At 65.9% G+C, this 55,129-nt stretch carries 52 protein-coding genes (1 of these 52 running past the window's edge); 29 read left to right on the top strand and 23 right to left on the bottom strand.

All coding sequences use genetic code 11. The annotated features are described in order from the left end of the window. The 5 genes from ppsA to ACK4S9_RS01950 form a co-directional block, all read left to right on the top strand. Positions 1-1,865 carry the 3' portion of a phosphoenolpyruvate synthase gene (gene ppsA, locus ACK4S9_RS01970; RefSeq protein WP_409720762.1) on the top strand. It extends 568 nt beyond the left edge of the window, so the window shows 1,865 of its 2,433 coding nt (coding positions 569-2,433); its start codon lies beyond the left edge, outside the window; the stop codon is at positions 1,863-1,865. Between the two features lie 285 nt (positions 1,866-2,150). Beyond that, positions 2,151-2,573, top strand: coding sequence for an NfeD family protein (locus tag ACK4S9_RS01965; protein WP_409720760.1), 423 nt, complete (start codon positions 2,151-2,153; stop codon positions 2,571-2,573). Between the two features lie 39 nt (positions 2,574-2,612). After that, entirely contained in the window at positions 2,613-3,548 is a 936-nt protein-coding gene (locus ACK4S9_RS01960) for an SPFH domain-containing protein (protein ID WP_409720758.1), read from the top strand. After that, entirely contained in the window at positions 3,545-4,354 is an 810-nt protein-coding gene (locus tag ACK4S9_RS01955) for an SDR family oxidoreductase (protein ID WP_409720756.1), read from the top strand. The genes ACK4S9_RS01960 and ACK4S9_RS01955 overlap by 4 nt, the downstream gene beginning before the upstream one ends. A gap of 139 nt (positions 4,355-4,493) precedes the next feature. After that, positions 4,494-5,336, top strand: a complete 843-nt coding sequence (locus tag ACK4S9_RS01950; RefSeq protein WP_409720754.1) for a hypothetical protein — start codon at positions 4,494-4,496, stop codon at positions 5,334-5,336. A gap of 19 nt (positions 5,337-5,355) precedes the next feature. Here the strand turns inward: ACK4S9_RS01950 and ACK4S9_RS01945 are convergent, their stop codons facing one another. After that, a complete protein-coding gene (locus ACK4S9_RS01945) occupies positions 5,356-7,515 on the bottom strand; it encodes a TonB-dependent receptor (RefSeq protein ID WP_409720752.1) in 2,160 nt (719 codons plus the stop codon). A 114-nt stretch (positions 7,516-7,629) separates the two neighbouring features. On the opposite strand from ACK4S9_RS01945, the gene ACK4S9_RS01940 reads away from it, so the two are divergent. From ACK4S9_RS01940 to ACK4S9_RS01930, 3 genes are all read left to right on the top strand, one after another. Further along, positions 7,630-8,802: a PepSY-associated TM helix domain-containing protein gene (locus ACK4S9_RS01940; protein WP_409720750.1), complete on the top strand. Its 1,173-nt coding sequence runs from the start codon at positions 7,630-7,632 to the stop codon at positions 8,800-8,802. After that, a complete protein-coding gene (locus ACK4S9_RS01935; protein ID WP_409720748.1) occupies positions 8,799-8,981 on the top strand; it encodes a hypothetical protein in 183 nt (60 codons plus the stop codon). The genes ACK4S9_RS01940 and ACK4S9_RS01935 overlap by 4 nt, the downstream gene beginning before the upstream one ends. A gap of 61 nt (positions 8,982-9,042) precedes the next feature. Continuing rightward, complete coding sequence (locus ACK4S9_RS01930; protein WP_409720746.1) at positions 9,043-10,491, top strand: Ppx/GppA family phosphatase; 1,449 nt, start codon at positions 9,043-9,045, stop codon at positions 10,489-10,491. Between the two features lie 136 nt (positions 10,492-10,627). On the opposite strand, the gene ACK4S9_RS01925 is transcribed toward ACK4S9_RS01930, so the two are convergent. Together ACK4S9_RS01925 and ppk1 are read right to left on the bottom strand one after the other, a co-directional pair. After that, positions 10,628-11,104 carry a SixA phosphatase family protein gene (locus ACK4S9_RS01925; protein WP_409720744.1) on the bottom strand — a complete coding sequence of 159 codons (477 nt, stop codon included), beginning with the start codon at positions 11,102-11,104 and terminating at the stop codon, positions 10,628-10,630. Then, positions 11,070-13,226: a polyphosphate kinase 1 gene (gene ppk1, locus ACK4S9_RS01920; RefSeq protein ID WP_409720742.1), complete on the bottom strand. Its 2,157-nt coding sequence runs from the start codon at positions 13,224-13,226 to the stop codon at positions 11,070-11,072. Before ppk1 ends, ACK4S9_RS01925 begins: the two co-directional genes overlap by 35 nt. A 152-nt stretch (positions 13,227-13,378) precedes the next feature. Here ppk1 and lepB point away from each other — a divergent pair, with 152 nt between their 5' ends. Further along, complete coding sequence (gene lepB, locus ACK4S9_RS01915; RefSeq protein WP_409720740.1) at positions 13,379-14,044, top strand: signal peptidase I; 666 nt, start codon at positions 13,379-13,381, stop codon at positions 14,042-14,044. Between the two features lie 232 nt (positions 14,045-14,276). After that, the gene (locus tag ACK4S9_RS01910) at positions 14,277-15,458 is read left to right on the top strand and encodes a multidrug effflux MFS transporter (protein ID WP_409720738.1); all 1,182 of its coding nucleotides are present in this window, start codon (positions 14,277-14,279) and stop codon (positions 15,456-15,458) included. A gap of 24 nt (positions 15,459-15,482) precedes the next feature. Here ACK4S9_RS01910 and smpB read toward each other — a convergent pair whose 3' ends face one another. Continuing rightward, the gene (gene smpB / locus ACK4S9_RS01905; protein WP_409720736.1) at positions 15,483-15,932 is read right to left on the bottom strand and encodes an SsrA-binding protein SmpB; all 450 of its coding nucleotides are present in this window, start codon (positions 15,930-15,932) and stop codon (positions 15,483-15,485) included. A 108-nt stretch (positions 15,933-16,040) separates the two neighbouring features. On the opposite strand from smpB, the gene ACK4S9_RS01900 reads away from it, so the two are divergent. The 3 genes from ACK4S9_RS01900 to ACK4S9_RS01890 all read left to right on the top strand — a co-directional run bounded on the left by ACK4S9_RS01900 (position 16,041) and on the right by ACK4S9_RS01890 (position 18,110). Continuing rightward, entirely contained in the window at positions 16,041-16,472 is a 432-nt protein-coding gene (locus ACK4S9_RS01900; RefSeq protein ID WP_409720734.1) for a type II toxin-antitoxin system RatA family toxin, read from the top strand. Next, positions 16,465-16,773: an RnfH family protein gene (locus ACK4S9_RS01895; RefSeq protein WP_409720732.1), complete on the top strand. Its 309-nt coding sequence runs from the start codon at positions 16,465-16,467 to the stop codon at positions 16,771-16,773. Before ACK4S9_RS01900 ends, ACK4S9_RS01895 begins: the two co-directional genes overlap by 8 nt. 128 nt (positions 16,774-16,901) lie before the next feature. Then, positions 16,902-18,110, top strand: coding sequence for a diguanylate cyclase (locus ACK4S9_RS01890; protein ID WP_409720730.1), 1,209 nt, complete (start codon positions 16,902-16,904; stop codon positions 18,108-18,110). A 3-nt stretch (positions 18,111-18,113) separates the two neighbouring features. On the opposite strand, the gene ACK4S9_RS01885 is transcribed toward ACK4S9_RS01890, so the two are convergent. After that, positions 18,114-18,623, bottom strand: a complete 510-nt coding sequence (locus tag ACK4S9_RS01885) for a DUF4124 domain-containing protein (protein WP_409720728.1) — start codon at positions 18,621-18,623, stop codon at positions 18,114-18,116. A 160-nt stretch (positions 18,624-18,783) separates the two neighbouring features. On the opposite strand from ACK4S9_RS01885, the gene guaB reads away from it, so the two are divergent. Both guaB and guaA read left to right on the top strand, forming a co-directional pair. Beyond that, positions 18,784-20,244, top strand: coding sequence for an IMP dehydrogenase (guaB, locus tag ACK4S9_RS01880; protein ID WP_409720726.1), 1,461 nt, complete (start codon positions 18,784-18,786; stop codon positions 20,242-20,244). 72 nt (positions 20,245-20,316) lie between these two features. Next, a complete protein-coding gene (guaA, locus tag ACK4S9_RS01875) occupies positions 20,317-21,927 on the top strand; it encodes a glutamine-hydrolyzing GMP synthase (RefSeq protein WP_409720724.1) in 1,611 nt (536 codons plus the stop codon). Between the two features lie 183 nt (positions 21,928-22,110). Here the strand turns inward: guaA and ACK4S9_RS01870 are convergent, their stop codons facing one another. Genes ACK4S9_RS01870 through ACK4S9_RS01860 form a run of 3 tightly spaced genes read right to left on the bottom strand, consistent with a single transcriptional unit; the run spans position 22,111 to position 24,675 of the window. Further along, on the bottom strand, positions 22,111-22,698 hold the full coding sequence (locus ACK4S9_RS01870; protein ID WP_409720722.1) for a TadE/TadG family type IV pilus assembly protein: 588 nt from the start codon (positions 22,696-22,698) through the stop codon (positions 22,111-22,113). Between the two features lies 1 nt (position 22,699). Beyond that, positions 22,700-23,206 carry a TadE/TadG family type IV pilus assembly protein gene (locus ACK4S9_RS01865; protein ID WP_409720720.1) on the bottom strand — a complete coding sequence of 169 codons (507 nt, stop codon included), beginning with the start codon at positions 23,204-23,206 and terminating at the stop codon, positions 22,700-22,702. Then, on the bottom strand, positions 23,203-24,675 hold the full coding sequence (locus tag ACK4S9_RS01860; RefSeq protein WP_409720718.1) for a TadE/TadG family type IV pilus assembly protein: 1,473 nt from the start codon (positions 24,673-24,675) through the stop codon (positions 23,203-23,205). The genes ACK4S9_RS01865 and ACK4S9_RS01860 overlap by 4 nt, the downstream gene beginning before the upstream one ends. 253 nt (positions 24,676-24,928) lie before the next feature. Between ACK4S9_RS01860 and ACK4S9_RS01855 the strand changes: the two genes are divergently transcribed. The 4 genes from ACK4S9_RS01855 (at position 24,929) to ACK4S9_RS01840 (ending at position 29,955) form a co-directional block, all read left to right on the top strand. Next, positions 24,929-25,510, top strand: coding sequence for a hypothetical protein (locus ACK4S9_RS01855; RefSeq protein ID WP_409720716.1), 582 nt, complete (start codon positions 24,929-24,931; stop codon positions 25,508-25,510). Positions 25,511-25,822: 312 nt separating this feature from the next. Beyond that, a complete protein-coding gene (locus ACK4S9_RS01850; RefSeq protein ID WP_409720714.1) occupies positions 25,823-27,193 on the top strand; it encodes a VWA domain-containing protein in 1,371 nt (456 codons plus the stop codon). 321 nt (positions 27,194-27,514) lie between these two features. Further along, complete coding sequence (locus ACK4S9_RS01845) at positions 27,515-29,227, top strand: hypothetical protein (protein ID WP_409720712.1); 1,713 nt, start codon at positions 27,515-27,517, stop codon at positions 29,225-29,227. An 11-nt stretch (positions 29,228-29,238) separates the two neighbouring features. Then, positions 29,239-29,955 carry a hypothetical protein gene (locus ACK4S9_RS01840; RefSeq protein ID WP_409720710.1) on the top strand — a complete coding sequence of 239 codons (717 nt, stop codon included), beginning with the start codon at positions 29,239-29,241 and terminating at the stop codon, positions 29,953-29,955. 129 nt (positions 29,956-30,084) lie between these two features. On the opposite strand, the gene ACK4S9_RS01835 is transcribed toward ACK4S9_RS01840, so the two are convergent. From ACK4S9_RS01835 to ACK4S9_RS01805, 7 genes are all read right to left on the bottom strand, one after another. Next, the gene (locus ACK4S9_RS01835; protein WP_409720708.1) at positions 30,085-31,791 is read right to left on the bottom strand and encodes a LeoA/HP0731 family dynamin-like GTPase; all 1,707 of its coding nucleotides are present in this window, start codon (positions 31,789-31,791) and stop codon (positions 30,085-30,087) included. Further along, positions 31,791-33,953: a hypothetical protein gene (locus ACK4S9_RS01830; RefSeq protein WP_409720706.1), complete on the bottom strand. Its 2,163-nt coding sequence runs from the start codon at positions 33,951-33,953 to the stop codon at positions 31,791-31,793. Before ACK4S9_RS01830 ends, ACK4S9_RS01835 begins: the two co-directional genes overlap by 1 nt. Positions 33,954-34,344: 391 nt before the next feature. Continuing rightward, the gene (locus tag ACK4S9_RS01825; protein ID WP_409720704.1) at positions 34,345-35,541 is read right to left on the bottom strand and encodes an ankyrin repeat domain-containing protein; all 1,197 of its coding nucleotides are present in this window, start codon (positions 35,539-35,541) and stop codon (positions 34,345-34,347) included. A gap of 204 nt (positions 35,542-35,745) precedes the next feature. Next, a complete protein-coding gene (locus tag ACK4S9_RS01820) occupies positions 35,746-36,597 on the bottom strand; it encodes an SIR2 family NAD-dependent protein deacylase (RefSeq protein WP_409720702.1) in 852 nt (283 codons plus the stop codon). Between the two features lie 90 nt (positions 36,598-36,687). Then, positions 36,688-37,266, bottom strand: coding sequence for a DUF2779 domain-containing protein (locus ACK4S9_RS01815; RefSeq protein ID WP_409720966.1), 579 nt, complete (start codon positions 37,264-37,266; stop codon positions 36,688-36,690). A gap of 127 nt (positions 37,267-37,393) precedes the next feature. Then, positions 37,394-37,921, bottom strand: coding sequence for an alpha/beta hydrolase (locus ACK4S9_RS01810; protein ID WP_409720700.1), 528 nt, complete (start codon positions 37,919-37,921; stop codon positions 37,394-37,396). Beyond that, complete coding sequence (locus tag ACK4S9_RS01805) at positions 37,918-38,118, bottom strand: hypothetical protein (RefSeq protein WP_409720698.1); 201 nt, start codon at positions 38,116-38,118, stop codon at positions 37,918-37,920. The genes ACK4S9_RS01810 and ACK4S9_RS01805 overlap by 4 nt, the downstream gene beginning before the upstream one ends. Before the next feature lie 135 nt (positions 38,119-38,253). On the opposite strand from ACK4S9_RS01805, the gene ACK4S9_RS01800 reads away from it, so the two are divergent. From ACK4S9_RS01800 to ACK4S9_RS01770, 7 genes are all read left to right on the top strand, one after another. Continuing rightward, positions 38,254-38,757: a putative molybdenum carrier protein gene (locus ACK4S9_RS01800; RefSeq protein WP_409720696.1), complete on the top strand. Its 504-nt coding sequence runs from the start codon at positions 38,254-38,256 to the stop codon at positions 38,755-38,757. Further along, positions 38,754-39,422, top strand: a complete 669-nt coding sequence (locus ACK4S9_RS01795; RefSeq protein WP_409720694.1) for an SGNH/GDSL hydrolase family protein — start codon at positions 38,754-38,756, stop codon at positions 39,420-39,422. The genes ACK4S9_RS01800 and ACK4S9_RS01795 overlap by 4 nt, the downstream gene beginning before the upstream one ends. A gap of 92 nt (positions 39,423-39,514) precedes the next feature. Next, positions 39,515-39,787 (top strand): hypothetical protein, encoded by a 273-nt coding sequence (locus ACK4S9_RS01790; RefSeq protein WP_409720692.1) that lies wholly within the window; start codon positions 39,515-39,517, stop codon positions 39,785-39,787. After that, positions 39,787-40,794 carry a helix-turn-helix transcriptional regulator gene (locus tag ACK4S9_RS01785; protein ID WP_409720690.1) on the top strand — a complete coding sequence of 336 codons (1,008 nt, stop codon included), beginning with the start codon at positions 39,787-39,789 and terminating at the stop codon, positions 40,792-40,794. The genes ACK4S9_RS01790 and ACK4S9_RS01785 overlap by 1 nt, the downstream gene beginning before the upstream one ends. A gap of 58 nt (positions 40,795-40,852) precedes the next feature. Then, positions 40,853-41,740: a hypothetical protein gene (locus tag ACK4S9_RS01780; protein WP_409720688.1), complete on the top strand. Its 888-nt coding sequence runs from the start codon at positions 40,853-40,855 to the stop codon at positions 41,738-41,740. Positions 41,741-41,920: 180 nt separating this feature from the next. Then, the gene (locus ACK4S9_RS01775; protein ID WP_409720686.1) at positions 41,921-42,424 is read left to right on the top strand and encodes a hypothetical protein; all 504 of its coding nucleotides are present in this window, start codon (positions 41,921-41,923) and stop codon (positions 42,422-42,424) included. A 228-nt stretch (positions 42,425-42,652) separates the two neighbouring features. Then, a complete protein-coding gene (locus ACK4S9_RS01770; protein ID WP_409720684.1) occupies positions 42,653-43,966 on the top strand; it encodes a hemolysin family protein in 1,314 nt (437 codons plus the stop codon). Here ACK4S9_RS01770 and ACK4S9_RS01765 read toward each other — a convergent pair. The 6 genes from ACK4S9_RS01765 to ACK4S9_RS01740 are packed head-to-tail and all read right to left on the bottom strand — an operon-like array spanning position 43,963 to position 49,367. Next, a complete protein-coding gene (locus tag ACK4S9_RS01765) occupies positions 43,963-44,904 on the bottom strand; it encodes an electron transfer flavoprotein subunit alpha/FixB family protein (RefSeq protein WP_409720682.1) in 942 nt (313 codons plus the stop codon). The two genes, ACK4S9_RS01770 and ACK4S9_RS01765, sit on opposite strands and share 4 nt — an antisense overlap. 12 nt (positions 44,905-44,916) lie before the next feature. After that, on the bottom strand, positions 44,917-45,666 hold the full coding sequence (locus ACK4S9_RS01760) for an electron transfer flavoprotein subunit beta/FixA family protein (RefSeq protein ID WP_409720680.1): 750 nt from the start codon (positions 45,664-45,666) through the stop codon (positions 44,917-44,919). A gap of 18 nt (positions 45,667-45,684) precedes the next feature. Further along, the gene (gene maiA / locus ACK4S9_RS01755) at positions 45,685-46,329 is read right to left on the bottom strand and encodes a maleylacetoacetate isomerase (RefSeq protein ID WP_409720678.1); all 645 of its coding nucleotides are present in this window, start codon (positions 46,327-46,329) and stop codon (positions 45,685-45,687) included. Further along, positions 46,329-47,048, bottom strand: coding sequence for a fumarylacetoacetate hydrolase family protein (locus ACK4S9_RS01750; protein WP_409720676.1), 720 nt, complete (start codon positions 47,046-47,048; stop codon positions 46,329-46,331). The genes maiA and ACK4S9_RS01750 overlap by 1 nt, the downstream gene beginning before the upstream one ends. 22 nt (positions 47,049-47,070) lie before the next feature. Then, entirely contained in the window at positions 47,071-48,135 is a 1,065-nt protein-coding gene (gene gtdA / locus ACK4S9_RS01745; protein WP_409720674.1) for a gentisate 1,2-dioxygenase, read from the bottom strand. Positions 48,136-48,158: 23 nt separating this feature from the next. Continuing rightward, positions 48,159-49,367, bottom strand: coding sequence for a 3-hydroxybenzoate 6-monooxygenase (locus ACK4S9_RS01740; RefSeq protein WP_409720672.1), 1,209 nt, complete (start codon positions 49,365-49,367; stop codon positions 48,159-48,161). A gap of 111 nt (positions 49,368-49,478) precedes the next feature. Between ACK4S9_RS01740 and ACK4S9_RS01735 the strand changes: the two genes are divergently transcribed. After that, positions 49,479-50,390 (top strand): LysR family transcriptional regulator, encoded by a 912-nt coding sequence (locus ACK4S9_RS01735; RefSeq protein ID WP_409720670.1) that lies wholly within the window; start codon positions 49,479-49,481, stop codon positions 50,388-50,390. A gap of 102 nt (positions 50,391-50,492) precedes the next feature. Here the strand turns inward: ACK4S9_RS01735 and ACK4S9_RS01730 are convergent, their stop codons facing one another. Both ACK4S9_RS01730 and ACK4S9_RS01725 read right to left on the bottom strand, forming a co-directional pair. After that, on the bottom strand, positions 50,493-51,386 hold the full coding sequence (locus ACK4S9_RS01730; RefSeq protein WP_409720668.1) for a LysR family transcriptional regulator: 894 nt from the start codon (positions 51,384-51,386) through the stop codon (positions 50,493-50,495). 30 nt (positions 51,387-51,416) lie between these two features. Next, entirely contained in the window at positions 51,417-52,628 is a 1,212-nt protein-coding gene (locus tag ACK4S9_RS01725) for a flavin reductase (RefSeq protein ID WP_409720666.1), read from the bottom strand. A gap of 259 nt (positions 52,629-52,887) precedes the next feature. On the opposite strand from ACK4S9_RS01725, the gene ACK4S9_RS01720 reads away from it, so the two are divergent. Continuing rightward, a complete protein-coding gene (locus ACK4S9_RS01720; protein ID WP_409720664.1) occupies positions 52,888-53,814 on the top strand; it encodes an SDR family NAD(P)-dependent oxidoreductase in 927 nt (308 codons plus the stop codon). Between the two features lie 20 nt (positions 53,815-53,834). Then, the gene (locus ACK4S9_RS01715; RefSeq protein WP_409720662.1) at positions 53,835-55,025 is read left to right on the top strand and encodes a Rieske 2Fe-2S domain-containing protein; all 1,191 of its coding nucleotides are present in this window, start codon (positions 53,835-53,837) and stop codon (positions 55,023-55,025) included. Positions 55,026-55,129 lie beyond the last annotated feature (104 nt).

Here is a 55,129-nt window from a genome sequence, read left to right as displayed (position 1 = left end):
ACCGCGTCCATAAAGGCTTCACCCACGCCGAAGTCGCGCTGTCGGCCGGCGTGCAGCGCATGGTGCGCTCCGACACCGGCGCGGCCGGCGTGATGTTCACCATCGATACCGAATCGGGCTTCAAGGACGTGGTCTTCGTCACTTCCAGCTACGGCCTGGGCGAGACGGTGGTGCAGGGCGCGGTGAACCCGGACGAGTTCTACGTCCACAAGCCGATGCTGGCCCAGGGCAAGCTCCCGGTCATCCGCCGCAACATCGGCTCGAAACTCATCAAGATGGAATTCACCAACGAGGCCAAGGCCGGCCGTTCGGTGCGTACCGTCGACGTGCCGATCGAGATGCGCAACCGTTATTCGCTGAGCGATGCCGAGGTGGTCGAGCTGGCCAAGTACGCCGTCATCATCCAGAACCACTATGGCCGTCCGATGGACATCGAGTGGGGCAAGGATGGCCGCGACGGCAAGCTCTACATCCTGCAGGCGCGTCCGGAAACCGTGAAGTCGCAGCAGAAGGCCACCGACGCCCAGCAGCGCTTCAGCCTGAAGGGCACCGGCACCGTGCTCACGAGCGGTCGCGCGATCGGCCAGAAGATCGGCGCCGGTCCGGTGCGCGTGATCCACGACCCGAGCGAGATGGAACGCGTGCAGCCGGGCGACGTCCTGGTTGCCGACATGACCGACCCGAACTGGGAACCGGTGATGAAGCGCGCCTCGGCGATCGTCACCAACCGCGGCGGGCGCACCTGCCACGCGGCCATCATCGCGCGCGAGCTGGGCGTGCCGGCCGTGGTTGGCTGCGGCGACGCCACCGAGGCGCTGAAGGACGGCACGTTCGTCACCGTCTCGTGCGCCGAAGGCGACGAGGGCAAGATCTACGACGGCCTGCTGGAAACCGAGATCACCGAAGTCGCGCGCGGCGAACTGCCGCCGATCCCGACCAAGATCATGCTCAACGTCGGCAATCCGCAGCTGGCCTTCGATTTCCAGTCGGTGCCGAACGCCGGCGTCGGCCTGGCACGCCTCGAGTTCATCATCAACAACAACATCGGCGTGCACCCGAAGGCGATTCTCGAGTACCCGAACATCGACGCCGACCTCAAGAAAGCGGTGGAGTCGGTGGCGCGCGGCCACGCCTCGCCGCGCGCCTTTTATGTCGACAAGCTGGCCGAGGGTGTTGCGACCATCGCCGCGGCCTTCTGGCCCAAGCCGGTGATCGTGCGCCTGTCCGACTTCAAGTCGAACGAGTACAAGAAGCTGATCGGCGGCTCGCGCTACGAGCCGGACGAAGAAAACCCGATGCTGGGCTTCCGCGGCGCCGCCCGCTACCTGGCCGAGGACTTCGCGGAGAGCTTCGAGATGGAATGCCTGGCCATGAAACGCGTGCGCGAAGACATGGGCCTGACCAACGTCGAGATCATGATTCCGTTCGTACGCACCCTGGGCCAGGCCGAGAAGGTCATCGACCTATTGGCCAAGTATGGCCTGAAGCGCGGCGAGAACGGCCTGCGCGTCATCATGATGTGCGAGGTGCCGTCCAACGCGATCCTGGCCGAACAGTTCCTGCAGTACTTCGACGGCTTCTCGATCGGTTCGAACGACCTGACCCAGCTCACCCTGGGCCTGGACCGCGACTCCGGCATGGAACTGCTGGCCAAGGACTTCGACGAGCGCGACCCGGCCGTGAAAGCCATGCTGAGCCTGGCCATCAAGGCCTGCCGCGCCCAGGGCAAGTACATCGGCATCTGCGGCCAGGGGCCGTCGGACAATCCGGACTTCGCCGAGTGGCTGGTGGGCGAGGGCATCGAGTCGATGTCGCTCAATCCGGACTCGGTGATCGAGACCTGGCAGAAGCTGGCCGCCAAGTAAGCGCGCGAGGTTCCGTCCGCAACCCCGCCCGCCGTCAGGCAGCGGGGTTTTTTCTTGCGTCCGTCGTTCAGGCGCGCCTTGCGGCCTTCGGATGGGCCCCGTTCATGCGCCTGCGATAAACGCCGCCCGAGGCCTTCCAATCCTGTACAACCCTGCTACACTGGCATCGATCACTCTTTGCAAGAAAGCACACGATCATCAAGCGCATCGACATCGTTGAGCCCTCGCCGCCTGTCGCAGGTCGCGGGGGTTTTTTACTTTTTTCACCACCTCGGGAGAGAGCAGATGACTGACTGGATGGGCTGGCTGGTGGCCGCCGGCGTCCTCGTGATTGCCGAACTGTTCATCGGCACCTTTTACCTCTTGATGATCGCGATCGGCGTCAGCGCGGGCGCGCTTGCCGCGTGGAGTGGTGCGAGCGGCCCGGTGCAGACCCTGGCGGCGGCCGCCGTCGGCCTGGCCGCCACCGCGATCCTGCACCGCAGCCGCTTCGGCAAGCCGGCGAAGGCCCAAGCGACACGCGACCGCAACGTCAACCTCGACATCGGCCAGCGCGTCGCCGTGCCCCAGTGGCAGGACGGCCGCGCCCGCGTGATGTACCGCGGCGCGCTGTGGGACGTCGAACTCGGCCCGGGCGCACACCCGGAAGCGGGCGATTACCGCATCGTCGAGGTGCTCGGCAATCGCCTGATTGTCGCCAATTCATAAGATAAGCTAATAATTACAACTCATCTATAAGGGATGCTCATGGAATTCACCTTCGGCACAGTGGCGCTCGTCATCTTCATCATTGCGCTGGTATTCATCTTCAAGACCATCAACGTGGTGCCGCAGCAGCACGCCTGGGTGGTCGAGCGCCTCGGCAAGTTCCACGCCGTGCTGGCGCCGGGCCTGAACATCGTGGTGCCCTTCATCGACCGCATCGCCTACAAGCACAGCCTCAAGGAGATCCCGCTCGACGTGCCGCCGCAAGTCTGCATCACGCGCGACAACACCCAGCTGCAGGTCGACGGCATCCTGTACTTCCAGGTGACCGACGCCATGCGCGCTTCCTACGGCTCGTCGAACTACATCCAGGCCATCACCCAGCTGGCCCAGACCACGCTGCGTTCGGTGATCGGCAAGATGGAGCTGGACAAGACTTTTGAGGAGCGCGACCACATCAACACCACCATCGTCAACGCGATCGACGAGTCGGCCGCCAACTGGGGCGTCAAGGTGCTGCGCTACGAGATCAAGGACCTCACCCCGCCGGCCGAGATCCTGCACGCGATGCAGCGCCAGATCACGGCCGAACGCGAAAAGCGCGCCCTGATCGCCGCCTCCGAAGGCCGGCGCCAGGAGCAGATCAACATTGCGTCAGGCGAGCGCGAAGCGGCGATCGCCCGTTCCGAAGGCGAGCGCCAGGCCGCGATCAACCGCGCCCAAGGCGAAGCCAGCGCCATCGTCGCGCTGGCCGAGGCCAGCGCCGCGGCGCTGCGCCAGGTGGGCGCGGCGATCCGCGAGCCGGGCGGCATGGACGCCGTCAACCTGCGCGTGGCCGAGCACTACGTGGACGCCTTCGGCAAGCTGGCCAAGACCAACAACTCCTTGATCGTGCCGGCCAACATGGGCGACATGAGCAGCGTGATCGCGAGCGCACTGCAGATCGTGAAGTCGCAGCAACCGGACATCCTGCGATGACGCGTGTGGTGATCGTCACCGGCGCATCAAGCGGCATCGGCGCCGAGATGGCGCGCCAGCTGGCCGCGAAGGAGGGGGCAGGGGTGGCGCTGGTACTCGCCGCACGCAATGCGACGCAGCTCGAGGCGGTGGCCGGCGAATGCGCCGCGCTGGGCGCGCAGACGCTGGTGGTGCCGACCGACGTCGGCGTGCAGATCCAGTGCCGGCGCCTGGTGGTCAGCGCCCTCGAGCGTTTCGGACGCATCGACGTGCTGGTCAACAATGCCGGCCGCTCGGCCCATGCGCTGTTCGAGGAAGTCGAAGACCTGGCCTGGTACGAGGAGCTGATGCGCGTGAACCTGTGGGGCGCAGTCTGGTGCACCCAGGCCGCGCTGCCGGCGCTGAAGGCGTCAACAGGCAGGATCGTGGCCGTGTCCTCGCTCGCCGGCCTGGTCGGGGTGCCCGGGCGCACCGCCTACAGCGCCACCAAGTTCGCCATGACCGGCTTTTTCGAGGCGCTGCGCGCCGAAATGAAAGGGTACGGGGTGTCCGTCACCACCGCCTATCCGGGCGTGGTGGCAACCAGGATCCGCTACCGCGGCTTCAATGCGCAGGGCGAACCGATGGGTTCCAGCGCCTTGAAGGAAGAGGGCGCCATGAGCGTGGAGGAATGCGCGCGCCTGATCATCGACGGAATGGAAGCGCGCCGGCGCGAGGTCGTGATGACGGCCAAGGGAAAGATCGGGCGTTTCCTGAAGCTGCTGGCGCCGGGACTGGTGGAGAAGATGGCCTTGGCGGCCTTGAAGCAGGACGTGCGGCCGCACTAGCGGCGCCGTGTATTTATTGAACCAGGATTCGCCAATCGTGTGGGATAACATTTTTGTAACTGCGATAATCAAGGTGTTGTCTCGCTAGACATAGTCTGGTGGACATTTGTTGATAACACCATTGATGATCGGAGTATCCATGTCCCGTCTTGCACCACGCACGTCCGTCGTATCCGTCCAACTCCTGAAAGGCGCCATCCTGCTCGGCGCGGCCGTCACCGGCATGGCCCAGGCCCAGCAGTCGCCGGCGCTCGACCGCATGAGCCTGTCGGTCGGCGCCTTCCATGCCGAACCGAAGATCCGCCTCGGCGGCGATACCCGCTACGGCCGCGTCGACACGCCCGACGAGAAGCTCGGCGACGGCACCCTGCCGCGCGTGAAAGCCGAGTTGCTGTTCGGCGAGCGCCATGGCCTGTCCTTCGATTACTGGCGCTTCGACGAGGACTACGCGGCCGCGCCGAGCGGCGCCACGGTGTATGAAGGCCGTCCAGTCAGCGGCAGCATCCGGGCCGACGCCAATCTGCGCATCGAGATGGCGCGCCTGGCCTACAAATACTGGTTCGGCTCGGACAAGAATGTCTTCGGCGTCGGCCTGGGCGCGGCCCACCTGCGCGCCAAGATCTCGGCGACGGCCGAGGCCGACCTGCGCGCCGAAGCGCCGCTCGAAACCTACCACTGGAGCGGCTCGGGTTCCGCCAGCGACAGCGTGTGGGCGCCGACCATCGAGCTGGCATGGCGCCATGCCCTGAACGACAGGGTGCGCCTGTATGCCGAGGCGGGCGGGGTCAAGCGCAATGGCGGCAGCGTCGAGGGCCACGTGGTCAATGCCGCCGCCGGCGTCGAATGGATGGCGGCGAAGAACGTCGGCCTGGTGCTCGACTACGGCATCCAGAAGATCGACCTGCACCGCAACGGCGAACGCAGCGCCGACCTCGACCTCAAACTGACGGGCCCTTCCGCCTACCTGAAGGTACGCTTCTGATGAAAGCCGGCGGCGGCGTTCAGAAGTCGACCGTCGCCGACACCACCACGCTGCGCGGCGCGCCCTGCACCAGGTAGCCGAAGCCCGGATAGCCGCCCGCCGAAGCCCAGTAGTTCCTGTCGGTGAGGTTGTCGATGCGGGCGCGCAGGGTGAGGTCGCGGTCCCTGAAACGCATCAGGTAGTTCGCCCCGATGTCCAGGCGCGACCACGAGGGCAGCTTCTGGGTGTTGGCCGCGTCGGCGTACTGGGTCGAGGTATGCAGGGCGCGGGCGTTGAGCGACAGGCCCTGCACGCCCGGCACGTCCCAGTCGGCGCCGAGGTTGAGCTGCGTGCCCGGCACGCCGATCGCATCCTTGCCTTCGTTCAGGCCGCCGACGGTGCGGCGCTGCTCGGCGTCCAGCAGGGTGAGGCCGCCCAGCAGGCGCAGGCCGCGCGCGGGCGTGCCGAACACGCTCAGCTCCAGGCCGCGGTTGCGCTGCTCGCCGAACACGCCGAAGCGGCGCTCTTGTACATAGGCGCTCGGCTGCGAGGTAGTGAACACGGCCGCAGTGACTCCGAACTTGCCGCCATCGTACTTGACGCCGATTTCCTTCTGGCGCGAGACGAAGGGCGCGAACACCTCGCCCTGGTTGACGATGTCGGTGCCCGCCGCCACCGGGCCTTGCTGCAGCGCTTCGCTGTAGTTGGCGTAGACCGACACCCCCTTGACCGGTTTGTAGACGATGCCCGCCACCGGCGTCACTTCGCTCTCGTCGTAGCGCGCATTCTGCGCGCCGGTGTTGTAGTCGTAGCCGAAACTCTTGATGGTCTGGTGGCGCGCGCCCACGGTGACGAGCAAGCGCTCGTCCATGAAGCCCAGGGTATCGGCCACGGCGACGCTGGAAAGAATCGATTTGCCGGTCACGAGCGGGGCGCTCATGTTCCCGCCGGTGAAGAAGCCGGAGGAGGGCGCCAGCGCGTCGCGCGGGGCGTAGATGTTCGAGGCGAAGCCGGCGAAATCGCTCATGCCGTAGGCGTTCTTCGACTCCGAATGGAAGCCCGATACCGAAGCGCTCAGCTTGTGCGATACCGCGCCGGTCTTCAGTTCGGTGCGCAGGCCCGCCTCGCCGGTGCGCACCTTGTCTTCGCGCGCGTTGTCGAAACGGGTCATGGTGGCGCTGCCGTCCGCGCTCGTGACGGTCGGCGAGGAGATGATGTTGAATTCATCGCCCCTGCGCATGCCGAAGGCGGCCCAGGCCACCGCGCCGCCCGGAAGGTCGACTTCCCCGCGCAGGGTACCGAAGGTGTCGCGCTCGCCCGAGTAGGTCCAGGGCTGGGCGTAGTTGCTGTCGCTGCCTGGTGCGCCGATGATCGGCACGCCGGCCGCCATGGTCACGCTCGGGCGCGCGCCGCGCAACTGGTGGTCCTGGTGGCCGAGGTCGGCCGACAGGCGGTAGCCGCGCCCGCGGTAGTCCACGCCCACCGAATACAGGCTCAGTTCGCGGTTCTCGCGGTCGATCGCGGTGTCGCCTTCGCGCCGCACCGCGTTCACCCGCACGCCCAGGCGTCCGTCCGCGCCGAAGCGATTGGCGAAGTCGGTCGCGACATAGGCCTGGCCGCCGGTCTCGACGCCCACGGTCAGCTGGGTCAACGGCGCGTTCGGCGCACGCTTGGGCAGCAGGTTGATGGCGCCGCCGATGCCGCCGCCGCCCGGCGCCGCACCATTCACGAAGCTGTTCGCGCCGCGCAGCACCTCGACGCGCTCGAGCAGTTCCGAGGCCACGAACTGGCGCGGCAACAGGCCATACAGGCCGTTGTAGGCCAGGTCGTCCGAATTGACGGCGAAGCCGCGGATCGCGTACAGCTCCTGGTAGTTGCCGAAGCCACGCGCGACGCGCACCGAGGGATCGTTCTGCACCACGTCGGCCACGCTGCGCGCCTGCTGGTCCTGGATCAGGGCCTGGGTGTAGTTCATGGTGTTGAACGGGGTATCCATGATGTCCACGTTGCCCAGCAGGCCGAGACGGCCGCCGCGCGCGACCTGGCCGCCGGCATAGGCGGAGCTCAAGCCCTGGCTGGAAGCGTCGGCCGAGGCGCTGACGACGACGGTGGCGACGGGTTCGGTAACAAGGGTGTCCTGTGCCTGCGCCGCAAAGGCGGCGCAGGCGAGGGCGATCGGGGTCAGGCGAAACAGATTCATCGGGCGGGCTCGTTTTTTCTTAATGAGAATGATTGTCATTCTATCCGTTTCGGGTTGCGCCTGTAAATGAGAACGATTATTATTTGCCACACTCCACGATTTTCCCGTCTTCCTATGTCCCCGAACAAGCTGCGCCTCTGGAGCTGGATCCACAAATGGAGCAGCCTGGTCTGCACCGTCTTCATGCTGCTGCTTTGCCTGACGGGCCTGCCGCTGATCTACTACCACGAGATCGGCCACCTGCTCGGCACCGACGTCGAAGCCCCGGCCCTGCCGGCAGCGCTGTCGGAAAATCCGCCGCGCGGCAACATCGACGCCGTGCTGGCCTCGGCCAAGGAGCTGTACCCCAACAAGATTGCGATGTACATGTCGCAGGAAATCGACGAACCGGCCATCTGGAACGTCACCCTGGGCGACCACCCCAACGACGAGCACTACAAGCCGATCGCGGTCGACGCCCGCACGACGAAGGTCATTACCGAACCGGCCTTTGAAGGCGGCGTCTTCATGTCCACCATGCTGCGCCTGCACGTGGACCTGTTCGCCGGACTGTACGGCCAGTTGTTCCTGGGCTTCATGGGCTTCCTCTTGATCATCGCGGTGGTCAGCGGGGTGGTGCTGTACGCGCCCTTCATGCGCAAGCTCGATTTCGGCGAGGTGCGGCGCGAGCGCAGCCGCGTCATCAAATGGCTCGACCTGCACAACCTGCTGGGCATCGTCACCATGGTCTGGGTCCTGGTGGTGGGCGCCACCGGCATGGTCAACACCTGGGCCGACCTGCTGCTCAAGTACTGGCAGAACAACGAGCTGGCCGAGATGCTGGGGCCCTACCAGGGCCAGCCGCCGGTCAGCAACATGGCCTCGATCCACGACGCCATCCTGCGCGCCGAAGCCGCCGAGCCGGGCATGAAGGTCGCGTTCGTGGCCTTCCCGGGCACGCCCTTCAGCAGCCCGCACCATTACGGCATCTTCATGCGCGGCGACGAGGCCTTCAGCTCGCGCCTGTACAAGCCGGTCCTGATCGATGCCGCCACCGGCGCGATCACCGACCGCCGCGAGCTGCCCTGGTACCTGACGGCGCTGCTGCTGTCGCAGCCGCTGCACTTCGGCGACTACGGCGGCCAGGCCATGAAGCTGCTGTGGGCCTTGCTCGACATCGCGACCATCTTCATCCTGGGCAGCGGCCTCTACCTGTGGCTCAAGCGCAGCCGCAAGACCCGCTCCGCGCAAGCCGGCAAGGCCGGCGTCGCCGAGCCGGCGCTGGCCCGCTCCACGGAGGCGCCATGATCCGCACCCGCACCCAGATCTGGGCCATGCCGGTGCTGCTGGCCGTGCTCACCGCGATCGGCCTGGTCGCGGCCCTGTTCGGCGACGGCGTCTGGGACCTGGTGTCGAGCCTGACCCTGGGCGCGCCGGTCGCGGTGGGCGCCTGGTACGCGCTGCGGCGCCGGCACGCGCGCCGCTAGGTCTGCCGGGCGCGCTCCCGAGGCTGTATACTTCGCCCACACCCACAGCGAGAGAGCGCCTATGTTTGCAGCAGTGGACCTGGGGTCCAACAGCTTCCGGCTACACATCGGCGAGCCGGCGGGCGGCCGCATGCGCATCGTGCGCACCGCGCGCGACCCGATCCGCCTGGCCGCGGGCCTGGACCGCGACAACATGCTCACCGAAGCCGCCATGGATAGCGCGGTGCGGACCCTGGAAGACTTCCGCGCCATCCTGGCCGAGTACACCCTGGACGCGGTGCGCGTGGTCGCCACCAACACCCTGCGCGTGGCGCGCAACGCCGAGCTGCTGCTGCCCCGGCTGGAAGCGGCCATCGGCTATCCCATCGAGGTCATCTCGGGCGAGGAAGAAGGGCGCCTGATCTACATGGGCGTGGCGCGCGCCATCGACAGGCCGGACGAGCGCCGCCTGGTGATCGACATCGGCGGCGGCTCGACCGAAGTGATCGCCGCCATCGGCCCCGAGATCACCCTGGTCGAATCCTTCGGCATCGGCACCCACCCGCAGGCGGCCGCCTTCTTCGCGGACGGCCGCATCACGCCGCAGGCTTTCGAGGCCGCCGTCACCGAGGCGCGCGCCCGCTTCGAGGATGCGGCCGACCTGTACAAGGCGCAGGGCTGGGACGCGGCCTACGGCTCGTCCGGCACCATGCGCGCGATCAACGAGGTGATCGGCAAGAACGGCATCGGCGACGGCCGCATGTCGCAGGCCAGCCTGTACGCCCTGCGCGACATCCTGCTGGCGCTGGGCCACGTCGACGCGTTCGACATGCCCGGCGTCAAGAAGGAGCGCGTGCCTGCGATGGCGGGCGGCCTGACGGTCCTGATCGGCGTGATGCAGGAACTCGGCCTGCAGCAGCTCACCGCGATCAACGCCGGCCTGCGCCTGGGCGTGCTTTCCGACCTGGAATTGCGCGCCAACCGGCGCGACCGCCGCGACGCCGCCATCCGCGCCTGCATGCGCCGCTTCGGCGTGGACAGCCAGCGCGCGCTGCGCACGGCGAGCATCGCCGCGGCGCTCTACGACAAGCTCGCTCCCTCGGACGCCCAGCCCTATCTGTGCTGGAGCGCGATGCTGCACGAAGTCGGCCTGCAGATCTCGATGACGGGCGCGCACAAGCACGGCGCCTACATCGTCGAGCACGCCGACCTGGCGGGTTTCACCACCCGCGAGCAGCGCCTGATGGCCACGCTGATCCTGGGGCAGAAGGGCAACCTGCGCAAGCTGCGCGAGGCGCTGGGCGACCCGGACGTGGCCAGGGCGGTGCTGGCGCTGCGCATGGCGGTGGTGTTCATGCATGCCCGCGCCGACGAGGACCTGGCGGGCTTGAACCTGCGCATGAAGGGGCGCATCGAGCTCGAATTGCCGGCCGCTCTGCTGGAGAAGCACCCGACGCTCGGGCCGTGGCTGCAGAAGGAAGAGGGGGCGTGGAACGAGATCGGGATGCCGTTCCAGGCACGGGTAATTTGATTGTTACCTGATACCGTAGGGTGGGCGGGTTCCCCGCCCACGCGGTGATAGCTGAAATTTGAATAGTCGCGCAGGCTGCGGTACCGTGATTTGAACGCGTGGGCGGGTGACCGCCCACCCTACGAACCACTACTCGCTAGCGCAGCTGGCCGATGAAATCCGGCCCCACCACCAGCTTCACATAAGGAACGCCATCGCTGTTCTTGTGCGTGATCCAGAACACCCCCGCCTTGCGGATGCGCCAGTCCTGCTGCCCGCCGCACAGCACCATCGATGCCACCTGTCCCAGCAGCGGCTGGTGGCCGACGATCAGCGCCGGTTGCCGGTGCCCCGGCCAGCCCGCGGCCTCGAGGATCGCCTCCGCGCTCGAATCCGGCGCGAGGCTGTCGACCAGCTCGTAGTTGCGCCCCAGCGCCTCCACGGTTTGCACGCAGCGCCTGGCCGGACTGCTCAGCACCCGCACGTCGTCCGGCAACTGGCGGTGCAGCCAGGCGCCGACGCGCGCGGCGTGGCGCTTGCCCTTGGGCGTGAGCGCGCGGCGCAGGTCGAGTTCAGCCTCGCCCTCGGCGACGTGCGCTTCAGCCTCGGCGTGCCGCCAGAGGATCAGGTCCATGCTCGTTCTCCTTGTGGGGGTGGATGCTCGCGCCGAGCGACTCCATGAGGTCTTGCTGGGCGCTGACGGCCTGCTGGCCATTGCGCGTCTTCTTGCGCCGGTAGCGGCCGTCGCTGCCCAGTTCCCAGGCGTTGACGTTGTCCTTCAGGTAGGGATGCAGGCCTTCGCGCAGCACGCGGCGCTTGAGCGCGGGCGAGCGGATCGGGAAGGCCACCTCCACGCGCCGGAACAGGTTGCGGTTCATCCAGTCGGCGCTCGACAGGTAGATGTCGTGCTTCAGGTTGTTGCGGAAGTAAAAGATGCGCGTGTGCTCGAGGAAGCGGCCGACGATCGAGCGTACCTTGATGTTGTCGCTCAGGCCCTTCACGCCGGGACGCAGCGAGCAGGCGCCGCGCACGACCAGGTCGATGCGCACGCCGGCCTGCGAGGCCTCGTACAGCGCCCGGATGACCGATTCGTCGGTGAGGGAATTCATCTTCGCGATGATGCGCGCCGGCTTGCCCGCGCGCGCGATCGCCGCCTCGTCCTTCACGGCGCGCACGATTTCCTTCTGCAGCGAGAAGGGCGCCAGCCACAGGCTGGTGAGCTGCTTCGGGCGCGTCAGGCTGGTGAGGTGGATGAAGACCTCGTTGACGTCGGCCGTGATGTCGTCGTCGCAGGTGAGCAGGCCGAAGTCGGTGTAGAACTTGGCGGTGGTCGAGTTGTAGTTGCCGGTGCCCAGGTGGGCGTAGCGCCGCAGCCCGTTCTCCTCGCGCCGCAGCACCAGGGCCAGCTTGGCGTGGGTCTTCAGGCCGACCACGCCGTAGACCACCTGGGCGCCGGCCTGCTCCAGGCGCTCGGCCCAGTTGATGTTGGCTTCCTCGTCGAAGCGCGCCATCAGTTCGACGATGACGGTGACTTCCTTGCCGCGCCGCGCGGCGGCGATGAGCGCCTCCATCAGGTCGGAGTTCATGCCGGCGCGGTAGATGGTCTGCTTGATCGCCGCCACGCAGGGATCGTTCGCGGCCGCCTGGATGAAGTCGATCACCGGCTGGAAGGATTCGAAGGGGTGGTGCAGCAGCACGTCCCCCTTGCGCAGCACGGCGAAGATGTCCGGTTCCACCAGCTTGGCCGGGAAGCCCGGCGTGAAGGGCTTGAACTTCAGCGCCGACCGGTCGCTGGTGTTGGCGATTTCCAGCATGCGCCCGAGGTTCACCGGGCCGTCCACCGCGAACAGGCGCGAACGGTCGATCCCGAACTGGTCCAGCAGGAAGTTCGACAGGTGCGGCGGACAGGCACGGCCCACCTCCAGGCGCACCGCGAAGCCGTAGTTGCGGCTGTGCAGTTCGCTCTGCAGGGCCTGGCGCAGGTTCTTGACCTCGTCCTCGTCGACCCACAGGTCGCTGTTGCGGGTGACCCGGAACTGCGAGTACGACAGCACCTCGCGGCCGGTGAACAGGTCGGCCAGGTGGGCCTGGATCACCGAGGACAGCAGGCAGTACGATTCCCCCTTCTTGTCGGACAGCTCGCCCGGCAAGCGGATCACGCGCGGCAGCACCCGCGGCGCCTTCATGATGGCGATGCCGGTGCCGCGCCCGAAGGCGTCCTTGCCGGCCAGTTCGACGATGAAGTTCAGGCTCTTGTTGACCACGCGCGGGAAGGGGTGGGCCGGGTCGAGCCCGATCGGGGTGAGCAGCGGACGCACCTCGCGCTCGAAGAACTGCTTGACCCAGGCGCGTTGGGCGGCGTTGCGCTCGCCCCGCCGCAGCATGTGGATGCCGTTTTCGGACAACAGCGGCAGGATCTCGTCGTTGAACAGCTTGTACTGGCGCTCGATCAGCGAGCGGCACTCGAGGCTGGCGCGTTCCAGGGTGCTGGCGAGGGCATGCGGAATGCCGTTGTGGCCGGCCTCCATCTGGTGCTGGGCCAGCAGGCTGGCCACGCGCACCTCGAAGAATTCGTCGAGGTTGCCCGACACGATGGTCAGGAAGCGCAGCCGCTCGAGCAGCGGAATAGCGGGGTCCTCGGCCTGGGCCAGCACCCGGCGGTTGAACTCGAGCAGCGACAGCTCGCGGTTCAGGAAGGCGCCGCCTTCGGGAATGCTCCTGGCCTCGGCTTCCAGGGGCTTGTGTTTCATATCCATGGGTCTGCGTCCTCGTCTCGGCGCAGGCAGTGTAGTTGGTGAATATGACAATGTTGTTACAAGTGGAGCGGGCCTTGACGTTTAAGCATGTCTAAAGGCTGACCGCGTATAAAGCTTCTCATCAATCATCATAACAAGAGGAGCATTGCGAGATGAAAGCGTTCGTGCGCGCCAACAAGGGTTTCCTGATGTTCATGTTTTTGTTCGGTGTTTTCCGCACGGCGGTGGCCGACTGGAACCCGATCCCCTCCGCGTCGATGCGGCCCAACCTGCTCGAGGGCGACGTGGTCTTCGTGAACCGGCTGGCCTACAACGTCAAGGTCCCGCTGACCGACCTCGTGATCGCACGCACCGGCGAGCCGCGGCGCGGCGACGTCGTCACCTTTTCGTCGCCGGCGGATGGCACCCGCCTGATCAAGCGCATCCTGGCCTTGCCGGGCGACCGCGTGGAGATGCGCAACGAGCGCCTGGTCATCAATGGCGTGGTGTCGGACTATGCGCTGGAGGAAGTGGTGCAGGAGGCGACTAGCGCGGGCCGGATGGACGCGCTGCGCATGATCGAGGACGTCGACGGCCGCCGCCACCGCATCCAGGTCCTGCCGCAGCGCGTGGCGATGCGCGACTTCGGTCCGGTCACCGTGCCGCAGGACGCCTACCTGATGCTGGGCGACAACCGCGACGACAGCGCCGATTCGCGCGTCATCGGATTCGTGCCGCGCCACCTGCTGATCGGGCGCGCCGAGCGCATCCTGGTCTCGGCCGACTACCAGGGCAACTGGATGCCGCGCACCGAACGCTTCGGCCAGTCGCTGCGCTGAACGCGTCTGCTGGGGTCACGTCTGCTGCGTCTGTGGGGTCAGGTCTGACATTTAGACACGGACTGAGCAATACAGCAGAGTAACGCTCGAGCTCGTGTCCGAATGTCAGACCTGACCCCCGGGGGGGGCTGAACGAAGGGTCGCCTGAATTTTTTTTCGGAAAGCCAGTACAATTGCGTCCCCCCGGACGCTCGACTCCCGCAGTGCCGGTACTTTTTCACCAGGCACTGCCATGCAACGACTCCTCACCACCATCCTCGCCTGCCTCGGCATGATCGGGGCCCTCGCGATCGATACCTACCTTCCCTCGATGCCCGCCATCGGGGTCGAATTCGGGGTCGGGCCGGTCGCGGTGCAGCAGACCCTGAGCGTCTTCCTGTTCACCTTCGCGCTGATGATGCTGTTCTACGGGACGCTCTCGGATTCCTTCGGGCGCCGTCCGGTGATCCTGGGGGCGCTGGCGGTGTACACGCTGGCCTCGGTCGGCGCCGCGTTCGCCCCGAGCTTCGGCTGGCTGCTGGTGTTCCGCGCGCTGCAGGGCCTGTCGGCTGGCGCCGGTTCGGTGATCGGCCAGGCCATCGTGCAGGACCGCTTCTCGGGTGCGCAGGCGCAGAAGATGATGTCGCACATCATGATGGTGTTCGGCCTGGCGCCGGCCATCGCGCCGGTGCTGGGCGGCTGGCTGCACGTGAGCTTCGGCTGGCGCTCGACCTTCATCTTCCTGGCGCTGTTCGGCGCCGCCATGATCCTGCTGGTGCTGCGCCTGCTGCCGGAAAGCCTGCCGGTCGATAAGCGCCAGGCCTTTCATCCGGCGACCATCTCGCGCAACTACCTGATGGTGCTGCGCAACCCGCAGTTCGTGATGCTGTCGCTGGCGCTGGGCCTGGTGTTCGGCGGCCTGTCGCTGTACATCGGCTCGGCCGCCAATTTCGTGATGGAGATCCTGGGCCTGCCGGAAACGGCCTTCGGCTGGATGTTCATTCCGCTGATCGGCGGCATGGTGCTGGGCTCGGCCTGGGGCGGCAAGCGCGCCCCCAAGTCTTCCCCTGGCCGCCTGCTGTGGATCGGCTACGCGGTGATGGCGGCGGCGTCGGTGTTGAACGTCGGCTACAACGCCTTGTTCGCGGCCAGCGTGCCCTGGGCGGTGCTGCCGCTGGCCGTGTTCACCTTCGGCCTGGCAGTCGCCATGCCGGGCCTCCAGCTGACGGCCATGGGCTTGTTCCCGAACAACCGCGGCCTGGCGGCCTCGATGGTCGGCTTCATCCAGATGATGTCCTTCGCGCTGGTGTCCGGCCTGGTGGCCCCGTTGCTGTTCGGCAGCGCGCTGAAGCTGGCCTGCGGCGCGGCCGTCGGTGTCCTGCTGAGCTTCCTGATGTGGCGCCTGAGCCGGCGCTTCGCGGCGCCCGCCGCCTGAGAAGCGGCCGGCGGCGGGGGACGATCAGCGGCGGTGCGTCTTCATCGCCGCGGCGACTTCGCGCTTGGCGTCGCGGTCCTTCTCGGTGGCGCGCTTGTCGTGCTGCTTCTTGCCCTTGGCCAAGCCGATCTCGCACTTCACGCGGCCGCCCTTGAAGTGCAGGTTGAGCGGCACCAGCGTATAGCCGGCGCGCTCGACCTTGCCGACCAGTTTGTCCAGTTCGGCCCGGTGCAGCAGCAGCTTGCGCGTGCGCAATGCCTCGGGATGGCTGAAGGCGGATGCCGTGGTCAGCGCGCTGATGTGGGCGCCGAACAGGAACAGCTCGCCGTTGCGCACGACGACATAGGCCTCCTTGATCTGTACCTTGCCTTCGCGGATGGCCTTGACTTCCCACCCCTCGAGCACGATGCCGGCTTCATACCGGTCCTCGATGAAGTAGTCGAAGAAAGCTTTTTTATTGTCAACAATACTCATGAAATAGCGAAAATCCGCGTCTCGGTTAAACTACTGCTGTGGCGCAGGCAGTACACACTGCGTGGCGCAAAATGCAACTCGTCCAACATCATAACAAACGGTTGACCAATGGCAGTAGTGCACAAATCAGTTTTTCTCGGCTACAGCACCGAGCAGATGTTCGACCTGGTCGCCAAGGTCGAAGATTATCCGAAGTTCCTTCCCTGGTGCGGTGGCGTGAAAGTGATCGAGCGGAGCGAAGACAAGCTGGTGGCTAGCCTTCAAATCAATTTTCACGGTGTGAAGCAGAGCTTTACCACCTCGAACCACAACAACCGGCCCACACAAATGAAGATGCACCTGGTCGACGGTCCTTTCAAGATGCTGGAAGGCACCTGGACCTTCAAGCCGCTGCGCGCCGATGCCTGCAAAGTCGAGCTCGACATGCACTACGAGTTCTCGAGCATCATCCTGGAACAGATCATCGGCCCGGTGTTCGGCATGATCGCCAACACCATGGTCGATTCCTTCAGCAAGCGCGCCGAGGCCGTTTATGGGTGAGGAGTTGCAAATCTACGTGTGCTACGCCAGCGCGCGCGAGGAATTCCTGCGCCCCATGAAGGTCGCGCCCGGCACCACCATCGCCCAGGCCATCGAGATGAGCGGCGTGCTGGAAGCCTGCCCGGACATCAACCTGGCGACCCAGCCGGTGGGCATCTACGCCAAGAAAAAGACGCTCGACACGGTGCTGCGCGAACGCGACCGCATCGAGATCTACCGGCCCCTGGTGGCCGATCCCAAGGATTCGCGGCGCAAGCGCGCGGCCAAGAAGGCTACCGGAGCCACGCCCCCGGCCGCCTGAGCGAGGGGAGGGCGCGCAACATTGAGAATTTGCGTAGTTGTAAAATTCCGACCAAGCAAATTTTTAGGGGGCGCTTCAGGGTATGATAGAGCCCGCTTCGAAGCTCTCCTGCGCCGCCTGCCCCATTCATGCTGATTACCGTAAGCCTGCTCCTGGTCACCACCGCGATGTCGGCGGTCATGCTGCTCGTCCTGACCTCGCTGGCCGACAGCCGGGTGGCCGGCATCCGCGAATGGGCGCAGGCCAATGGCGTGGCGGTGCTCGCGCTGCTCCTGTTCGCGGCGCGCGGCCTGATTCCCGACCTGCTCAGCATCGAACTCGCCAACGCCTTGCTGCTCCTGACCGCCAGCCTGATGCTGGCCGGTTACCGGCGCTACCTCGGCCTGCCCGTGCCCTGGCGCCTGCTGGCGGGCGGGGCCGGCGCCGCGTTTGCCGGCGTGGTGTTCTTCCATTACGTCCACGAATCGCTGGCGCTGCGCGTGGTGGGGATGTCGGCTTTCCATGCGGCGATCTGTTTCGGCATCCATGCCAGCCTGCCCAAGGTCGCCGACGGCCGCCTGCGCTACCCGAATGCCTTCAGCCGCACCGCCGCCTTGCTGCTGGGGCTGGGTCATTCTTGCCGCGGCGCCTTCTATGTCTTCGATACCTACGAGCCGACCTCGCTGCTCGAGCCAGCCGTGGCCAACCTGGCCTTCTTTGCGATCGGCACCCTGGCCATGCCGGCCCTGAGCCTGGGGGCGGTGATGCTGGCCAATGCGCGCGTGCTCACCGAAACCGCCTATGCGGCCGAGCACGACCACCTCACCGGCGCGCCCTCGCGCCGCGCTTTTTTCGACATGGCCGAGCGCGAACTGGCGCGGGCGCGCCGCCATGGCAACGGGCTGGGCCTGCTGCTGGTGGATGCCGACCATTTCAAGCGCATCAACGATACCTATGGCCACGGCGTCGGCGACGAGGTCCTGCGCGACCTGGTGGCGCGCGCGCGCGAGGAAATCCGCAAGATCGACTATTTCGCCCGCCTCGGCGGCGAGGAGTTCGGGGTGCTGCTGCCGGACGCCTCGTTCGACACCACCCGGGCCGTCGCCGAACGCCTGCGCGCCGCCCTCGACCAGTCCGCACAAGGCCGAACGGCCGCGGCCGGTCCGGCCTATACGGTCAGCATCGGCCTGGCGATGCTGGAAAAGGGCGAGGATTTCGCCGCCCTGATGCGCCGCGCCGATGCGGCCCTGTACGCGGCCAAGGCTGGCGGGCGCAACCGGGTCGAGGTCGCGCCCAGGCTCACTCCCGAACCGGCGCCCCGGTCCGGCGGCGCCCGGGTGATCCGGCTGCGTTCTTGAAAATCATCGGCATTGCGCCAGCGCCTTGTCGGCGCGGGCCAGCTGGGCCGCCCTTTCTTCGTCCGTCATGAAGCTGCGTTCGCCCTTCGCATCGAACTTGGCGATGCGTACGCCTGAGGCGACCTGGGCGCGCATGGCGCGCGCGTCGCGGCAGTGCTGGGCCAGGTCGCGGCGGCGCTGAAGCTCCGCGGCATCCTTCCTGTCCTGTTCCTCGCGCAGCCTGGCGCGGGCACGGTAATCCTGTTCGCGTTGGGCCAGGCTTCTGGGGCCGGCGCTCGGTACCGGCGCCTCTGCAGTGGGCGCCGGCTCGGCAGCGGCCGGCTGGATCGCCGGCGCGGCCCGGCCCGGGGCCTTGAGGATCTTGTGCGGCGGCGTCGACGGCGGGGGCGGGCGGTCGGAGAAGTGGCGCACGCCGTTCGCGTCGATCCATGAATACTGGGCGTGCACCAGGCTGCTTATCAGCAGCAGGGTGCAGGCGGCGAGCAGGCGGGGGAGGCGGGACGGGGGCGACATAAAAATTTTCCATGGGTAACAAATGGATTTCGCCATGCTTCGCCGGCACTGTCAATCTCGGCTGTGCGATCGCGCGTTTTCCGAGGCAAATTCAGGCATGGCTGCGACAGTTTTTCGCCGTTTCTGTATAATTCACTTTTGCGCCTATAGGAAAATCGTTATGCGTCTCCTCCAAAAAGCACTCACCTTCGATGACGTGCTGCTCGTCCCGGCCTATTCCAACGTTCTTCCGGCCAACACTTCCCTTCGCACCAAACTGACCAGGAATATCACGCTGAATATCCCGCTGCTGTCGGCTGCGATGGATACCGTGACCGAAGCGCGTCTGGCGATTGCGATGGCTCAGGAGGGGGGCATCGGTATCATTCACAAGAACCTGCGCCCGGCGGACCAGGCGCGCGAGGTGACGCGTGTCAAGCGCTACGAATCCGGCGTGCTGCGCGACCCGATCACCATTCCTCCCACCATGAAGATCCGTGAAGTGCTGGCGCTGTCGCAACAGCATGGCATCAGCGGCTTCCCTGTGGTCGAGGGCAAGCAGGTGGTCGGCATCATCACCAACCGCGACCTGCGTTTCGAGGAAGACCTGGACGCCGAAGCGCGCGCCAAGATGACGCCGCGCGAAAAACTCGTCTACGTCAACGAAGACGCCGACACCGAGGAAGCCAAGCGCCTGATGAACAAGCACCGCCTCGAGCGCGTGCTGGTCGTCAACGAAGCCTTCGAGCTGCGCGGCCTCATCACCGTCAAGGACATCCAGAAGTCGCACGAGCATCCGCTGGCATCGAAAGATTCGCAGGGCAAGCTGCTGGTCGGCGCCGCCGTGGGCGTGGGCGCACGCGACGAGGAGCGCATCGAACTCCTGGTTGCCGCCGGCGTGGACGTGCTGGTGGTCGACACCGCCCACGGCCACTCGCAGGGCATCCTGGACCGCGTCAAGTGGATCAAGGACCGCTTCCCGCACGTGGACGTCATCGGCGGCAACATCGCCACCGCCGCCGCCGCCAAAGCGCTGGTGGAGTACGGCGCGGACGCGGTCAAGGTCGGCATCGGCCCCGGCTCGATCTGCACCACCCGCATCGTGGCCGGCGTCGGCGTGCCGCAGATCACCGCGATCTCGAACGTGGCCAAGGCGCTGGAAGGCACCGGCGTACCCTGCATCGCCGACGGCGGCATCCGCTTCTCGGGCGACATCTCCAAGGCGCTGGCCGCGGGCGCGCACACCGTCATGATGGGCAGCATGTTCGCCGGCACCGACGAAGCGCCGGGCGAAACGATCCTGTACCAGGGCCGCAGCTACAAATCCTACCGCGGCATGGGCAGCCTGGGCGCAATGGCCGAAGGCTCGGCCGACCGCTACTTCCAGGAAGCCTCGAGCAAGGCCGATAAATTCGTCCCCGAGGGCATCGAAGGCCGCGTCGCCTACAAAGGCAGCGTGCTGGCGATCATCTTCCAGCTCGTCGGCGGCGTGCGCCAGTCGATGGGCTACTGCGGCTGCTCGACCATCGAAGAACTGCGCGAGAAAGCCGAGTTCGTCGAGATCACCTCGGCCGGCATGCGCGAGTCGCACGTGCACGACGTGCAGATCACCAAGGAAGCGCCGAACTACCGTTCGGAATAAATCGTCCATGAAACGCGGCCCGAGGGCCGCGTTTTCGCATTACCCCATTCTTCTTCTATCGTTGCCCTCCACATGCATTCGAAAATCCTCATCCTCGACTTCGGTTCCCAGGTTACCCAGCTGATCGCGCGCCGCGTGCGCGATGCCGGCGTGTTCTCCGAAGTCTTCCCGTATGACGTCAGCGACGAGTTCGTGCGCAACTACGGCGCCTCCGGCATCATCCTCTCGGGCAGCCACAACTCCACGCTCGAAGGCGATTCGCCGCGCGCCCCGCAGGCCGTGTTCGAAGCCGGCGTACCGGTGCTCGGCATCTGCTACGGCATGCAGACCATGGCCGCCCAGCTCGGCGGCAAGGTCGAGAACGGCAAGCTGCGCGAGTTCGGCTACGCCGAGGTGCGCGCCCGCGGCCATACGGCCCTGCTGAACGGCATCAACGACTTCGTGACGAGCGAAGGCCACGGCATGCTGCGCGTCTGGATGAGCCACGGCGACAAGGTCCTCGACATGCCGCCGGGCTTCAAGCTGATGGGTTCCACCGACAGCTGCCCGATCGCCGCCATGGCCGACGAGGACCGCCGCTTCTACGCGCTGCAGTTCCACCCGGAAGTCACCCACACCACGCAAGGCGAAGCCATCATCGGCCGCTTCGTGCACGAGATCTGCGGCTGCAAGTCGGACTGGAACATGCCGGACTACATCGGCGAAGCGGTGCAGAAGATCCGCGAGCAGGTCGGCAGCGACGAAGTCATCCTGGGCCTGTCGGGCGGCGTCGACTCGAGCGTGGCCGCGGCCCTGATCCACCGCGCCATCGGCGACCAGCTGACCTGCGTGTTCGTCGACCACGGCCTCCTGCGCAAGGACGAGGGCAAGATGGTCATGGACATGTTCTCGAAAAACCTCGGCGTGAAGGTGCTGCGCATCGACGCCGAAGACCAGTTCATGGGCCACCTGGCCGGCGTCACCGATCCCGAGCAGAAGCGCAAGATCATTGGACGAGAGTTCGTCGAGGTGTTCCAGCAGGAAGCCGGCAAGCTGACCAACGCGAAGTGGCTGGCCCAGGGCACCATCTATCCGGACGTGATCGAGTCGGCCGGTAAGGGTAAGAAAGGCCAGACCATCAAGAGCCACCACAACGTGGGCGGCCTGCCGGAGACCCTGAATCTGAAACTGCTCGAGCCGCTGCGCGAGCTGTTCAAGGACGAAGTGCGCAAACTCGGCGTCGCGCTCGGCCTGCCGCACGACATGGTCTACCGTCACCCGTTCCCGGGTCCGGGCCTGGGCGTGCGCATTCTTGGCGAAGTCAAGAAGGAATACGCCGACCTGCTGCGCGAAGCGGACGCCATCTTCATCGAAGAGCTGCGCAATACGCCGTTCGAGTTGCCCGCAGTCGCTGGCATCGATCCGGGCAAGGCGCCGACCAACTGGTACGAGGCGACCAGCCAGGCGTTCGCCGTGTTCCTGCCGGTGAAATCGGTGGGGGTGATGGGCGATGGCCGCACCTACGAGTACGTGGTGGCGCTGCGCGCGGTGCAGACGCTGGACTTCATGACGGCGCAGTGGGCGCACCTGCCGCATGCGCTGCTGGGGAAGGTGTCGAACCGGATCATCAATGAGGTGCGCGGGCTGAACCGTGTCGTGTATGACATTTCGGGGAAGCCGCCGGCGACGATTGAGTGGGAATGATTCATAGCTCAGCAATGAGTTGTCAGAAGTAAGTCCAAGCCCCTGATTTCAGGGGCTTTTTTCTTGCAGATGCTGGCAGTGCCGCGCGGGCCGTACCGCAGGTGCCGAATCGGCGAAAGCCGAACTGCCCAGCCGACGGTGCGTTTACCGGTCATGTCAGACGTCTGCTAGCCGGCGACAACGTCAGGTGCACGGCAGGGAACCAGGAGTGGCACCGAGACTACCTGCGGGCACGATCGTCTCCGCGGATGGCAGCTTCATCCCGGAGAGATCAAGGAAGGGGAAAACCATTTGATAGCTTAGCCGCTCGCAATGGCCGTCCCCATCGATCGACGCGCAAACCCTGGCGCGCACGAAACGGATGCAGTTGTCGGCATGCGGGTTGGCCATGCAGTTCGACCGGTTGCCGGCAGGGCATGCCGGAAGAGTACTCATGTGCTTCAGGTCCCAGTCGGTTTTCGAAAGCCACAGGTAATCGATCTTGACGTGGTCCGAAGTGACGGGCTCCCCGAGCCCCAGCGGGCCACGTGAACTACGGAAGACGGCATCGGCTTGAACCTTCTCCAACTCGCTGCTGACCCTGTAGTCGACGTTTGCGGCGGCCGCAGCGGCGCGGCGGGTCACTTCTTGCAGCGTGTTGAGGAGATACTCCATGCGTGCCAGCTCGAGTGTGGCGAACACCAGCGTAAAGAAAACGATCGCGACCAGCGCGAATTCGACGGCTGCGGATCCCGCCTGCCTTGTTCGTCCCTTGGATGCGATCCGTTTCATGTCAGTTCCCCATGTAAGGCATTGACGGAATGGGGCCCATGGCCATCGAGGCAATTTTTTGGCCTGTGAGCGGGTTAATGAAAGGTAGGCTGATTTCTACGTCGAATCGGATCAAGGGGGTGGCATCGCTGCTGAAGGCCTGCGGCGTACAATCCCTCGCCTTCGGTGTCCTTCCTACCCGGTATAGGCATCCAATGGAGGGTTGCACGGACACTCCTTTCGGGACGACGCCGGCCAGCTCTTTCGCAACAATGTTTCTCGCTACGGTCAGGGCAGCAAACTCGCCATCCGGCCCTGGCGTCGTGAATTCCACCGTTGGCGCGGTCGAAAGATAGATCGCTGCGTCATGCGCGGCTTTGTACGCAGCCGAGTACTGACGAAAATAAAAAGCAAAAACAATGGATGGCAACGCAAAAAACAGCAAGAGGATAGGAAGCACGATCGCCGTCTCGACTGCGATCGCCCCCTCTTCGTACTGGCGTCCAGTCGCCCAGGGTTTTCTTCTCATCGGTAAAGCCTCACATTGCCGCCCGAGGCGGTTTCGTTGTCCATCCCGGCAAATTCCGCGTAGAGAGCGGATGAACTTGCGGGAACCGTCATGAAGAATTTCGCAATCCCGGCTACCTCTGCCGTTGTCTTGAGTTCCGTCGATACCGGGCAGCGCAGCAAAGGAATGCGAAGCACCCGGGTGTTGCGGTAGGGCTTGTACGGTGCCATTCCGCCGTTTGCGAGGTAAGGCGTGCTGGTGTAGGACTGTGGTTCGGGCTTCCCAGGATTGTAGAGCAGGCCCCAATCTGCCGCCGTAGCGCTGAAGGTGGCATAGCCTCCAGGGGGCTCTTTTCCCCCATATGCAAGGTAGGATGAATGCTTGGCTGCCTTCGCATACGACCACAAGGGCCCGTAGGCCTTCTTTGTCGCGCCCGTTGGATTTTCCGCTACCGTCAGTAGGGGTTCCGGATCTGCTAGTTGGTTAGCGGAGAGACCGTCCGGCTTCTCTTTCATCCACGTTACGCTGGCAAGATCGAAGCTCTTGGTACTTGGATCCGCCGGCGCCGTGGAAGGCACACATGAATTGCTGGACGTGCCATACGTACCGAACCGGGAGTTAAGAAAGACGTAGAGCTTGTCGATCGGGAAGCCCCGCTCGACAGTGACATCGCCCCCTTTCAAAGTAGGTATGGCCATCTTTCCCGTGCAAATAAATGGCGCGACCATGTCCATCCTGTTCATCATGCTCGTGCCGACCGTGCCGGGAGGCGCGACCGGATTCACAAGGAAATTTTCGGGTGACCGTCCGTTGGGGTTCAGCTTCATCAGGTCGTAAGAGATGCCTCTCCTGAAGCCATACTCCACGAGTTCTCCTGATGGAGGAGGGGGGGTGAGTACGCTCGTGTTCGAGTTCGCGCAGATTGCGAGCGGCAAGACGTCCAGCGAATCCCTGCCAGCAACGGCCGAGGCCGTTACGTCTGTCTCTGCCAAGCGTGATGACAGGATAGGCATCAGGAAGTTCTGGACTTTCCCAGGAGAGGAGTCGAGGACCGACGTGTCGACCCGGGCAAAAAAAATCTTCGAAGCGTTGGCCTTTGCTGTTTCTGCATTCATCCATTCGCCCGGGCCACAATCGGGTCGCGTGCAAAAAGTAAGTGCGGCGTTGGACCAGGAAATAACCCCGCTGTTGTCATATGAGAAGGTATTGGATACCGCAGCCAGTTCAGCCTCGTCGACCGCCTTGTCGATACCCTCATTGGTACCATTCAGGGCCGCGGCCGCGGCCAGAGCGCCTGCATCGACGACACTTTGCAGTTCCACTTTCCTGTTGTAGCTACGGCTAAGGTCGAGAGCCAGCCCGAACATCGCGACCATGACGATGATGACGATGGCAGTCATGATGGCGATGGCGCCGTCTTCCGATCGCTTCCGTCGTAAGCTGCGCCGCCGTTCAACAGCGAAGGTGCGCGCTACTGTTTCGATGACCACAGATCGATCCTCCTGCTAACTCAAGCATTTGGCAAGGCAAATGTTGCAGATAGGAATCGTAGAAGCTTAGGAGGAAGACACGTTGAGAAGCCGCAACTGATGTAGCCGGCTGCTGTGAGCGATTGTAAGGGCCAATCTGTAGATGTTGATTGTCCCCAAACTACTGCCACTCCGAAATTGCTGCCTAGACATATTTACTTCAGAGTGGAAGTGCCTCACAGGCAAACGGAGGCTGACCAATGAAGGAGCTCGTATGTCGATCATCGACGAGAAGACCAGGCGATTCGCTGCGAACAGCATATTCCCATCGTTCTTCTATGCGCTACTCGGATTGGTACTCGGCCAAGCGGGAGCGGTGCAAATGCATGGTTCCTGGGAGTTTCACGTCATCCTCGGCATGCCCGGACTTACCCTGTCAGGACTCCTGTTATGTCGAGCGAGAATGCATTGGACCGCAGCCGGCGCCGACAGGACGTCAGGTCACGCCAGTACCTTCGGTTGGTATTTGCTGCTGCCCGCCGTCGGCGCCTGCATCGGCATGCTGAGTTTTTCAGGTTCAGTATTGCTCCTTGGTATAGTTGCCGCCCTAACGTATCTGGTTCCCTGGGTAAAGATTCCGGTGTGCCGTACCCGATTTGTCGTGTCGTCGGTTGCCATCCTCGGCGGCGCCCTCGCAGCGGTGGGAGTCTTCGGCCGATCGCTCACCCCCCTTCACCTCCTGGTCACCGCGTGGGCGCTGTTCGTTCCACCAATGTTTCTGCAACTCCTCGTCATGGCGTCACTCGGTCGCGAATACCGCATCGGCGAGCCTCGCTTGGCCAACGAGCCGATCTGAATGTGCATGCCTCACTTCCCTGAGTCGTGAGGGTGCCGTGCCACATGTACCAACGAGGTCCGCTCAAGGTTGCGCCACGTAAAAGATAACTCGCCCAGGACCGGCGATTGGGCATAGCGCTACCTCGACGCCAACGACTAGAAAAACCCAACAAGACATCGCCATGGCATCCAGAAAACCCGAACCGTTCCGGCCTTGCCTGGTCGACCAGCCGCAGGCAGTGGCGCAGCCTGGAAGGAGGGATATGTCCGGCTGGGGCTTGTCGAGCTATCATTGCAAGCATCGGACCAGGACCGGCAGGAGAGAAGGCATATGCAACAACTTTCGAGAGGCGCGCGGGTAAGCCTTGCCCAGGATGTGTCGCGGAGGGAGCTTCAGCTCAGCCTGGCGGGCCAGGGTTTGACACTCGACTATGCCTGCTTTGCCATCGACGCCGCCGGCAAACTGGTCGATGACCGGTACATGACCTTCTTCAACCAGCCTTCGACGCCTTGCGGTGGCGTCGGTTTGAGGAGACAGGGAAGCGCGGTCGACGGTTTTGTCTTTCGCCTTGCCGTGCTGCCGCCGAAGGTCGAGCGTGTCGTCATCACGGCCAGTATCGACGGAGGCGGCGCCATGTCGCAGCTGGCACAAGGTCACCTAGGCTTGCATGGGGCGGATGGCGAATTCGCGCGCTTCGCCTTCACCGGCCAGGATTTTGCGCAGGAACAGGCAGTCATGCTCGGCGAGTTCTATCGCAAGGATGGGGGCTGGCGCTTCATGGCGGTCGGGCAAGGATTCAATGGCGGATTGCCCGCGCTGGTACGGCATTTCGGCGCCGACGTCGCGCAGGATCCCGCGCCTGCCACCCCTGTGGCCCAAGGACAGGCGGCACAGGCTGCGCCTCCACCTTCAAGCATCAGCCTGGAAAAGCGCGTCGAAGCCAAGGCACCGCAGTTGGTCAGCCTGGTGAAGTCGGCGGGAGTGTCGCTGGCCAAGGTCGGGCTGCAGGGGCATCGTGCCAGGGTCTGCCTGGTGCTCGACATTTCAGGATCGATGAGCAGCCTTTATCGCAAAGGCCTGGTGCAGCGTTTCGCCGAACGCATCCTGGCGCTGGGGTGCCGCTTCGATAATGATGGCGACATCGATGTTTTCCTGTTCGGCAGGAACGTCCATCGGACCGAGCCGATGGGGCTTTCGAACTGGACCGGTTATGTCGCAAAGATCATCGAGCGGCATCCGCTCGAAGGCGATACCCGCTACGGCGCCGCCATGGCGGCGGTACGCCGGCATTATTTTCCGGATACGGCCGGTGGCGAGCGCAAGACGATGCATGCGGCGGCGCTCCCGGTCTACGTCATGTTCGTGACCGACGGCGGCACTTCCGATCAAGCCATGACCGAACGCCAGCTGCGCTGGTCGAGCCGCGAACCGATCTTCTGGCAGTTCATGGGAATCGGGAAGGGGAGGAAGTCCAAAGCGAAGCGCTTGTCCGATTTCGCCGATTCCGACTTCCCTTTCCTGGAAAAGCTCGACGACCTCGGCGGGCGCCTGATCGACAACGCCGACTTCTTTTCGGTATCGAGTCCGGACGAACACACCGATTCCGCACTGTACGACCTGTTGATGACGGAATACCCTGGATGGGTAGGGCAGGCGCGCCAGCATGGGTTGCTGCTCCAGGAGCCGAACCGGCCGAGCTAGCGCTTGCCCGCAGCGTACCGGCATGACAATCTGGTCTTTTCACCACCAGTCGTGGTGTCGGATTGTGCCGAGCTGATGAACGGCGCGAGAGCGCTTTGCCGCAGGTCCAAGCTCGCTGCCGCAGGACACAGCGCCCGGCGCCGAGCAGCAGGTCGCTCGGCCGCCGCATCGCAAGCCGATGACTGACCGCCCAGATGGCTACGCCGGCGCCATTTCGGACAGGTGCCGGCGTCTCCCCAATCACAATCATCGCCGCGCGATGGACTGCGAGCAGCGTGCGTGCGTGGTCCGGTCCAGCGGGAATCGCGACGTCAGGCGACAGTGGACGTCGCAGCCATTGACTGGCAGGTAGGCGGGCAATGTGCTTTGATGTATTATTATTTCCTTATTGCAATGACTGTGAGCAACTCGATGGTATCCCCGGAAGAATACTGGCAACACAACGACCTCATCAACGCGCAGATCTTTCGGCAGGGACCCGCATTGTTCGACGCAGTCAAGCAGGCTGTCCTCGACAAGGCTACCGTGCCCGTCGGTGTCTATGACGCGGCAGCCCATCGGGCCAACCAGTCCACTCTCCTCGCCACCATCGACAACGTATGCTCCCATGGCCAGTGGCGGCCGGAGATCGACGCCGCAGGCTTCTGGGAGCTGGCGTGGGCGCGGATCGCTTACCAGGGCACCCGCGCCGACAAGGCGTCGAAGGAAATCGATCTGATGCCCAAGCAGATCCCGCTGTTTGCGGACTTTCGCGCCTATGACCGAGACGCGTATCAGTTCGACAAGCACGAATGGATGCGCTTCTCTCAACACTGGAAGCGCCGCTTTGCGTGGTTCAAGCTGGTGCGTCGTCATCGTGCCCGGCTGGCCGCGGAAATCGGAACTCCAGACATTGATTTGCTGACCAGCATGGCTTTGGACGCGTCCCTGAAGGAGATGGGTGCCGTCCTGTGGGGAGAGGGCGCCGAGGACTGGCTGGCCTTGACCCGGCGGTGGGCCGACAGCCGCGCCAAGTTCACCGATTGGCTTTCGTTTGCAAAGGCCCAGAACGAACTGTGGGAGCAGAGTCTTGCCCTGTTCGCTCATCCCCGATCCGAAGCGCTCGCGATCATGACCAAGAGCGGACCTTACGAGGGCATCAGCTTTTCGGCGCATCACGAAAAGATGGTGAAGTACCTGGCGGTCGCGGATTTTCTGAAGAACTTCCAGGGCAGGCATGTGCTTGAGTACTATACCGGAGCCGACTATGCGCATATCCCTGAGCATCAGAGCGGGGAGCCCTACCGGCTCGAGCGCACCCGCTTCCAACAGGTGCACGGGCGCTTTGCAAGGCATTTCGGGCAGATCACTTCGCTGCATCTGATGATGGACCTCGGGTTCAAGACCGTGAAGCCGGACCGTGTCCTGACCTATCTCTTCTCCCAGTTGGGATGGTTGATCACCTTGCCTGCCGATGCCTCGCAGAAGCAGGTACTCGAGGTGTATACGGATAGCGCGGTGGTGAGCGAGGTGCTTTACCGTGCCGATGTGCTCGCCGCCGCGATCGCGCCTCACGTTTGCGTGCCGTCCGTCCACCGTCTGCTCGACATCTGGTTCGTCAAGTTCGGACAGGAACCCGAAGAGCAATTCGGCATCACCATCCGGCTCGAAGGCGAGGACGGCGCGGGACTCAAGGAGATCTATGAAGCAGTGAAAGAGCGTCTCGGCGACCAGAACGTTCCAACGGAGGTCGAGGCGGCGTCTTTCGCGCGCCGCTGGCCGGCAGCGGAGATCTGGACGGCACGGGTGCGCACCGTGAGGGAAGGAGAGCCGGCCAAGCACAGGCAACCGGCGAGTGGGACCGCGCCTGCGCCGACAAAGAGGATCAGCCGGGAAGCGGCCGAAAAGATCTTTGTGACGACCTGGCGCGCGGACCTGTCTGCCGTTCCGCGCCGTTATCCGGACCGCATCGACAACGGGCCGAAGGAAGCCATCATTCGTCTGATCGAGCGCGGAGCGGATCCGGCCACGGCGTTTTCCGCGTACATGAACTGAAGGGGATGGGTGTGAACGATCGACTCGATGTGCGTTATCGCGACGTGCAATGGCTAGCGTGGAACCGGGGCTTCGAACCGGCGCAGCAGTTGGCCCTGTGCGCGTCGCAGCTCGAGATGCTGCGCAGTAGCCTCGGGGCGAAATGGCCCCTGCTCGATAAGCCGAGGGTGCGGCATGCCGGCCTGGCCGAAGCCAAGTTCCTTGCCAAGCACCTGATTCGTGTGGCCAGCGAGTCGGTGGATTTCTATGCCACTGTCGACTTCATCACCAATGACGCATACGATCGGCTCGACGACATGCGTCGCGCGAGCGGAGACCGTTCGCTGATCGGGCACCTGAAAAACTGGGACAAGCTGACTCACGAACATATGGTGCCGGGCACCGCGGTCCTGCATGCGCTATGCGGGCTGAAGCCGGACGAGCCGGTCCTGCCGGCGCTGGACGCCCTGAGCTTTCGCGCGCTCGTTTCCGGGAGCAAGCGCAAAAATGCCGGCCGGAGCGCGACCGATGCCTACCTGCTGGACGTCGAATATGGGCTGAAGAGCAAGCTTCCGTCTGCCCTGCCGGCCAGGCTGCGCGAGCAGGGTCTGCATGAGTGGAGCCAGGTGCCTTACCGTTACTGGCCCTTGGCGCGCTATGAAGCAGCCGGCTTGCTTGCGGCGCTGATCCCGGTGACGGAGCGCGCCCGCACCCTGCTGGACGGGTACGATAGGGTGCTGTTGGACTGAGGTGACACCGCCCGGGTTGACCGCCCGCCTGTTCGCGCCCAGGTGGGCGTCCCGGCTGCGGGCGATGCCGCCGCGCTTGCGGACCAGGACGCTCCGGCTTGCATGAGCCTTCGATCCCGGGCTGCCCTGTCAGGCCGCGACGTCGGTGAACTCCACGCGGATGGCCTCGCCGGACTGGCGCCAGGCTTGAAACTGCCGGCGCTGTGCCTCGCGCTCGCGGACGCTATGGGCGACGTCCCGGACGCTCGCCTCGAGTTCCTGATAGTCGGGGAAGAACTTGGCAACGAATTCATCGCTGTTGATGAGCCCGAGCAGCTCCTCGCGCTGCTGCTCGAAATTCTTCACCATGTCGGCGATCGCTTTGGCGAACGCTTCGCGCCGCTGCGCCTGTGCCCAGCTATCCCACGCTTCGATCGCCAGGCCCAGCACCGACAGCACGCCGTTGATGCCCTTTGCCATATTCACGGCGCCCCAAGGTTTGAATTTCAACATCTTGCCGAGGTCGACCCCGATCCACTTGGCAGCGGTGACGACCCCGTCACGCGTGGCAAGCACCGTCGAGCTGTTGACCAGCTTGCTGCTCAGGACGAAATCCAGTCCCTGTTTGCCGTACTGGCGCACGTTGGCGTTGAAGTGATTGAGTTCCGATTCGAAGCCGACCCGCATCTTTTGTACTTCCAGCGTCACGGTACTGATGCGGCGCTCGAACTCGTTCTGCAGTCGGGTGGCGATCACCACGCCGGCCGCGCCGACTTCGCGCTCGAAGAACTCGCCGAAGGTTTCCAGGTTGACGCCGTGCGCTTGAAGGATCAGGTCCGAGAAGTAGCTGGTGACAAACTGGCGGAGACTGATCCGTACGTCCGACACCGCGCCCGCGGTCATGGTGAGCTGCTTCTGCATGCGCACGTTGATGGTCGCGAGCTTGGCGACTTCAGCGGCGATCTTTTCGTCGTTGGCAACGGCGACCGGCAGTTGCTTGTCGAGGACGTCGCGAATGACGCTCTTCTTGGCTTCGCCGATGACGGCGGCCAGGCCGCCGTTCATCGTCACCTTGTCGGCGGTGGCTTTCTGCAGCGTGTCGATACGTGACAGGCTACGGAATTTTTCCAGGTTCTGGAGCCAGTGCTCGGTGCCCATGTCGAAGGGGTTGGCGGCAACCGCGACGATGGCAAGCGAGGCCGCTTCCTCCGGATTCAGGCCGATCAATTCCTGCAGGCGGCCGATGACGTTGCGGCGCTTGATCTCCAGGCCCTCGGCATATTCGCGATCGTCTTCGACATCGGCGACTTCGTCGAAGCGACTCAGGACGAACACGGTGCGCGGCAGCAGGTCGAGGGTCCGGAACAGCCAGTGCAGATCGTCCTGGTGGCTGGCCTTGATCGGATTGGCCGATCCCATCACGTACAGGACCAGGTGCGCTTCGCTCACGTACTTGCGCGTGATGTCCTTGTATTTCTCGATCGCGTTGATGTCCGCGTTAAATTTCTCCTTGAAGCCAAACAGGCCTGGCGTGTCGATCAGCTCGAAATCGGCGCCGACTTGGTACACCTTGACCTCGTTAGAGGACTCCTGATGACTGATGTTCATGGTCGAGCGGTCGAGTTGTTCCAGCCAGGCCGCTGCGATCGACGTTTTCCCTTCCGAGAAGCCGCCGATCAGCGCGACATTGAGTTTTTCGCCGGTGGCGCTGTCGATGCTGGCAACGAGCTTCTCCTTGAGTTTCGGGTCGATCTCGATGCCGATCGCTTCCCCCTGCAGAAGAAATTCGCGCAGCTTGCTCAGGATGCCAATGGCACCGGATTGCTGCGACTTGAATGCGTCGAGGGTTTTTTCCATTATTTTGCTCCTGTTTTTTCGATCGTCTTGATGATGGTCTTCAGCTGTTTCTGCGCACTGCCGAGGATGGTGTCGATCTGCCGCACCTGTTCGGCCGGCACCTGCACGGCCACCTTCAGGGCATCGACTTTCGGCTCCAGCTGAGGCCAGCCCGCCGCCAGTCCCTTGCGCACCGCTTCGCGCAGCGAATCTTCGATGCGGCCGAGATTCTCGTTGGTCGCCTTGCGCTGCTGCGACATGCGGTAGCTGGAGCTGAAGGCCCCCCACACCGCCTTGGCCAGGCCGACGATCGCCGTCACGGCGCCGACCGCGAGGAGGGCCCATCCCGCCGGATTCCAGATCATCATCGCCGCGCCCGCCACTGCGCCGACGAGGCCCGGGATATTGATGCCATTGTCGATCTTGATCTTCAGCTCGAAGCGCTCGCCGAGGCCGCCCATGTCGATGTTCCCATAGGCTTCGAGCAGTTCGCTGGCATGTTCCTTGAAGCGATCGATCACGTCGGCGATCTGCGACTGGAATTTTTCGAGCGCGGACTGCATCAGCTTCGGCAGCTCTTTCCCCAGATTCTCCTGGCCCTCGCGCAGGTAGCGTTCGAGCGCCTGCTTGAAGTCGTCGTTGCCGATGTCCTTCTCGATCTGCGCGTAGATCCGTTCGCGGGTCGAGGTGACGAAGCGGTCGACGGCTTCTTCGCCCATGGCCTGGGCGCGCGACTTGAGCGCGTTCATGGCCAGGTCGACCTGTTTTTCGGCATCGAGCGCGTCGTCGTGGAGGCGCTTTGCCAGTGGCTTGAAGGTCTCCTGGCGCATCGCCGTCAGCTTGTCGTCGACCGTCACCACCACCTGGCGCGCCTTGTTGAAGTTGGAGCGGACGATCTTCGCTTCGCCGTTGCTGACCAGCTCTGAAGCGACCTTGGTGCGGAAAGCGCTCGCGCCCGAGCGCTCCAGCAAGGCCTCCAGAGGGAAGGCGTCGAGGAACTTGGCCCGGCTCTTGGCCTTGGTCGAGCCCGGAACCAGGCACTCGGCCACGCCCAGGAAGGCAGGGTGGGCACTGATCGCCAGGTGGCCGCAGTAGTGTTCGCCGAGCGCCTCTTGCATCGTGGCGTCGAGTGCGGCCAGGCTGTCCTGCTCGTCCTTGCTTACCAGGACGTTCTTCGCCAGCACCGCCGGATTGGTCGCGCGCTTGTTGTAGATGGTCCAGACTTCGCTTTGTGCGCCGAGGTGCGACTTGATCTTCTCGAGCGTGCCCATGCGTCCGTCATCGCCTTTTTGCGGAGCGGATGCGGTTGCCGTGACATAGAAAACCGCATGCGCGGCCTCGACGGCGTGCGAGATCTCGTCGTTGACCTGCCGTTCCGATCCTTCGATGCCGGGAACGTCGAGCAGCGCGAAGCGTTGTCCATCCACGGTGAATTCGTAACGTCCGGTTATCCGGGTATTGTCGGAGCGGCCGTCGCCGATGATTTCGCCGTCTGCATGCCGCTCCAGTTGCTTGAGCTGGCCTTCGGATCGCGCCAGTGCATCTTCCGCCGCGGCGGCATGCAGTTGCGCTTCGGCGTAGGCCTGTTTTGCCGAAGCAGCCGCCCCTGCAGCCTGCACCTCGTCGTCGTTGACGGCCTGTTCGAGTGCACGTGCGTGCTTCTGTGCCGGCAGCTGCTTGAACAGGTAAATGAAGCGTTGCCAGAACGGCGCCGCCGCCTTGATCTGAGCGACTTGCTGGCCGAGCGCCTCGATCTGGGCACGCAGCTGCTCACTGCGCTGGCGGGCAGTTGCAAGGACTTCGTCGTATTTCGCCTGTAGCTCGTCGGCCTGCAGCTTGCACTGTTCGACCCGGTCCCGCATCGCCGCGATGCCTTCTTCGGTCAGGTTGAACTCGGACTGCAAGCGCTTGAATTGCTGCCTGTTCGAGCGTCGTCCCTCCTCGTCGAGCATGATGCGCAACATTTCGATGATCGTCGACTTGCCGGCATTGGTTTCGCCATAAAAGGCGATCTCGAAGACTTCCCAGCGGGTGTTTTTTTGCAGCGAAGCGATATCGGCGCCGAGTTCGCGTGCAAGCTTGTCGAAAACGTCCCGTGCGTTGCTGATTGCCTCGGAAACGTTGCGGTCGCTCGAACCATGTTTGAGACCGCGGAGGATGGCGTCGACTTCGGCCGACACCATGGCATAAATATGTTGTGGGGAGCTGAGGTCCAAAAATGCGCCTTTCCGGAGGAAGCTATATTGACGTGATGCTCGACCTGCTTATCGAACGAATGCTGTCAGCGTATGGATCAATGCCCTTGCGCCCTGGGTGACGCAATCGTCGGGACGAATGCTTTTGCGCCCAACACGGCGGTGGCAAATATTGTTGAATTTTAATTTTAAATACCCATAGGTAATCTCTCCAAATATTTCAAGATTGTTATATTCCGTTTGATTTCTTCCATTTTTCCTGCCCATTGCGTGATGTGCGCACAGCGCCGCCGGACCAGGACGAGGTAGTCCGCGAGCTCGAACGCGTGCAGGAAGCAGAACGTGCCGCCCAGGTGCAGGTGTACCGCCAAGCCGTCGCTCATGCGGCGCCGGCCAGGCTCCGCAGCAGTGCGGCGTCCTCCGGAGCGAGGCCTTCGCGGCCGGCGGCTGCAGCGATCACGCGTCTTGCATGGAACTCCCCGTCCAAGGCGGCAGCGATGAGCGCGCGGTCCGGAGGTACTCCCTGCCGGAGCAGGAAGGCGAGCATGTCGGCGCGCTGCTCGACCAGGTCGGACTCGTCCGAATAAAGATCGTAGGGCCGCGACACCAGCGCGGCGTGCAGGGCTGGCCTGCTTGCCGCCCCCAGGTCGGCCCCGGCGGCAAGCAGGATCTCGACGGTGCCGATGTCGAGCGAGGCGACCGCGGCAAGCAGGGCGGCGTTACCGTGGGCATGAAGCTCCGCGCCATGCGCCAGCAGCCAGGCGAGCGCCTCTGCCGCCATGCTCCTGGCGGCCGCCGCCAGGGCGCGGGCGCCGTCGCGGCGGATGTCGGCGCCTTGTGCCAGCAGGAAGTCGAGCATGTCGGTGTTGTCGGCGGCGGCCGCCGCCGGCAGCGCCGCCGCCAGCATGTCGGCGCGCGCCAGGCCGCCATCCAGCAACTGCAGCAGGATGCGCTGGTAGTCGGCGTTGCTGCGCTCGGGCGTCAGGTGACCCGGTTCGGGCAGGAAGCGCCCGTGCACGCCCTGGGCGGGCGTCAGGATCGCCGCATGGTCGCTGGCGCCCGGATCGGCGCCATGCCGGAGCGCCAGCGCCACCCCCTCGGGGTCGGCGTGGCGGCAGGCCATTTCCAGGTAGCGGTTCCAGAACGCGGCGCGCCAGTCGCTCGCCCGCGTGCCGTCGTGGCCGAAGGTTTCGCGCAGGCCGGCCAGGCGGCCGGCGATGAAGGCGCCCAGCCAGGGATCGGCTGTGGACACGGGCAAGGCCGGGCCGTTGTCCCCGACGGCGGCGGCGACCGCGACCGGCCAGGGGGCGTCGAGTTCGTCGATCTGCTCCTTGAGCAGGCCGACGGCGAGCCGGAAGTCGAAATCGAAGGCGGAGCCGCATGCCAGCACGGCGGCCAGCTTGAGGCAGGGCGCAAGGGTGCTGGCGCCCAGAAAGGACAGCATGGCGTCTTCGTAGCGGGGGACGTTGTTGCAGGGCGCCATCCTGCTCCGCTCGAGCAGGTCGTGCCATTGGCTACGGATGTCGTCGAGGGTGTTGCAGTGTTCTAGAGCTAAGTACCAGCGGAGATCGGGCATGATGTCGAAGTGCTGAAGAAACTCGCCCGCAGGCGCTGCGGGCGATTGGTCCGATAATGCAACAGGATAGGCGCGTGGCGCGACAACGGCTGTCGCGGCAAGAGCGGCAGTCGCCGCCGCGCCTGGCGGCGCAGGCGCTCAGGCCGCCGTTCCCATGAATGTATCTGCGCTGCCGCGAAAAATCGCGCACAGGAGCACCTTCGTTCAGCGCGCGCCGCCGGAAAGCACGGCGTCGATCGCCGCCAGGCATGCCAGCGCCCCGCCGGCCAGGGCGACGCCAGGCAGGTTGCCGATCTGCGCTTCGCGCGGATTGATCCGGAGCAGGGAGCCGCCGTGCTGCAGCACCACCCGGTGGGAAAAGTGCCGCACGGTAGGGATGTTCATGCCGGCCCCGATCTCGATCACCAGCGGACGGCGTACGCCGTCGAGCCAGCTGCGGCAACGCTGCGCCTGCTGTTCGCGCAGCGTGTCGTTCCAGGCCCAGTCGTCGAACATGAGGACGTTCGGGCGCGCGATGCCGCCACAATAGGGACAGGCGGGCAGGGGGCCGAGCAGCGCGCAGCGGACTTCGTCGAACACCGGTTCCAGGCCGGTCGCCGGCCATAGCGCGGGCGAACAGGGACCCAGGCACTGCAGCCGGTGGATCGAACCATGGCACTCGTCGATACGCTGCGGGCTGAAGCCGGCGCGCTGGAAATGGCCGTCGACGTTGCTGGTAAAGACGAAACTGCCGTGCGGGGTCGATTCGCCCCAGCGCCGCAGGATGGCGAAGCCGGCATGCGGGGCGGTACGGCGGTACAGCGCCAGCCTGTGGCCGTAGAAACCCCAGGCGCGGCGCGGGTTTTCGTGGAAGGCCGTGGGCGAAGCGATGTCCATGAAGGCGGTGCCGTCGGCGGCCAGGCTCGGATAGGCTTTCCAGAAGCCTGCATTGCCGCGAAAATCGGGCAGGCCGGAGTCGACGCCGATGCCGGCGCCGGCGGCGATGACGATCGCATCGGCGGCGGCGACCAGCGCGGCGGCGCGCGCGATCGCGTCGGGGGACGGTAGGGTGTTCATCTGCTTCCTTTCACGACAGCGGTCCGCACGGCGTCGTGCGGCTGGCGTCATGATAGGGCGCCGCTGCGACAAGCCGCGCCGCAGGTCCGCCTAGTCCGGTTCCGCCGGTTCGGCCTTCACGCTGGCGAGCCAGGCGAGGAACTCCGGCACCGTCTGCGCTTCGCCCGCGTGCGCATCCGACTCCAGGATGCGCCGCACCAGCTCGGGGTTCTGCAGGATGCGTTCCCCGACCCCATCCGGGGCGGGCGGCGCGGCGCCGCGGAAGAATTCCCACAGGCGCAGCATCGCCAGGGTGTCGAGCCGGCAGTACTCCAGCAACTGTTCGGCGAGCTGGCGCTCGCGCGCCGCTTCGGTGCCGGGCGCAATCGCTTCCAGGTCGACCACGCGCGCCTTGAGCGACAAGAGTGGCGCGGCCGGTTCGGGGAAGCGCTGCGCCAGGTCGGCGATGCGGGCGGTCTCGAAGCCGGCGTTGTAGACGAACACCGGTCCCTGGCCGGTACAGGCGCCGGCCAGGGCTTCGGGGAAGGCGCGCGACGGATCCTCGCCCGACAGGTCGAGGAAGGCGTGGTGCAGGGCGGCGCCGTCGGCGTCGACCCGGAGTGCGCTGAACTGGAACGGGATCATCTGGAACGGACGGGTGCCTTGCCAGGCCGGGACGGCGAAGGCGATGGTGGTGCCCGGCCGCGAAGGCAGCCTGGCTGCCCCGTCGTCGCGGCGCAGCTCCGGCCGGTAGAGTTCGAGCGACAGGCGGCGTTTGCACTGGCGGAAGGCCAGCAGCTTGGACTTGGACAGGCACTCATGCTGCGCCGCAGCGCGCCAGGAAGGACCCGAACAGCTCGCACAACAGGGGAATGCGGGCGTCGAGGCGGTGATCCCCCGGCACCAGGTGCAGGGTGCAGCCGCGCTGGCGCGCGAAGCGGATCGAATGTTCGCAAGGGATCACCGTGTCGTCCCAGCCGTGCACGATCTCGGCCTGGTAAGCCAGGATCGCCGGGGCCGGGACCGGATAGTCCGGCATGTACAGCGCGGGAGCGAGCAGGAACACGCCGTACGCGTCGAGCCTGACCGATGCTTCCGCCGCGACCCAGCCGCCCATGCTCGACCCCACCAGCAGCAGGGGCTGGTCGAGGTCCGCGCAAGCCTTGCGCAGCTGCTCCAGCCGCAGCGCAGGATCGGCGGTATGCGAATAATCGAGGCTGGCGACGTCCCAGCCGTGCTCGCGCGCCACCTGCGCCAGCGCCGCGATCTTGTTCCCGTTCGGGCCGCTTTCCTTGCCGTGCACGAAATGCACCAGTCCCTTGCTCATCGAGGTGCTCACTTTCATTGGCAGGCGATCAGCGAGGCCAGCAGGTTGCCCTTGCCGACCAGATGGCGCTGCGCGTCGCGGGTGGTGTCGGTATGCGGGTCGTAGTAGCCGAGCGCATGCAGGCGCGCGTCGCGCGCGGTCTGCCTGCCGTCGGCGGCGGTGTCGATGTAGCCGATGGTATGGTAGCGTGCATCGGTCAAGGTCTGTCTTTTCATGCCGGGCTCCTGGTCGTGGTCGATACCGGCCAGTGTCGGGGCGCGCGCGACAGGCGGCGTCGCAGCGCGCCCGCGACAGCCCTTGTCGCGGCACGTCGCCAGACTGGCGCCTCGTCGAATCGATACGGAGGATGGATGGATGATGTGTTCGTGCCCGGCCACGGCTTCACGCTGGTGGCGGGTGGACAGACAGGCGCCGACCGGGCCGCGCTGGACTGGGCGATCGGCCGGAGCCTGCCCCACGGTGGCTGGTGCCCGCGCGGGCGCAAAACCGAGGACGGCATGCTGCCGGACTGCTACCTGCTGCAGGAGACCCCGCTTGCAGGCTACCTGCAGCGCACCGAGTGGAACGTGCGCGACAGCGATGCGACCCTGATCTTTACCCTCGGTGACCGGTTGGACGGCGGCTCGAAGCGCACCGCCGCATTCGCGGACAAGCTGGGCAAGCCCTGGCTCCATGTGCGCCCCGGCGTGCATCCCAAATACGTGGCGCGTTTTCTCGCGCGCCACGGCGTCAGGATCCTGAACGTGGCCGGCAAGCGCGAATCCTCGGCGCCCGGCATCGGCGACCTGGTTCGGCAGGTACTGTCGCAGACCATGCGCACCGCGCCGCCTGGCGAGCAGGCACCCCATTCTTGAATAAGGAGGCGCACATGGCGCACATCGTTTTGCTGGGCGACTCGATCTTCGATAATGCCCCCTACGTTCCGCCCGGGACCGAAGTGCAGGCCCGCCTGCGGGCGCTGCCGCGGCGACCGCACCGGGTGTCCCTGTTGGCCCGGGACGGCAGCGTGATGGCCGACATGGCCGCGCAGGTGGCGCGACTGCGCGAACTGCCTGTGCCGGCTGACTGGCTGGTGGTGAGCTGTGGCGGAAATGACGTGCTGGGCCTGGTCGGCGCGATGCATGGACCGGTCGGCACGGTACTCGAGGCCGCCGATCTGCTGGCGCAGTGGCAGGCCGGCTTCCGGCAGGCCTACCGGGACATGCTGGACCTGCTGCTGGCGCAGGGCATTCCGGTGGCCGTGGCCACGATCTACGATGCCGTGCCCGGCCTCTCGGCCGGCCTGCGCACGGCGCTGGCGCCCTTCAACGACGTGATCCTGCGGGAAGCCGTGCTGCGCGCGCTGCCGGTGCTCGATCTGCGCGTGGTGTGCAGCGAGCCGGGGGATTACGCATCCTGCTCGCCGATCGAGCCGTCCGAGCAGGGCGGGAACAAGATCGCCGCGGCGATCGGCGAACTGGTGCATGCGCATCCCCTCAGCGCGCCGCGGACCCGCGTGTACGGCGCCGCGCCGCGCTGAGGATGGCGGCGACGAGACATATTACTTATTGGAAATACTTTTGCTAAAATGGTATTTGAACCGACACTCCGGGCCGCCCGCCGGCCGCCAGCTTGGACATGCCTGCATTAATTATTGAACATACGCCCTGCGGCCCGTTCGCCGATCCTGCGCGGATGGTTTCCTGGCTCGGCCAGGTCTGCCTGGACCAGCCCTACGACGAGGCATTGCCCGAGGTCCGCGTCCCGCGCGACGACCTCGAACATCCGGACGGGACGATGCGGCATGCCGGCCTACGCTCGCTTGTCATGCCGCGCGACCATGCGATGGAGAGCGCCGCGCACGGCGAACCCGGTTTCCGGCAGCGCTGGGCGGAGGACTTCTGATGGCCACCAACCAGCAGTCGCTGCTGCGCCAGTGGCACATGCTGCGCATGGTGCCGCGCGCGCCGGCCAAGGTGGCGGCCAGGGAGCTGTGCGAGCGCCTGTGCGCGGCCGGCTTCGAGGTGACCAAGCGGACGGTCGAGCGCGACCTCAAGGAGCTGTCGACGGTGTTCCCGATCGTGGTCGACAGCCGCGACAAGCCGTTTGGCTGGAGCTGGCTGCGCGACGCCTCGAGTTTCGACCTGCCCGGGCTGACCCTGCCCGAGGCCCTGACGCTGACGCTGGTCGAGCAGCACTTGCAGCACCAGCTGCCGCCCAACGCGGTCGATGCGCTGCGCCCGCATTTCCAGTCGGCGGCCCGCACCTTGTCGACGGTGGACGACACCGCGCCGCCGCGGGCCTGGCTGGACAAGGTGCGCAGCGTGGCGCCCCAGCAGCCGCTGCTGCCGCCGCGCATGGACGACGAATGCCAGCGCATCGTCTATATGGCGCTGATGCAGGATCGCCAGCTCAGGCTGCACTACCGCAAGCGCGACGCCGACCGCCCGACGGTGTATCCCGCGGTTCACCCGCTGGCCGTCGTGCAGCGCGGCGGCCTGGTCTACCTGGTGTGCATGTTCGGCGCCTATGACGACGTGCGCACCATCGCCTTGCACCGGGTCCAGCAGGCCGAGGCGCTGTACGAAGCGGCGCGCCGCAAGCCCGGTTTCGACGTCGACGCCTATATCGCTTCCGGACAGTTCGGGGTGATCGCGGGCGCGCCGATCGCCCTGCGCGCCGTGTTCACCCGCGCCGCCGGAGAACACCTGTTCGAAACGCCGCTCAGTAGCGACCAGGCGCTGACGCTCGATGACGCCGGGCGCCTGCGCCTGGCGGCCACGGTCCCGCACACCCGCGCGCTGCTGTGGTGGCTGCTCGGTTTCGGGGACGGCGTGGTGATCGAGGAGCCGGCCGACCTGCGCGAGGAGCTGGCGGGAATCGCGCGGCGCATGGCCGCCGCATATGCCTGAGCAGGCAGAACCAGGGAATCGCATGTCCACCGTTGCAACGCGTCTCGGAATTTGATCCATGAAAAGAACACCCTATCTCGCTGATCCCGACGTCCTTTCCTTCGTCGAATGGATGGGACAGCACCTGCAAGCCGGTTCGAGGCTCGGCCACGGCTACGCACGCCCTGGTCTGCCGCCACTGTGCTTCGGCAATCTCGCTTCAGCGCTCGAACTGTACGAGTGGGCTTTCAGCTTTCGGCGCATCGACGGGCGCCGCTGCGCCGGCCGCAGCTTCGCCGAGAACGCCGCGGTGCTGGACGAGCTCCAGCTGCTCCTGCGCCGGGCCGTGGCCGGCGGCTCCGATGCCGACGTGCGTGACGCAGCCATTGAAGTGATGCGCTGGGGCGGGGTGGCGCCACGCAACGAAGAGTGGCTGCGCGCCAACGTCGGCGGGCTCGCGGCAACGCTGAGCCTGGTCCGCACGGCGCTCGCCCAGGATGACGATGCGGCCGACCTGGGCGCGACGCTGCGCTTCAACGCGGGGATGACAAAGGTGTATTCGCTATTGCTCGACAACTTCGTCATTTACGATAGCCGAGTAGCCGCGGCACTGGCGTGGTTCGTCTCCGCCTGGTCGGGCAAGAGGGAGATTCCCGCCAGCTTGCGTTTTCCATGCATGGCGGCGAAAGAGGACCCCAAGGCCGCGCGGCGCAAGATGCGCAATCCCCGGCCGGGTCGGAACGGGTTTCCCCTGCTGGGTAGCCGTCCGCATGTGCACGCAAAGTGGAACCTGCGCGCGAGCTGGATCCTGCGTGCGCTCCTGGAGGCCAATCCGGGCACCGCGTTCGGCGCAGGTCCCGCCGGAAGCCGGCGGCTTGAAGCAGCGCTGTTCATGTGGGGCTACGACCTCACGGCCGCGGGCGGGGGATTGGATCGTGCGGATCCGCTGGCCTTGCAGGCCGCTTGAGCGGTAAAGCCCTGCTCAGGCAGGATAGCCAGGCTACGCTCGGTCCGGTCCGACAGCGGTGTTATCATCCTTGTCGAGAATGATCCGATCGCCGTACGGGTAATCTGCCCGCTGCCTTGCCGGGCAAGCCCGGTCAGGCGGCCGTAGCGGTTCCTTGATCCTCCTTCGTGGATGCGCGAGATGAAATACCGGTTCAGCCTTACCCTGCGCCCGGCCGTGATCGGCGCGTTTGCCGGCCTTGCCTTGCTGCTGGCCGGCTGCGCCGGGTTCGGCGGCCCCAAGCCGGTCACGCCGGCCTGGCAACGCCTGGTTGTTGCCGCCGCCCCGGACGCCAATGCCGACAGCGCGCTGGCGGTCGACCTCGTGCTGGTCAAGGACAAGGCCGTTCTCGCCACGCTGTCGGCCATGACGGCATCGCGCTATTTCGCGACCAAGGCTGAGCTGCTGCGCGCTTACCCGGATGCGCTGAGCCTGCTGGCGGTCGAGATCACGCCGGGGCAACTGATCCGCATCGAACGCAAGCAATATGAAGCCGAGCGCGCATGGGCGGCGCTGGCCTTTGCCAATTACGCGACGCCGGGCGCGCACCGGATACGCGTGCCCCTAGAGAGCAAGGCCTGCCTGCTGCAGTTGAACGCGCAGGGGTTCGTCGTCAGCGACGACAGGACGGGCCCTGCCCGCTGACCGAAGGACGGTCTGCTGGAGTGCGCCCGGCGCACGCGTCATGCGCCCGCCGCTCGCCGCTCACGCGAGCCCCGAGGCGAGCTGCCATCCATCGCTTCGAGGAAGGCTCTGGGCCTTCCGCATCCCGCGCCACTCCGCTGGCCCGCTCCTGCTCGTTGCCACAAATAATTGTCAAACGTATACTGGGGACTACAGCGGCGTTTCGCCGGCATTCAAATCAGGTGTCCCGTGAGCTTGTTTCAACATATCGTCTTGATGATCCTGCTGGTGCTCGCCGCCGGCTTCCTGTCGCTCACGGAGATCGCCTTCGCCGGGGCGCGCAAGATCAAGCTCAAGCTGCTGGCCGAGGCCGGCGACGAGCGCGCCATCCAGGTGATGGCGCTGCAGGAGCATTCGGCGGAGTTCTTCGCCGCGTCCCAGATCGGCCTGAACGCGATCGCCATCCTGGGCGGCATCCTCGGCGAGGGCGCGCTGCGGCCCTTCTTCATCGACTGGGTGTCGGCGGTGTACGTCGGCCCGGCACTGGACAACATCGGCTTCGCCTTGTCCTTCCTGTTCGTCACCTGCCTGTTCATCCTGTTCGCGGACCTGATGCCCAAGCGCCTGGCCATGATCGCGCCCGAGCGCATCGCGATCGCGGTCATCAAGCCGGTCCAGTGGTACATCCGGATCTGCAAACCCTTTGCGTGGGCGCTGAACCTGGTCGCCAACCTGATCTTCCGGATCTTCAAGGTCGATACCGCGCGCGAGGACAGCATTACCTTCGACGAGATTTCCGCCGCGGTGGAAGCCGGCGCCCAGGCCGGCGTGCTGCAGAAGCAGGAGCAGCACTTCATCGAGAACGTGTTCGAACTGGAGTCGCGCTCGGTGGCCTCGGCCATGACCAACCGCGACAACGTGGTGTATTTCACCCTGACCGAGAACGAAGCCAGCATCCGCCAGAAGGTCGCCGGGCATTCGAAATTCCCGGTCTGCGACGGCAGCATCGACCGGGTGATCGGCTATGTGGATACGCGCGACATCCTGGTGCGGCTGCTGAACAAGCAGTCGGTGTTCCAGCTGAACGAGTCGAGCGTGCGCACCGTCCTGATCATTCCGGACACGCTGACCCTGTCCGAGCTGCTCGACAAATTCCGCGCCACCAAGGAAACCTTCGCGGTGGTGATCAACGAGTACGCGCTGGTGATGGGCGTGATCACGCTGAGCGACATCATGCTGACCGTGATGGGAAGCTGGGGCAGCCCGCTCGACGAGGACGACCAGATCATGCAGCGCGAGGACGGCTCATGGCTGATCGACGGCAGCACGCCGGTGGGCGACGTCAAGCGCACCGTCGGGCTCGAGACCCTGCCGGACGAGGAAGCCTACGAGACCGCGGCCGGCTTCATGATGTACATGCTTCGCAAGGTCCCCAAGCGGACCGACAGCGTCGAGTACCAGGGCGTCAAGTTCGAGGTGCTCGACGTCGACCACTACCGGATCGACCAGCTCCTGGTCAGGATCCTGCCGCCCCCGCACGGCGAGCCCGGATCCAGCGACTAGCCCAGTTCCTCCACCAGTTGCGGCACGACCTCGAACAGGTCGCCCACCAGGCCGTAGTCGGCCACCGAGAAGATCGGCGCTTCCGGATCCTTGTTGATGGCGACGATGGTCTTCGAGTCCTTCATGCCGGCCAGGTGCTGGATCGCGCCGGAGATGCCGACCGCGATGTACAGGGTCGGGGCGACGATCTTGCCGGTCTGGCCGACCTGCCAGTCGTTCGGCACGAAGCCTGCGTCGACCGCGGCGCGCGAAGCGCCCATGGCGGCTTTCAATCTGTCGGCCAGCGGCTCGAGCAGCTTGAAGTTCTCGGCCGAGCCGATGCCGCGGCCGCCCGAGACGATGACCTTGGCTGCGGTCAGTTCCGGACGGCTTGAGGTGGCCAGCTCGCGGCCGACGAAAGCCGACTTGCCGAAGTCGGCTACCGGCGCGATCTGTTCGACCAGGGCCGAACCGCCGGTGCTTGCTGCATCGAACGCGGTGCCGCGCACGGTGATGACCTTCACGCTGTCGCTGGATTGCACGGTGGCGATGGCGTTGCCGGCGTAGATCGGGCGCTCGAAGGTATCGGGCGACGCGACCTTGGTGATTTCCGAGATCTGGGCCACGTCGAGCTTGGCGGCCACGCGCGGCAGGATGTTCTTGCCGTAGGCGGTGGCCGGGGCCAGGATGTGCGAGTAGCCACCGGCGATCGCCAGGATCTGCTCGGCGACGTTCTCGGCCAGGCCGCTTGCCAAGTGCGGCGCGTCGGCGACCAGCACTTTCGCCACACCCGCGATCTGCGCGGCGGCTTCGGCGGCGGCGCCGCAATCGGCGCCGGCGACCAGGATGTGGACCTCATTTGCACCACCTTCGGCGCATTGCAGCGCCGCGCTCACGGTGTGGTGGGTAGCGCCCTTGAGGGAGCCGTTGTCGTGTTCTGCAATGACGAGTGCGACCATGTTCGCTTTCTCCTAGATGACTTTGGCCTCGAGGCGCAGCTTGCTTACCAGGCTCGCCACGTCCGGCAGCTTGACGCCGGCCGAGCGCTTGGCCGGCTCGACCACTTTGAGGGTCTTCAGGCGCGGGCTCACGTCGACGCCCAGCTCTTCTGGGGTGACGGTTGCCAAAGGCTTCTTCTTGGCCTTCATGATGTTCGGCAGCGTGACATAACGCGGCTCGTTCAGGCGCAGGTCGGTGGTGACGATGGCCGGCAGGGTCAACGCCACGGTTTCCAGGCCGCCGTCGACTTCGCGGGTCACGGTCACTTTGCCGTCTTCCAGCACCACTTTCGAGGCGAAGGTGGCTTGCGGCCAGCCCAGCAGCGAAGCCAGCATCTGGCCGGTCTGGTTCGAGTCGTCGTCGATCGCCTGCTTGCCCAGGATGATCAAGTGCGGCTGCTCCTTGTCGGCCAGCGCCTTCATGATCTTGGCCACGGCCAGCGGCTCGGTCTCGACGCTCGTCTCGACCAGGATGCCGCGGTCGGCGCCGATCGCCATGCCGGTACGCAGGGTTTCCTGGCACTGGGCGCTGCCTACCGAGACCGCCACCACCTCAAGGACCGCCCCGGCTTCCTTCAGGCGCACCGCTTCTTCCAGCGCGATCTCGTCGAACGGGTTCATCGACATCTTGACGTTGGCGGTGTCCACGCCGCTGCCATCCAGTTTGACGCGGACCTTGACGTTGTAGACGACCACGCGTTTGACGGGTACCAGGACCTTCATGACTTTCTCCTCACTGTGCTACTGCGCGTCGGGCTGGGCCTCGGGGCGGGCCAGGGCGAACGCATCCAGCGCCTCGCAGCGCGCGGCGATGGCGCCGATGAGCGGGTAGGGCGCCAGGTCGCACTCGAAGCGGCGCGCGTTGTACAGCTGCGGGATCAGGCAGCAATCGGCCATGGTCGGGGTGTCGCCGTGGCAGAACAGGCCGGTGGCCGGGCTGCGCGCCAGCTCGCGTTCCAGCGCTTCCAGGCCCAGCGCCACCCAGTGGCGGTACCACGTGTTCCTGCGTTCCTCCGGCAGTCCCAGCTCGCCGCCGAGGTACTTCAGCACGCGCAGGTTGTTGAGCGGGTGGATGTCGCAGGCGATCATCTGCGACAGGGCGCGCACGCGCGCCCGTCCGGCCGCATCCAGCGGCAGCAGCGGCGCTTGCGGGCGGGTCTCGTCGAGGTACTCGATGATGGCCAGCGACTGCGCCAGCACCAGGCCCTCGTCCTCCAGCACCGGCAGCAGGTGCTGGGGATTCAGGGCGTCGAAGGCGGGGGCGAACTGCTCGCCGCCGTTCTTCGACAGGTGCACGTGCAGGTGCTCGGCCGCCAGGCCCTTCAGGTTCAGGGCGATGCGCACCCGGTAGGAGGCGGAACTGCGGAAGAAGGTATGCAGCTTCATCACGCGCTCTTGATGACGTCGACCGTGATCGGCGTGAGGCCGTCGATTGAGCCGACCATGCGCTGGCCCGAGGTCACGGCGCCCACGCCTTCCGGCGTGCCGGTCATGATCAAGTCGCCGGGGCGCAGCTCGAACAGGGTCGAGAGCTGGGCGATGGTTTCGTTGACGTTCCAGATCAGCTTGGCCAGGTCGCTGCTCTGCACGGTCTTGCCGTCGACGGTGAGGGCGATGGCGCCGGCGTCGAGGGCGCCGCTGTCGGCGATGCGCGTGATCGGGCCGATCGGCGCCGAGTAGTCGAAGGCCTTGCCGATCTCCCAGGGGCGGCCCTGTTCGCGCATGCGCATCTGCAGGTCGCGCCGGGTCATGTCCAGGCCGACGGCATAGCCATAGATGTGGCTTGCCGCGTCCTCCACGGCGATGTCGCGCCCGCCTTTGCCGATCGCCACCACCAGTTCGATCTCGTAGTGGTAGTTCTCGGTGCGCGGCGGATAGGGCAGGGCCACCGTGGCGCCGGCGGCGACCGGCACCACCGATTCGGCGTCGTTCGGCTTGCAGAAGAAGAAGGGCGGTTCGCGGTCCGGGTCGAAGCCCATCTCGCGCGCATGGGCCGCATAGTTGCGGCCGACGCAGTAGATGCGGCGCACCGGGAAGGCGGCGTCCTGGCCGTTGACGGGAAGGCCGACGACGGCCTGGGCGGGGAAGATGAAGTTATCGCTCATGGTGTTGGTCCGTATTGATGGTTTATTCGGGCAGGAATTCTTCGCGCAGCTGGCCGATCGCTTCGAGCACCGGGCGGTCCGAGAAGCTGAACAGCACCGCGTCTTCAAGCGCTTCCAGCGCCAGCGTGGCCCAGGACGGCACCACGAAGGTGTCGCGCGGGGCGAAGTCGAAGCGGCGACCGCCGATGACGGCCGTGCCGCGGCCTTCCACCACGCTGTAGACGGTGCCGTCGGTGCTGCGGTGGGGCAGGCCGCGAAAGCCCGCCGGCAGCAGCTGCATGCAGGCGCCGATGGTGGGCATCGGCGCGCCGCCATTGAGCGGGTTCACGTAGCGCAGCTTGACCCCGAGCCAGGCGTCGATTTCCTGTTGGCGGCGCAGGGTCTCGAGCGCCTCGCGCGAGCGCTCGTAGGGATAGTTGAAGATCGGCGAGCTGCCGCCGCTGTGCTGGTGACGCACCGGCGCCATGTTGTTGCCATAGGCCGCGAAGCTGCGCCCCTCCGGGCGCGCGATCGGCTGGCTGGCGCTGTCGCCGTTCTCGGCGAAGCCGCTGCTGAAGAAGCGGATGGTCGGGATGTCGAGGCCGTCGAGCCAGACCACCGGCTCGCTGACCCCATCGATGCCCGGATTGCCGTGGTCGTGCCAGGCCCAGGCCGGCGTCAGGATGAAGTCGCCCGGCTGCATCATGGTGCGCTCGCCGTCGACCGCGGTGTAGGCGCCCTTGCCGTGGACGATGAAGCGCAGGGCCGACTGGGTGTGGCGGTGGGCCGGGGCGATCTCGCCCGGCAGGATCAGCTGCAGGCCGGCGTACAGCGAACGGGTGATCGAGGCGCTGCCCTTCAAACCCGGGTTCTCCAGGATCAGCACGCGGCGCACCGCTTCCTCGGCCGAGATCACCTCGCCGGCACGGGTCAGGTGCGGCAGCACGTCCTCGTAGCGCCACAGCGCCGCCTCGTAGTCGGGCGTGGGCTGGCGCGGCACCAGGGTGTGCAGCGACTCCCACAGCGGGGACAGGTGCAGCGCCTGCATGTCCTGGTAGAGCGCGCGGCGCGCGGCCAGCACTTCGTGCTGGTCCAGTTGCTTGTTCATGTCGTAGTCTCCTCGGGATGTTTTCAAGTCTCAAGCGCCAGGCAGTTCTCGGCATTCCAGTCGTACAGCCAGGCCAGGGCCTCGTAGAAGCCGGCGGCGCTGCGGCCCTTCCACAACTCGTTGCGCACCAGGCGCTCGACGCCGGCGGCGTGGTACAGGCGCCCCATCTCGCGCACCGACAGCACCACGCGCGCGGTGCGCGCGATGCGAGAGCGCTGGTAGAGGGCGAACGCTGCTGCCATGTCGTAGTCGCAGTGGCGCACCGCCGCGCCGAGGGTGACCGCGTCTTCCAGCGCCATGCAGGCGCCCTGGGCCAGGTACTGCATCATCGGGTGGGCGGCGTCGCCCAGCAGGGTAATGCGGCCGTCGGTCCAGTTGTCGACCGGGTCGCGGTCGGCGGTGCTCCAGCGGCGCCAGCTCGAGGGCAGGTGCAGCAGCTTGCGCGGCAGTTCGTCGATGCCGGTGAAGTAGGACAGCACCTCTTCCTTGCAGCCGTCGCTCACGCCCCAGCTTTCCTGCTCGCGGCTGTGGAAGGTGACCACCAGGTTGTACTGGTCGCCGCCGCGCAGCGGGTAGTGCACCAGGTGGCAGTTGGGGCCGGCCCAGACCACCGGGGCGTTCATGCGCAGTTCCTCGGGCATGTCGGCCACCGGCACAACGGCGCGGTAGACCACGTGGCCGGAAACGCGCACGCCGTCGCCCACCACCGCCTCGCGCGCCACCGATTTCACGCCGTCGCAGCCGACCAGGTAGTCGGCGCGGAAGGTGCGTCCGCCCTCGGCGACGACGCTCACGCCCCCTAGGTCCTGCGCGATCGATTCGATCCGGCACGAGGTGACCAATTCGATGTTCGGGATGGTCCGCACCTGTTCCAGGATCGCGGTGTGGATGTCGGCGCGATGGATCACCGCATAGGGATTCTTGAAGCGCTCGCGGAAGGCTTCGCCGACCTCGAAGCTGGCGACGGTGCTGCAATCCACGGCGTCCATCATCACCAGGCGCTCGGTGAACACGGCGCGGCGGCGCACGCCTTCGCCGGCGCCGAGGGCGTCGAGGGCGGCAAAGGCGTTGGGCCCGAGCTGCAGTCCGGCGCCGATCTCGCCCAGTTCGGGGGCCTGCTCGAGCACGGTCACGCGCAGGCCGAGCTGCGACAGCGCCAGCGCGGCGGCGATGCCGCCGATGCCGGCGCCGGCGACGATGACGGAAGGCGGGGGGGAAGCGCTACGATTCATGGCGGTCTCCTGTGTTTTTTATCGATGCCGCCAGTGTGACCTGCGATCTTTATTTGAGAAACTGATGGAGCTTGATTATGATGATCAGGTTTTCTAATAGAGGGAGCTGGTATGGGATTCGACCTTGAACTGCTGTCGATCTTCGACGAGATCTACAAGACCGGCAATGTGACGCGGGCGGCCGCCAACCTCGGCCTGCCGCAGTCGACCGTGAGCGTGGGGCTGGCGCGCCTGCGCGAGCATTTCAACGACCGCCTGTTCAGCCGTACCGCGAAAGGCATGCTGCCCACCCCGCGCGCCCAGAACGCGATCGCCGACGTGCGCCAGGCGCTGCAGGCGCTGCAGCATGCGCTGGCCGACCAGCCGGTCTTCGACCCAAGCGCCAGCACGCGCGAGTTCCGCATCTGCATGACCGACATCAGCGAAGTCGTGCTGCTGCCGCGCCTGTTGAACCACCTGCGCGAGGCCGGTCCCGGCATCCGCCTGCAGGTCGCGAAGATCTCGCCGGACAGCCCGGCCGAGCTGGCCGACGGCAGCGTCGACCTGGCGGTCGGCTTCATGCCGCACCTGGAGGCGGGTTTCTACCAGCAGGTGCTGTTCGACCAGCATTTCGTGTGCCTGGTGGCGGCCGCGCACCCGCGCGTCAAGGAGCTGCTGAGCCGCGAGGCGCTGCGCGAGGAAGCGCACGTGCGCGTGCTGACTTCCGGCACCGGCCACGCGATCGTCGACAAGGTGCTGGCGGGCGAGGGGATCGAGCGCCGCATCGCGCTCAAGCTGCCCAGCTTCCTGGGGGTGGCACGCATCGTGGCGCAGACCGAACTGCTGGCGATCGTGCCCTTCCGCTACGCCGCCGAGGTGGCGGGCAGTGAAGCGGTGCGCGCGCTGCCGGTGCCGGTGGAGCTGCCGCGCTTCCAGGTCAAGCAGCACTGGCACGAGCGCTACCATGCCGACGTCTCGAACCGCTGGCTGCGCCAGACCATCGCCAACCTGTTCTCGGACTGGGGCGGGACGACATCGGCGTAGGGTGCACGGCTTTGCCGTGCGCGCGTTCGACTATCGCATGCTTGACCACCACGCATCAGAAAGTTGATCGCGCGGTCGGCGAAGCCGACCACCCTACAAAGTCTACTGCGCCAGCATCCCCGCCAGGCTGGTGCGCACCACCTCGGCCGCCGCGCTCACCAGCGGATTGCTCGGCTGCTGCGCTTGCTGCACCATGCACAGCGTGGTTTCCAGGGCCGGCTGCTCGATCTTTTGCCAGGACAGGGCCGGCAGGCCGGCGCCCCGTCCCACCAGGCGCGGCATGATCGAATAGCCCATGTTCTGCGCCACCAGTTCCATCGTCGAGTAGGTGGCGTCCACCTGCAGGGCCAGGTTCACCCCGAGCCCCAGGCGCGCGGCCGCGGATTCGACCGCCACCCGGACCGAATGGTTCCCGTGCGGCAGGATCAGCGGCAGCGCGGCCACCGCGGCCAGGGTGACCTGGTCCTGGGCCTCGCCCACCGGCGCCGCGCCGATCAGGTACAGGGGTTCGGACACGATCGGCGAGATCTTGATGTTGGGCGAGGCCGCCGGGTTGTACAGCAGGGCGAAGTCGAGCTGTCCCAGCAGCACGGCATCGTAGAGCGCGCCGGACAGGCCTTCGACCACGCTGATCGCCGCGCGCGGGTACAGCTCGGCCAGGCGCGGCAGCAGGGTGGGGATGCATGCCCGTCCAATGCTCGGCGCCATGCCGATCGTGAGCTGGCCCGAGAACGCCGACTCCGAGTCGCGCACCGCGATCGCGGCCGAGTCCATCAGGTGCAGCACGCCGCGCGCGTACTCGAGGAACTTCTTGCCGGCCTCGGTGAGCATCACCCCGCGCCCGTGGCGGTAGAACAGGCTGGCGCGCAGCTCGACCTCGAGCGCGCGCACCTGGCGGCTCAGGGTCGACTGGCCCATGTCGAGCAGGTCGGCGGCCTTGATGTAGCTGCCGGTTTCGGCGATGCGGACGAAATGGCGGATTTGCGTGATTTCCATGCTGCCTCGGCGATGTGAATGAAGGTGGACTTAGGCGGCGCCGTGCATCGCGCATTGCAGCCGGCGCGCGCTGATGGCGCCCTCGAGACGCGCCGCCGATTGCTGCAGGCGTTCGAGCCAGCCCTGCACCTGCGCCAGGCTGGCCCCCGGCGGCAGGGCGCTCAGGCGCAGCACCAGGAGCACCTGGCCGGCGCCGTCGCGCACCGGCACCGAGAGGTGGCGCAGGTCGTAGCTGGCGCCTTCCGGCAGTTCGGCCGGCTCGTGCAGGCCGGCGCGCGCCTTGGCCGCCGCCAGCAGGCGCCGCTCCTGTCCCGGGGTGCGGTGGCGGTCCGAGTACAGGGCCACCAGTTCCTCCAGGCTGTCGCCGTCGTCCGGCCCCTGCAGGGCGATCGACCAGCCGCGCGCGCGCACCCGCTCCAGTTGGGTGAGCGCCGCATCCACCGTTTCCTGGTCCGGACGCCCGAGGCGCCGGATCCATTCGCCTTCGCCCGGCGCGCCGTGGCTGCCCACGAACAAGGGACCCAGCGGCGGGGCGCAGGGCACCCGCAGGCCGAGCCGGCTGCGCAAGCGGAATTGCGGCGAGCGGTTCTCGGTGGCGACATAGACCACGTCGCCGCCGACCGCGGCCACCAGGCTGCACTCGGCGTTCAGCTCGGCGGCCACCGCCTCCATCTCGTCGCGGCCGATTTCGGCCAACTGCACCGCCTCGATGGTCTCGCGCTCGGCCTGGGCCACCAGCGGTCCCGGCGAAAAGCGGCCGTAGCCGCGCTGGAAGAACAGCAGCGGGGCGGTGTCGCGCACCAGGGCCATGTCGAGCACTCCGCCCAGCACCATGTAATGGTCGCCCACCTCGGTCACGCTGGCGTAGTCGCAGTCGATCCAGGCCACCACGCCGTCGAGCACCGGATTGCCGGCCGGGCTGGGGTGCCAGGCCAGGCCGGCGAATTTGTCTTCCGCGTTGGACGCGAAGTGCTGGCACACGGCTTCCTGGTCGGCCGCCAGGATGTTGACGCAGAAGGTGGCCGAGCCGCGCATGCGTGCGAAAGTGCGCGAGGTCTGCATCGGCAGGTAGCCGATCAGCGGCGGGTCGAGCGACACCGAGGTGAAGGTGCCGATCACCATGCCGGCGGCGGCGCCGCCTTCGTCGATGCAGGTGACGATGGCGACGCCGGTCGGATAGCTGCCGAGGACCTCGCGGAAGCGGGCGCCGTCGATCTGCCGTGCGGGGGTAGGGGCTTGCATAAGTGTCTCGCTGTCTTTGTGGAAGATTCTGCCGGCGCCGCCGATGTCGCGCGGCGGGCCGTTTTCCTGATTATATAGTTCTAGAACGAATATTCAAGAACTTAATTGCACGATGTGCGCATCGGGCAGCGAGCGATGCAGATTCTGCATAGTAGCCTTGAAGGGTTTCGACTTGTACCGGGCAGGCGCAGGACTAACAATGCTCGACATTGGCAGCCGGAAAAACGCTGCGCACGCCACCTGGAGACAAGTAGACACCATGGACAGATTGAAGAACAAGGTCGCGATCGTATTCGGCGCCGGACCGAACATCGGCGGCACCATCGCCCACTTCCTGGCGCGCGAAGGCGCCCGGGTCTGCGTCACCGACGTCAAGGAAGAAGCCGCCAGCGCCGCCGCCGATTTCATCCGCGAACGCGGCTGGGAAGCCTTTGGCATGGCCGGCGACGCGCGCCGCGATGAGGACGTCGGACGCATCGTCGCCGCCACCGTCGAGCGCTACGGGCGCCTCGACATCGTGGTGAACATGGCCGGCCGGGTGCACTGGGACGACGTGCTGAACATGAAGCGCGACGACTGGGACGACTCGGTCGCCAGCTTCGCCACCGCCGGCCTGCTGGCCACCCAGCACGGCGCGCGCGCCATGCTGGCCTGCGGCGCCCAGGGGAGCATCATCCACGTGATGTCGACCGCCGCCCACTTCGGCGAGGCCGACGGCGCCTCCTACTGCGCGGCCAAGGCGGGCCTCCTGAACTTCGCCCGCTCCGCGGCGATGGACCTGGCCCACCACGGCATCCGCGTCAACACCATCACGCCATGCTCGATGGAGCACCAGCTCTGGACCACGATGCGCGACGAGATGTTCGACCCCGACTGGGTCCAGCCCGAGCGGCGCGGCTTCTACTCGCGCCAGGAATACCTGGACCAACTGCCGCTGCGGCGCTTCCCGCGCGCGGCCGACCTGGCCTGGGCGGCGGTGTTCCTGGCCTCGGACGAATCGTCCTGCATGACCGGGGCCGACCTGGCGGTGGACGCCGGCCTGCGTCACAAGTACCCGACCTGGACGCCCGGCAAACACGATCCGCGCGACATCAAGGATTACGCCCGCGCCACCCGCGTGACCCGTTATGGCGAAGAGCAGGAACTCCTCACGGAGCTGCTCGGCCAACCGATCGACCGTTCTTAAGAAAACCTCCGGAGACCCACATGGACACCATCCAGGACCAGCGTCGCGAAGAGCGCGCCCAACAATTCAGGAAACTCACCGAAACCAGCCGCTGCAAGCCGATGGGCCGCCTGCTGCGCCAGTTCTGGCAGCCGGTCGCGCTGGCCGAGGACGTCGCCGCCGGCGCCGCCATTCCGCTCCTGATCATGGGCGAGGAACTGACCCTGTACCGCGGCGAGAGCGGCGCCCTGCACCTGGTGGGCGGACGCTGCGCGCACCGCCGCACCCTGCTGCACACCGGCTGGGTGGTCGGCGAGGAAATCCGCTGCATCTACCACGGCTGGCAGTTCGACGGCAGCGGCGGCTGCACCAAGCGCCCGGCCGAGGCCAACAACGGCATGCCGCGCACGAAAATTCCCGGCTACCCGGTGCGCGAGTACATGGGCCTGGTGTTCGCCTACATGGGCGAGGGGGAAGCGCCGGCGTTCGACCTGCCGCGCAAACTGCGCCTGGAGCGCGAAGGCACCCTGGTCGCCAACGGCCGCGAGCGCTGGGACAACAACTGGTTCCAGCAGGTCGAGAACTCGCTCGACGCGGTGCACGTGAGCTTCGTGCACATGGCGCTCACCGTCGGCCCGTTCGGCAAGGCCGTCACCGGCGCGATTCCGGAACTGTCGTACGAGGAGACCTCGGCCGGCATCCGCCAGACCGCCAAGCGCTCCGAGAGCAACGTGCGCGTCAGCGACTGGACCTTCCCGAACAATAACCACGTCACCGTGCCCGGCCTGACCCCGGACGACCCCTGGATCGACGTGTTCGTGTGGATGATCCCGAACGACGACCTGAACACCACCCGCTTCATGATCTACGGCCAGGCCCCGGGCGCCAGCGAGGAGGCGCGCAAACGCTTCACCGACTATTTCGCCAAGTACGGCAAGTACGACCCCGCCGAGCACCACGACGAGCTGTTCGCCTCGCGCGAGTGGAAGAACCCGGACGACATCTTCGTCGGCCTGACCGCCGCCCAGGACTACCTGTCGATCCGCGGCCAGGCCCGCGTCACGGCGCGCGAGGACGAGATCCTGGGCCGCTCCGACCTCGGCATCGTCACCTTGCGCAAGCTGTTCTTCCGCGAGCTGGAACTGATCGAGGCGGGCCAGCCGACCAAGGAGTGGCGCTCGCTGCAGGACGCCGACGCGCTGCCGGTGCAGCCGGGCCAGGAAGCCGCCTGAACCGGCCAGCGACATGCTTCGAGGGCGGCGCGCGCCCGGCGCGGCCCGCGTGCCCCCCTCCCCCCCGCACACCCCCGAAGGGCGGTGGTGTTACCCAAGAATAG

Origin of the sequence: Massilia sp. (assembly GCF_046293535.1) — a bacterium.
Taxonomy (GTDB): domain Bacteria; phylum Pseudomonadota; class Gammaproteobacteria; order Burkholderiales; family Burkholderiaceae_D; genus Telluria.
This window is presented reverse-complemented; position numbering and strand designations above follow the sequence as displayed.

What these genes read in the sequence shown, in the direction of transcription:
- ACK4S9_RS01955 (WP_409720756.1), top strand. Translation starts at nt 3,545, where the DNA reads ATGACGCGTGTGGTGATCGTCACCGGCGCATCAAGCGGCATCGGCGCC.
- ACK4S9_RS01910 (WP_409720738.1), top strand. Translation starts at nt 14,277, where the DNA reads ATGCAACGACTCCTCACCACCATCCTCGCCTGCCTCGGCATGATCGGG.
- ACK4S9_RS01760 (WP_409720680.1), bottom strand. Translation starts at nt 45,666, where the DNA reads ATGAAGGTCCTGGTACCCGTCAAACGCGTGGTCGTCTACAACGTCAAG.
- ACK4S9_RS01735 (WP_409720670.1), top strand. Translation starts at nt 49,479, where the DNA reads ATGGGATTCGACCTTGAACTGCTGTCGATCTTCGACGAGATCTACAAG.
- ACK4S9_RS01780 (WP_409720688.1), top strand. Translation starts at nt 40,853, where the DNA reads ATGAAAAGAACACCCTATCTCGCTGATCCCGACGTCCTTTCCTTCGTC.
- maiA (WP_409720678.1), bottom strand. Translation starts at nt 46,329, where the DNA reads ATGAAGCTGCATACCTTCTTCCGCAGTTCCGCCTCCTACCGGGTGCGC.
- guaA (WP_409720724.1), top strand. Translation starts at nt 20,317, where the DNA reads ATGCATTCGAAAATCCTCATCCTCGACTTCGGTTCCCAGGTTACCCAG.
- ACK4S9_RS01965 (WP_409720760.1), top strand. Translation starts at nt 2,151, where the DNA reads ATGACTGACTGGATGGGCTGGCTGGTGGCCGCCGGCGTCCTCGTGATT.
- ACK4S9_RS01925 (WP_409720744.1), bottom strand. Translation starts at nt 11,104, where the DNA reads ATGGACCTGATCCTCTGGCGGCACGCCGAGGCTGAAGCGCACGTCGCC.
- lepB (WP_409720740.1), top strand. Translation starts at nt 13,379, where the DNA reads ATGAAAGCGTTCGTGCGCGCCAACAAGGGTTTCCTGATGTTCATGTTT.
- ACK4S9_RS01750 (WP_409720676.1), bottom strand. Translation starts at nt 47,048, where the DNA reads ATGAGCGATAACTTCATCTTCCCCGCCCAGGCCGTCGTCGGCCTTCCC.
- gtdA (WP_409720674.1), bottom strand. Translation starts at nt 48,135, where the DNA reads ATGAACAAGCAACTGGACCAGCACGAAGTGCTGGCCGCGCGCCGCGCG.
- ACK4S9_RS01890 (WP_409720730.1), top strand. Translation starts at nt 16,902, where the DNA reads ATGCTGATTACCGTAAGCCTGCTCCTGGTCACCACCGCGATGTCGGCG.
- ACK4S9_RS01720 (WP_409720664.1), top strand. Translation starts at nt 52,888, where the DNA reads ATGGACAGATTGAAGAACAAGGTCGCGATCGTATTCGGCGCCGGACCG.
- ACK4S9_RS01930 (WP_409720746.1), top strand. Translation starts at nt 9,043, where the DNA reads ATGTTTGCAGCAGTGGACCTGGGGTCCAACAGCTTCCGGCTACACATC.
- ACK4S9_RS01725 (WP_409720666.1), bottom strand. Translation starts at nt 52,628, where the DNA reads ATGCAAGCCCCTACCCCCGCACGGCAGATCGACGGCGCCCGCTTCCGC.
- ACK4S9_RS01960 (WP_409720758.1), top strand. Translation starts at nt 2,613, where the DNA reads ATGGAATTCACCTTCGGCACAGTGGCGCTCGTCATCTTCATCATTGCG.
- ACK4S9_RS01945 (WP_409720752.1), bottom strand. Translation starts at nt 7,515, where the DNA reads ATGAATCTGTTTCGCCTGACCCCGATCGCCCTCGCCTGCGCCGCCTTT.
- ACK4S9_RS01730 (WP_409720668.1), bottom strand. Translation starts at nt 51,386, where the DNA reads ATGGAAATCACGCAAATCCGCCATTTCGTCCGCATCGCCGAAACCGGC.
- ACK4S9_RS01950 (WP_409720754.1), top strand. Translation starts at nt 4,494, where the DNA reads ATGTCCCGTCTTGCACCACGCACGTCCGTCGTATCCGTCCAACTCCTG.
- ACK4S9_RS01855 (WP_409720716.1), top strand. Translation starts at nt 24,929, where the DNA reads ATGTCGATCATCGACGAGAAGACCAGGCGATTCGCTGCGAACAGCATA.
- ACK4S9_RS01850 (WP_409720714.1), top strand. Translation starts at nt 25,823, where the DNA reads ATGCAACAACTTTCGAGAGGCGCGCGGGTAAGCCTTGCCCAGGATGTG.
- ACK4S9_RS01865 (WP_409720720.1), bottom strand. Translation starts at nt 23,206, where the DNA reads ATGAGAAGAAAACCCTGGGCGACTGGACGCCAGTACGAAGAGGGGGCG.
- ACK4S9_RS01805 (WP_409720698.1), bottom strand. Translation starts at nt 38,118, where the DNA reads ATGAAAAGACAGACCTTGACCGATGCACGCTACCATACCATCGGCTAC.
- ACK4S9_RS01775 (WP_409720686.1), top strand. Translation starts at nt 41,921, where the DNA reads ATGAAATACCGGTTCAGCCTTACCCTGCGCCCGGCCGTGATCGGCGCG.
- ACK4S9_RS01835 (WP_409720708.1), bottom strand. Translation starts at nt 31,791, where the DNA reads ATGGAAAAAACCCTCGACGCATTCAAGTCGCAGCAATCCGGTGCCATT.
- ACK4S9_RS01820 (WP_409720702.1), bottom strand. Translation starts at nt 36,597, where the DNA reads ATGAACACCCTACCGTCCCCCGACGCGATCGCGCGCGCCGCCGCGCTG.
- ACK4S9_RS01895 (WP_409720732.1), top strand. Translation starts at nt 16,465, where the DNA reads ATGGGTGAGGAGTTGCAAATCTACGTGTGCTACGCCAGCGCGCGCGAG.
- ACK4S9_RS01935 (WP_409720748.1), top strand. Translation starts at nt 8,799, where the DNA reads ATGATCCGCACCCGCACCCAGATCTGGGCCATGCCGGTGCTGCTGGCC.
- ACK4S9_RS01800 (WP_409720696.1), top strand. Translation starts at nt 38,254, where the DNA reads ATGGATGATGTGTTCGTGCCCGGCCACGGCTTCACGCTGGTGGCGGGT.
- ACK4S9_RS01900 (WP_409720734.1), top strand. Translation starts at nt 16,041, where the DNA reads ATGGCAGTAGTGCACAAATCAGTTTTTCTCGGCTACAGCACCGAGCAG.
- guaB (WP_409720726.1), top strand. Translation starts at nt 18,784, where the DNA reads ATGCGTCTCCTCCAAAAAGCACTCACCTTCGATGACGTGCTGCTCGTC.
- ACK4S9_RS01870 (WP_409720722.1), bottom strand. Translation starts at nt 22,698, where the DNA reads ATGAAACGGATCGCATCCAAGGGACGAACAAGGCAGGCGGGATCCGCA.
- ACK4S9_RS01940 (WP_409720750.1), top strand. Translation starts at nt 7,630, where the DNA reads ATGTCCCCGAACAAGCTGCGCCTCTGGAGCTGGATCCACAAATGGAGC.
- ACK4S9_RS01810 (WP_409720700.1), bottom strand. Translation starts at nt 37,921, where the DNA reads ATGAAAGTGAGCACCTCGATGAGCAAGGGACTGGTGCATTTCGTGCAC.
- ACK4S9_RS01715 (WP_409720662.1), top strand. Translation starts at nt 53,835, where the DNA reads ATGGACACCATCCAGGACCAGCGTCGCGAAGAGCGCGCCCAACAATTC.
- ACK4S9_RS01885 (WP_409720728.1), bottom strand. Translation starts at nt 18,623, where the DNA reads ATGTCGCCCCCGTCCCGCCTCCCCCGCCTGCTCGCCGCCTGCACCCTG.
- ACK4S9_RS01825 (WP_409720704.1), bottom strand. Translation starts at nt 35,541, where the DNA reads ATGCCCGATCTCCGCTGGTACTTAGCTCTAGAACACTGCAACACCCTC.
- smpB (WP_409720736.1), bottom strand. Translation starts at nt 15,932, where the DNA reads ATGAGTATTGTTGACAATAAAAAAGCTTTCTTCGACTACTTCATCGAG.
- ACK4S9_RS01785 (WP_409720690.1), top strand. Translation starts at nt 39,787, where the DNA reads ATGGCCACCAACCAGCAGTCGCTGCTGCGCCAGTGGCACATGCTGCGC.
- ACK4S9_RS01740 (WP_409720672.1), bottom strand. Translation starts at nt 49,367, where the DNA reads ATGAATCGTAGCGCTTCCCCCCCGCCTTCCGTCATCGTCGCCGGCGCC.
- ACK4S9_RS01765 (WP_409720682.1), bottom strand. Translation starts at nt 44,904, where the DNA reads ATGGTCGCACTCGTCATTGCAGAACACGACAACGGCTCCCTCAAGGGC.
- ppk1 (WP_409720742.1), bottom strand. Translation starts at nt 13,226, where the DNA reads ATGGATATGAAACACAAGCCCCTGGAAGCCGAGGCCAGGAGCATTCCC.
- ACK4S9_RS01830 (WP_409720706.1), bottom strand. Translation starts at nt 33,953, where the DNA reads ATGGTGTCGGCCGAAGTCGACGCCATCCTCCGCGGTCTCAAACATGGT.